Genomic DNA, 53,199 nt, shown 5'->3' on the forward strand with positions numbered 1-53,199 from the left:
CTTCGATCATCACCCGCACGCCTTCGTCCCCGCCCATCGCATCAATCGCGATACGGGGCAGGCTCATGCGTTAAACTCCCAGGATGCCAGGCTTAGAGCCCGACAGCGACGATTTCGCGTCCGTTGTAGTGCCCGCAGGCATCGCACAGGTTGTGCGGGCGCTTCAGTTCGCCGCAGTTCGGGCATTCGTGAAATGCCTCGACCTTCAGCGCATCGTGGCTGCGGCGCATGCCCCGGCGTGAGGGGGATGTTTTTCTTTTGGGGACAGCCATTGCGGCACCTGTTCCTGCAAATTCCGGTTTCGTCTAGATAAGCCACGCACGGACCAGGGCCGGCAGCTTGCGAAGGCGCGCCTATAGCGAAACTGGCGCGGGTTGCAAGCGCTCTCGTCGGCTTTCTTGGTGCCGTGCGGACAGGGGAGAAGAATATGTTGTTGCCCATTACCCTATGCTTGGCCGCCGCGGCCGCGCTGATCAATTTCTGGCTCGCGATCCGCTGTGGACAGGTGCGGACGAAAGAGAAGATCAGCATCGGCACCGGCGGCCACGAGTTGCTCGAACGGCGGATGCGCGCGCAGCTCAACTTCGCCGAAAACACCCCGTGGGTGCTGTTCCTGATCGCCGGAATCGAACTGGCCGAAAAGGGCGGCGGCTGGCTCGCCTATGTCGGCGGCGCCTATATGCTGGCGCGCGTGGCGCACGGCATGGGCATGGACGGCGGCAAGCTTGAAGCCGGCCGAGGTGCCGGGGTGATGGTGACGATGCTGACCCAGATCGGGCTGGCGGTGGTTGCAGTGCTGGTTGCGCTGGGCAAGATGTAAGACAGGCAAGATCCTCTCCATTTTTGGCGAATGCCACAAATGGGGAGGTGGCAGCGGCGTCTCGCCGCTGACGGAGGGGGAATTGCGCGAGGGCAGACAACCCCTCCGTCACGCCTTCGGCGCGCCACCTCCCCATTTGGCTTCGCAAAATGGAGAGGACCTTTTCAGCTCATCAAATAATCGCTGACAAAACCGTTGACCTGGCGTTCGCGGCCAAAGGTGCTGGTCGGACCGTGCCCGGGGATAAAGGTGGTATCGTTGCCCAGCGGCCAGAGCTTCTGCGTGATCGAATCGATCAGGTCCTGATGATTGCCGCGCGGAAAATCGGTCCGGCCGATCGATCCGGCAAACAGCACATCACCGACAATCGCCAGATGGCCCAGCGGATAGTGGAACACCACGTGGCCCGGCGTGTGCCCCGGGCAATGGATCACATCGAGCACCGCCTCGCCGACCGTCACCGTATCGCCGTCTTTCAGCCAGCGATCGGGCTCAAACACCTCGGCATGCATCCCGTATTTGCCGCCATCTTTGGCCAGTTGTTCGATCCAGAACCGGTCATCCTCGTGCGGCCCTTCGATCGGTACGCCCAGTTCCTTGGCCAGGATTCCGGCCTGCCCGCAGTGATCGAGATGCCCGTGCGTGATCAGCAGCTTTTCGATCGTCACGCCGACCTTGGCGACCGCCGCCTTGAGCTTGTCGAGATCGCCGCCCGGATCGACCAGCGCGGCTTTCATCGTTTTGGTGCACCACACCAGCGAGCAATTCTGCTGCAACGGGGTGACGGGGATGATGCCAACGCGCAGCGGGGGTTCGGTGGTTTCGGTCATGGCTGCGATGTGGCGCGCGTTGTCCACAGATGCAAGCATCCTTCGCGTTGCACCGGACCAGGCGTTTGATAGCCTTCAATCCGGTCGCGAAGCAGGGGTACAGTTATGGTAGCCGACCGCGCAGACCCGGCCCACGGGCGCTTTTTCACAATATGGTCCGTGGCAATGGCGGCGGCGATCTTCCTGAGCTTTCCGATGACCTATTTCTGGCCAGTGGCGAGCGGTGAGAAACACTTTATCCTGCTGCGCCATTTGCACGGACTGGTGTTCTTCGCTTGGACAGCCCTGTTTGCGCTGCAAGCCGTGCTGATCCGGATGCGGCGGATCCGATTGCACCGTGAACTGGGTCTTCTGGGCGCGGCCCTGGTCGGAGCGATGGTCCCGCTGGGCCTGTGGATGGCGGGCACTGCCATCGAGGAGCGGATCGCCAAGGGCATGGCGCTGCCGTTTGAATTTGCGATTTACAATCTGGTCGACATTACGCTGTTTGCAGCGGCCATGGGGACGGCAATCTATCAGGCGACCCGCAACACGGAGGCTCACCGGCGCCTAACCTTCGTAGCCATGGTCTTGCTGCTGGGTCCCGCCTGGTCCCGCTGGTTGTTGCTGATGCCTGTCCCCTTCCCCTGGCTGGACATGTCGCCAAACCTGGCGGCTGATGCGCTCTTGCTGGTTCTGGCCTGGCATGACCGCCGGGTGCTCGGCCGGCTTCACCCGGTGACGCAATGGTCAATCCTGCTGCTCATCCCATTCCACGCTGTCGAACCGCTAATTGCACGCAGCCTTGCCTGGAACACGGTCGCCCCGGCGCTGTTCGGGTTCTGATCGAGGCCTAAAGCCGCCCGCTTTTCCACACCACGCGGCCGATCACCTCGACCTCGCTCGGCTCCAGTTCAATCGTGCGATAGGCCGGGTTATCGCTGACCAGTGCAACTACGCCGCTGCGGGCCAGATCGAGCCGTTTGACCATCAGCGCATCGCCGCTGCGCACCACGTGGATCCCGTCGCGCGGCCCGCGCGGGGTGCGGTCAACCAGGATTTCGTCACCATCGCGCAGGGTCGCTTCCATCGAATCGCCCTCGACCCTGATTGCCGAAAGCTGCGCCGGATCGAGGCCTTGCTCACGCAACCAGCGGGCGGAAAAGCGGAACGCGCCGATCGGCAATTCCTCACCCGGCAGAAGCCCCGGCCCGGCCGAAGCGCCAAGCGGCAACCGCGGAACATCAATCCATTCGCCGCGCAGCTTGGCTACCACAGCCGGGGAAAATTCCTCTGGCGCACCCAATTCCGATTCGCCCACGCCGAAGAACTGCGCCAGCCGCCGCCGATCGGTCTCCTCCAGCTTTCGCGGACTGCCTTTTCTTATAAATTGTTGAAGATACGTAGAATTACGCCCCAACATCTCGGACAGGCCAGACAAACTGGCACCCTGTTCACTGACCAGTAGCAGCAAGCGGGCCCGGGGATCATGCGTAACCATGAATTTGTCCTACACGATGTATTTTTCCTAGACAAGTAGGATTTCAAAGGGAAGTAAAGGATTATTCCTACCGCGATTCGCAACAGTTCGCACAAGAAAGAAGGGGGTCAATCACGATGCTTATTACCCGGATCGAGCGCTTTCTGCGCGAAACCGGAATGCCCTGGACCAAATTCGGACGGCTTGCGACGCATGATCCGCGCTTTGTTCAGGATTTGCGCAACGGCCGCACGCCCCGCGCTGCAACCGCGAAACGTGTGGAACATTTCATGAACATTTATCGCGAGGATTGCCGTGCAAATTGACCTTATCGCCGACCAAGCCATGCTCAGCGCCGCCCGCCGCCGCACCCGGCGCACCCCGTGGCTGCAATTGCTTTCCGCCCTGCTCGAACTGGGCCAGGGCAAGGCCGAGCTGGTCCGCCACAGCGAGCGGGCCTGGGCCAGCGTGACCTTTTCGGGCACCCGCCACAGCGTGGTTCTGGTCTTCACCGGCGAAGAGGCGGTCGCGGCAGGCGAAGCACTGATCGACGCCTTGCCCGATCATGAATTCTCGATTCCCGGCCAACTGGTTGCCGATGCCGCGGTGGTCAGGGTCGATCACACTGCCCCGCCGCAGCCGCGGCTGGAAGTGGGGGTGGAAGTGCTGATGCTGGACGAGGTCTAGAAAGTTCAGCCGAGGTAGTCGGCCCGCAGCTCCTCGATCGCCGCCACATCGACCCCGATCACCTCGGCCAGATAGGCATCCAGATCGCCGTGGCGCGCCTCAACCGCAGCGAAGGCGGCCACGATATAATCTTCCTCAACCCCCATCAGCACACGGATCGTGGCATCGGTGATCGCGCCGCGGTGGGCGCGAATTTGTTCTGCGCCCGCCCCGATGCGCGCTTCGATATTGCCGGCCACGTTGGTCAGCATGTAATCGGCGACGATATCGTCGCGGCTGACGCCGAGCGCATGCTGAACCAGGGCCACCGCAAAACCGGTGCGATCCTTGCCGGCGACGCAGTGGACCAGACTGGGGCCTTCGCTGCGCAGTAGCACTTCGAAATAGCAGCGCAGCATCGGCACCAGGTTTTCGCGGAAGGCTATGCCGTCATACAGCCGCAGCATCGCCGCGCGCGCCTCGGCCTCGCTCACCACGCCGTCGGCGGCCTCGGTGTGCAGCGCGAGGCCGGCGGTTTCTTCCGGATAGGTGAAGACTTGCGCCGCGAAGCTATCTGAGCGGCGACACGGCTTGGCGCTGCGTTCGGATGGACCGCGCAAATCAATCACCGCTTGCAGCGCCAGCGCATCAATCGCCACAAGATCAGCATCGCTGGCATCGCCGTGCTGGGCCGAGCGCCACAACACCCCGGCTTTGATTTTTGCGCCATCAGCCGCGGCATAACCGCCGTAGTCGCGAAAGTTGTGAACCCCATCGAGCTTGAGAACGCGTTCCATGCCGCCGCGCTTGGCAGCCTGCGCAGCGCCATGCAAGCTGGACCTTGCGGCAAAGCGTCAATAAGGTCGCTTCCGATGAGCGTCATTCCTCCGCCCAACCCGCTGCCGCGCCTGACCATTGGCGTGACCGGCCACCGCGACAGCAACCCGGGGCTTGCCGCCAACCGCGCTGCGGTTACTGCCGCTGTGATCGAACTGTTCGGCAAGCTTGAAGGCCTGGTCCGTCAGCATGACAGCGCGGCCACCAGCCATGCGCCAACGCGGCTGCACAACCTGCTGGTCAGCGGGGTCGATATCATCGCAGCCGAAGCGGCCACCACGCTCGGCTGGGAACTGGTTGCCCCGCTGCCGTTCGGTGAAGCGCTCAACATCGCGGTCAACGCCTTGCCCGGCTCGCTGGCAGACGCCGAAGCGCTGCTGGCCGGACAGGACCCAGCCGATCCCGATGTCCATGCCCGCGCGATCCAGATCCGCCAATGGACCGCCAAGGCCAAGGTCTTTGCCCTGGCCGATCGCGACGACTATCTGGCCGACCTTTATCGCGCGCGCCTGGCCGCACCTGGCGACATTTCGGCCGACCGCACGTTTTCGATCGAAAGTTCCGATCAGGCGGCGCTGGCCGGGCGGGTGATGATCGAACAGAGCGATTTGCTGATCGCGGTCTGGGACGGGGCGATCCGCAATCTGCCCGGCGGTACCGGGCACACGGTGCTGATGGCGCTGGAAGAAGGCACCCCGGTGCTGCTGCTCGATCCCCATGCACCACAAACCTGGCGCCTTGCCCTCGCCCGCGAAAGCATGGCCAAGGTTACAAGCCTTCCCGTGCTTGATGACGATAGCCTGGCCGAACTGGTGCGCGATGCGCTGCGGCCCGATAGCGGCGAAGACCTGATCCTCGCCTCGCAGCGGCTGGATCATGCCCGGTGGCGGCCGCATTCAAGCCGGCTGCTCAGCATCTACCGCCGGATCGAGGCGATGTTCGGCGGTCAGGGGCGGCCATTTCGCTCGCTGCGCCAGACTTACGAGCAGCCTGACCGGATTGTGGCGGGAAGCGGTGCGCATGTGCTGCAGGCGGCGGCCGCCCTGCCCGGCAGCGATCCGGACTACAGCGATGCCATCGCCCGGCAGATCCTGCCCCGGTTCGCCTGGTCTGACGGCATCTCGGCGTGGCTTTCGGACGCCTATCGCAGCGGCATGATCATCAATTTCGCGCTGTCAGCCTTCGCGATCATGATCGGCCTCGCGTACCAGCCGCTCCACCTTGAAAAGTACAAATGGCTGTTTGCCAGCGGCGAATTTCTGCTGCTGGTGCTGATCCTGTTCATTACCTGGCTGGGTAGCCGGCTGGATTGGCACGCACGCTGGTTTGAAACGCGGCGCGTGGCGGAATACCTGCGCCATGCACCGATCCTGCTGCTGCTTGGCGTGGCCCGTCCGCCCGGGCGCTGGCCGCGCGGAGCGGATACCAACTGGCCAGAATATCACGCCCGGCACTGCCTGCGCGCGGCTGGCCTGCCGCGGACCTATGTGACCCGGGCCTATCTCAGACAGGCCCTGGAAACGGTGCTGCGCCCGCATGTGATTGGCCAGCGTGACTATCACCGCATCAAGGCGCAGCGGCTGGAAACGGTGCATCTCAATCTCGACAAGCTGTCCGAGACGATGTTCCTGCTGGCGGTCATGTCGGTCGCGATTTTCCTCTCGGTGACGCTGCTTGGCAAGCTCGGCTGGATCGAACCTGCCATTCCCAAGCAGCTCTCCTACCTTTCGACATTCATCGGCGTTTCGCTCCCCACGCTGGGTGCAAGCATTGCCGGCATGCGCTTTTTCGGCGATTTTGAGCGCTTTGCGGCGATTTCCGAAGTCACTGCGGAAAAACTCGATGGCGTCGAGACGCGGATCCGGCTGCTGCTGGAAAACGGCGAGAGCGCGATTGACTATGCCGCGGTTGCCGAACTGGCCCACCGCCTCGACGAGATCGTGGTCGACGAGATCGAAAGCTGGCAGGCGGTGTTCGGCGGCAAGCACCTCGCCCTTCCGGCATGACGGCGATCGAATTCGTCGAGGTTGGCCCGCGTGACGGACTGCAGAACGAGGCACGGCTGGTTGCAACTGCCGACAAGCTGCAGCTGATCACGCGCGCGCTCGATTATGGCGTGCGGCGGATCGAGGTGGCGAGCTTCGTCAACCCGAAGAAAGTCCCGCAGATGGCCGATTCCGATGCTGTCTGCGCTGCCCTGCCCGAACGGGATGATGCCACCTACATCGGCCTCGTGCTGAACACGCGCGGGGCCGAACGGGCCCTGGCGACCGGACGGATCGACCAGCTGGGCGCGGTGGCGGTGGCCAGCGATGCCTTCGCCATGGCCAACCAGGGCCAGACCCGTGCCGGATCGATTGCAGCCGTCCGCGAAATCGCCGCGCTGGCCCGCTCGGCCGGGAAGACCGTGCAAGCAACCATCGCGGTGGCCTTCGGCTGTCCGTTCAGCGGTGAGGTTGATCCCGGGCACGTGGTGGAGATGGCGCGCGAACTGGCTGAACTGGGGCTGGCGGAAGTGGCGCTGGCCGATACCATCGGGGTGGCCGATCCGGCGCGGGTTGCCTTGCTGGTGGCGCAGGTGAAGGCCGCGGTCGCACCGCTGCCGGTGCGGGTCCATTTTCACAACACCCGCGGCACCGGCCTGGCCAATGTCTGGGCGGCGATCGGCGCCGGGGCGAGCGTGGTCGATGGATCGCTGGGCGGGCTTGGCGGCTGCCCCTTTGCGCCGGGCGCAGCGGGCAATGTGGCAAGCGAGGATGTGATCTACATGCTCGAGCGTGCCGCCATTGAAACCGGGTTGAAGCTTGAGGCGATGATCGCCGCCAACCACTGGCTGGCGGGTGTTATGGGCCGCAAGCTGCCCGGCATGGCCGCGCAGGCCCCACCCTTCCCTGCCGAGGCTGGCTGATGGCGGGCGCACTTGAAGGCATCCGGGTGATCGAGCTTGGCCAGCTGATCGCCGGGCCGTTCTGCGGGCAATTGCTGGGCGACATGGGGGCCGACGTGATCAAGGTGGAGCCGCCCGGGTTGGGCGATCCCTTGCGCGAATGGGGCCAGGGGACACACAAGGTCCAGTGGGAAGTGATCGCGCGGAACAAGCGCTCGGTCTCGGCCAATCTGCGCGATCCGGCCGGGCAGGATCTGGTCCGCCGCCTGATCGCCGACGCCGATGTGCTGGTGGAGAATTTCAAGCCCGGTACGCTGGAGAAGTGGGGGCTGGGCCCAGACGAATTGCGCGCCGCCAACCCCGGCCTGATCGTTGCGCGGATGTCGGGATACGGCCAGGACGGACCCTATTCGGATCGCGCCGGGTTCGGCGGGATTGGCGAGGCGATGGGCGGCTGGCGCTATATCGTGGGTGAACCTGATCGGCCGCCCAGCCGGATGGGCATCTCGATCGGCGATACCTTGACCGCGACTTATGGCTGCATGGGCGTGCTGGCCGCGCTGCACCACCGCAGCCGCACCGGCCAGGGCCAGGTGATCGATGCCGCGCTTTACGAAAGCGTGCTGCAGGTGATGGAAGGGCTGGTGCCCGAATACGCCATCAATGGCGTGATCCGCGAACGCTCCGGCTCGGTGCTGAAGGGGATCGCCCCCAGCAACGTCTACGCCTGCAAGGACGGCGAATACATGATCGGCGCGAACAAGGACTCGCTGTGGCAACGCCTGGCCGAAGCGATGGGCCAACCCGAACTGGGCCGCGATCCGCGCTTTGCCACGCACCTAGCGCGCGGGCAGAACCAGACCGAGATCGACGCACTGATCGAAGACTGGACCCGCACCATGAGCGTGGACGAAGTTGACGCGCTGATGATCCAGCACGCGATCCCCGCCGGCCAGGTCTACCGCGCGCCCGAAATGCTGGCCGATCCGCACTTCGCCGCGCGCGGGGCGATTGTCGAGGTGGAAACCGAACGGTTCGGGCCGCTTAAAATGCAGGGCGTGTTCCCGCGCCTGTCCGCCACGCCGGGCGCAGTGCGCCGCCCCGCCCCGGCACGCGTGGGGCAGCACAATGCCGAGGTTTATGGCGAGCTGGGACTTGGTGCGGCGGAACTGGAAAAGCTTTCGGCGAAGGGGGCAATCTAAGCAAACACCGGCCTAAACTCTGCAGAAGCCCTTCCCCGCTGGGGAAGGGTTGGGATGGGGGTTATGCCCTCTCGAGCGTGGAACCCCCACCCCAACCCCTCCCCGCCGGGGGAGGGGCTTTTTCAACTCACCCTGACCGATCTAGACCCGCTCGCCGCCGCGCTCCAGAACCTTGTCCTGCGTGTTCACATCGAAGTCTGTCGCATCGTGGCGTTCGAGCAGCTGGGTTGCGGGATCACCCATCGCGCGGTTGACCATGCGCCCGCGCTGCACCCCTGCGCGCTTGGCAAGCTGATCGGCCCAGCGCAGCAGGTTGGTGTATTCGTGCACCGCAAGGAATTCTCCCGCATCATAAACCACGCCCTTGGCGACCGCGCCGTACCACGGCCAGATCGCCATATCAGCGATCGTGTATTCGTCGCCGACCATGTATTCGTTGGTCGCCAGGTGCGTATCGAGCACGTGGAGCTGGCGCTTCACCTCCATCGCATAGCGGTTGATCGGGTATTCCATCTTGAACGGGGCGTAGGCATAGAAATGCCCGAACCCGCCGCCCAGGAACGGCGCGCTGCCCATCTGCCACATCACCCAGTTGATCGTCTCGGCGCGCTTGTGAACCTCGGTGGGCAGGAAGGCGCCGAACTTTTCGGCGAGGTAGATCAGCATCGATCCGCTTTCAAACAGGCGTACCTGCGGATCGATCGCGCGATCGGCCATCGCCGGGATCTTGCTGTTGGGATTGATCGCCACGAACCCGCTGCCGAACTGAGAGCCCTCGCCGATATTGATCAGCCAGGCATCGTATTCCGCGCCGGCGTGGCCCAGCGCCAGCAGCTCCTCGAGCAGGATCGTGACTTTCACCCCGTTGGGCGTGCCCAGCGAATAGAGCTGGATCGGATGCTTGCCGACCGGCAGTTCCTTGTCATGCGTCGCGCCCGAGATCGGCCGATTGATATTCGCAAAGCGTCCGCCGCTTTCGGTGTCCCAAGTCCAGACCTTGGGCGGTTCATAACCCGGCGGCTGGTTTTCAGGGGTCTGTTCGGCATCGCTCATGCGCGTTCTCCATTTTTGGCAGATGCCCAAAGTGGCGTTTGCCCCGGTCAGCCACAAGGGCGACCGGGGCTAGATTTATGCGCCACAGGCAAAGCTGGACTAGGCCCGGCTACTTCGCCCCCAGCGCCTTGTCCTCGTTGGCGCGTTTGATGATGTATTGGCGAATATCCTCTACATCCTCGGGCTTGAACACCGATTTGAAGCTGACCATCCCCTTGGGGTGATCGCCTTGCATCAGCACCCCATCCATCACCACTGCGCGGATGCCTTCCGGTGCATTGATATAACTGCTGCGGCGCAGATCGGGGTTGAGCGTGCCGCCAACCGCCGCATCGCCATGGCAGACAGCGCAATAGCGACCATAGTTGCTGGTCCCGCGCGCCACTTGCTCAGGGGTGCCGGTAAAGGGCGGCGGATCGATCGGCAACTTTGCAAGCGCCGGTGGCGGCGGCAACTGGCCGGTGGCCCCGATTTTGAACACCAACATGCGGCTGATATTGCGGGTGCCCTTGGTCAGGCTCGCCACGTCGCCAGACACGAGATCCCACACCCCGCCCCAACCTACCAGGAGCGCGACATACTGCACACCGTCGAGTTCGTAAGTCATCGGCGCGGCGATCACCCCGGTTTGTGCTGCGAACGACCACAGCTTCTTGCCGCTGTCGGCGGCATATGCGTTGAATTCACCTTCGGCATTGCCCTGGAACACCAGGTTGCCCGCGGTCGCCAAAGTGCCGCCGTTCCACGGCCCGGCCTGCGGAACCTGCCAGGCGGCCTTCTGTTTGACCGGGTCCCACGCCAGCAGCGTCCCGGTCGTGGATTTGCGCGCGGCATCACGCACCGCCGTGTCGGCCGGCAGCGCTACCGATCCAGCGTCGATTCCGATCTGGTAACCGATGTCGCTGGGCTTGAAGTTCTTGTCGGCAAGATAGCCCTGCGCGAGGCCATTGGCCGGGATATAGACCAGCCCGGTCTGCGGCGAAAAGCTCATCGGGTGCCAGGTGTGTGCACCGATCGCGCCGGGCACGCCGATAAACGCCTTGCCGGTCTTCTCATACTGCGCTTCGGGGTTGATCTGCGGACGGCCGGTCTTCTGGTCGATCCCGGTGGTCCAGTTCTGCGCGGCAAAAGCGCCCGCGCTCAGGAACTGACCAGTCTTGGCGTCAAGGACATAGAAATAGCCGTTCTTGGGCGCATGCAGCGCGACGTGGCGCTGTTCACCGTTGATCTGCAGATCGGCGATAGTGATCTGCGCGTCGCTGTCATAGTCCCAGCGGTCTTCCGGGGTTTCCTGGAAGTGCCACTTGTATTCGCCGCTATCGGCATCCACCGCCACAACCGAACTGGTGTAGAGACTGTCGCCCGCGCGGCCGGCAGCGTCGGGATTCCACGGCTCGGCATTGCCGGTGCCGAACAGCACCATATTGGTGGCGGGATCATAAGTGATCGAATCCCACACCGTGCCGCCTCCGCCCAGCTTCCACCATTCGCCTGACCAGGTTTTGGCAGCGGCTTCCATCGCTTTGTTTTCATGGCCATCGGCCGGATTTCCGGGAACGGTATGGAACTTCCACAGCTCGTTGCCGGTTTCCGCATCATAGGCCGCCAGGTATCCGCGCGCCTTGTATTCGGCGCCGCCCGAACCCAGGAACACCTTGCCCTTGGCCACGCGCGGCGCGCCGGTGATGGTGTAATCCTGCTGATTGGGGACCACAGTCTTTTCGAACACGACCTTGCCGCTCTTCTGGTCGAGCGCGATAAGACGCCCATCGAGCGTGCCGACATAAACCTTGTCGCCATAGAGCGCGACGCCGCGGTTCACGGCATCACAGCAGGCGCGGACCAGCGTATCGCGCCCCACCTTGGGATCGTAGGACCATTTGAGCGCACCAGTGCGCGCGTCATAGGCCTTGACGATTGACCACGCGGTGGAAACGTAGAGCACGCCGTCATGCATCAGCGGCGTAGCCTCCTGCCCGCGCGCGGTTTCAAGGTCAGCTGACCAGGCCAGGCCAAGCTGGCCGACGTTTTCATCAGAGATCCCGGTCAGCTTGGAAAAGCGCTGTTCTGAGGGCGATCCGCCATAAGTCAGCCATTCACCCTGCGGCGGCGCGGCGATCATCGCGTCGGTCACGCCGCTTTGCGGCGGCTGCGACGGTGATTTGCTGCACGCCGTCACCAATGCCAGTGCGGCAAACCCAAGAACCCTGAACCGCATCCCGAAGGTCTCCTCATCCCCATGTGCCGCCGGCAAGCGGACAGGCTGCCCCTGACTCGTTCCCGCCGACCGTTCCGTTGTGCCTCCTTGGCGCAGAGGAATCGAGTCTTTTAATCGCAAAGTTAAATCGCTTTCCCCTTCACAATTGCGGCACTTGGCAGCGTCTTGACAAAGTTCAGCTATGTTATACTATCTCATTTATTGCTGCCGTGAACCGGACTTCGGCAATCGAAGCCAGCGCGGCGTGTTCGACAAGGAGACGATGCCATGGCCTATGCTGATGCCAACACCTCGACCCGCAAGCTGACTGCGACAGCCGCGGTCGTCGCGCTTGAAGCGGGACTTGCATGGGCGCTGATTACCGGGCTGGCCTACACCCGCACAATCGTAACGGAGCGGACTGTCGATGGCATTCCGATTCCCTCGCCGATGCCCACCATCCTGCCACCACCGCCCAGGCCTAAGCCCACGGCAGAGGCGCCGCGTGTGGTGCCCGATCCGCGCTTCACGCTTGGCCCCGCGCCCAGCCCCTCGCCCTCGGTCGCGCCCTTCCCGACAGCGCCAGCCGGCGGCGAGACGGGGACCGCGCCCGAACCACGGCGGACGGTGGAACCCACGCCCTCACCCAGCCCCAAACCGCTGTTCCAGCCCAAAGCCGCAAAGCCCAAAGGTGATAGTTCGCGCTGGCTTTCCACCGACGACTATCCGCTGCGCAGCATCCGCGAACGGCAGGAAGGCCGCACGGGTTACCGGCTGGCGATCGATGCGGGCGGACGGATCACTTCGTGCGCGGTGACCAGTTCGAGCGGGCATCCCGAACTTGATCGCGCCGCCTGCCAGCTCCTCCCCCGCCGCGCGCGGTTCGACGCCGCGCGCGATAATACCGGCGCGGCGGTTGCGGGCAGCTTCACCGGCAATGTCCAATGGCGGCTGCCCCCCGAGGAATGAGGATCGGACCGGCCGTCAGCCCCGCCCGGCCCGACCGGGCGGGGCACCGCGCACAAAACGCGATGTTAACGCGGCACTGCTAATGCGCAAGGCAACGCCAACCGTTCGAGATCCGCGATGTCGCAGCCAGTCTTTCCCGCCGAAACGCGCGCCGCATTTGCTGCGGCCTATCCGGCCAGTCCGGCCAAGCTGCTCCACCGGCTGACCGAACATCCGCTGCTGACGATTGATGCTTTGGCCGAACTTGCGCAGGCGCTTCCCGCCGGCGAAATCGAATACAACCCCGGTGCTCTGCCGATCGGTATCGCCCCCGATGACGTACCCAAGGCGCAGATGGGCGTGGTCGAAACCATCCGCACCATCGGCAACAGCGGTTCGTGGGTAGCCTTGAAGCGGGTCGAACAGGTCCCGGCCTACCGCGATTTGCTCCATGCCTTGCTGGGCGAGCTGCGCGACGTGGTCGAACCGCGAACCGGCGCGATGCTGCTGCTGGAAGGGTACATCTTCGTCAGCTCTCCGGGATCGGTAACGCCGTTCCATTTCGATCCGGAGCACAACATCCTGTTGCAGGTGATGGGCGAAAAGACCGTGACGGTATTCCCGGTCGAGGATGAAGACCTGCTGGGGGCCGAAGCGCACGAATTGTTCCACCGCGGCGAACACCACCGAAACCTGCCGTGGCGCGACGAATTTGCCGCCAAAGGCCAGGCCATTCCCATCGGCCCGGGTGAGGCGATTCACATACCGGTGAAGGCCCCGCACTGGGTGCAGAACGGCGATCAGCCATCGATCTCGCTTTCGGTTACGTGGCGTTCGGAATGGTCCTATGCCGAAGCCGATGCCCGCGCCTTCAACCATGTGCTGCGCCGGATCGGGTTGCGGCCTGCCAGCCCTGGTCCCTTCCCCGCTCAGAACCGCGCCAAGGCGCTGGCCTGGCGCGCCTTGCGCCGCCTGCGCCGCGCCGCCTAGCGCGGCATTACCCGGGTCAGGAATTCGATCACCGCAGCGTTGAATTCATCATTCTTGTCGCCTGCAACCATATGTCCGGCGCCGCTGATATCGGCAATTTCAAGCGCGGGTATGCGGCGCCGCAGATCGGCCACACCGTCATCGTCGACGATATCGCTCTTCATACCGCGCACCAGCAGGGTCGGCACCCGGTCGGTCCAGTCAGCCGCGTCGAGCAAGTCGAGCATGTGGCGCGGATCGGCTCTGGCGTCGCTCATCATCCGCTGGTCCCAGTGCCAGTGATAGCGGCCATCGCCGCGCAGCCGCAGGTTCTTGTTGAGGCCCGATAGATCCTTTGGCCGCGGGCGTTCAGGGTAATAGGCCGAAATTGCGTCAGCCGCTTCCTCGATCGAGGCGAAGCCATCGGGGCTGGCCGTCATGAAGCTGCGGATCCGGGCAACCCCGCCCGGGGCCATCTTGGGGACGATATCGACCAGCACCAGGGCATCGACCGGCAGGCCGAGCGAGGCTGCGGCCAGCGCAGTCATCCCGCCGAGCGAGGCGCCAACCAGCGCCAGCGGGCGGGCGCCATGAGCTGCCACCGCCATCAGATCGCGTGCGCGGGTCTCGATGCCGTAATCCCCGTCGTGTGACCAATCGCTGTCACCATGCCCGCGCAGGTCATAGTTGATCGCCTGAAAACCAGACTCAGCCAGCTGCACTTCGCACTTGTCCCACGAATGCCGCGTCTGGCCGCCGCCGTGACCCAGCACCACGGTTGGCGCGCCATCGCGGCCCGCAACGTCAGCGGCAATTTCCACGCCCGGGGCCACGGCTATGCGGATTGTCTGGGTTTGCATGACGCCCAGCGATTGCAGCCGGATCGTTGCCGGTCAACTGAAACTTAAGCGCGCGGTTAAGCTTGCAGCGTTCTGCACCGAAGCCTGGTCCATTTGGCTTGGCAAGCGCTTCGTGACACCATAATACTTGGTTATGTCGGGCAAATATTGCCTGCAAGGGGGAAATGCCGGTGAACACGAAGCTTGCGTTACTGTCGTTGGCATTGCTCGCTGTTACACCGCTGCAGGGCCAGGCTCGGCAAGATGCGGCAGTGCCGGCACCGGGGCTGCCCGGAACCCCTGATCCCGCACTGCCGCAAGTTTCAATCGGCCCGGTGCAGCCATGGATCAGCCCGATCGCGCTGACCGCGCCCGAAAGCAAGGGCGGCGCGGTGCTGCGCCTGTTCGACGTGCAGATCCGCACCGATGCCAAAGGGATGCACGAATTCCAGCGCAGCATAATCAAGTTCAACACGCCCGCTTCGCTGCAAATGGCGACCAATCTGACCCTGCAATGGCAGCCGGCTTTCGGCGGCGTTACGGTCAATGCGGCGCGGATTCACCGCGATGGCCAGGTGATCGATCTTCTGGCGCAGGGCGGCAAGTTCACCGCATTGCGGCAAGAAGCGCAACTGGGGGCTTTCCAGACCACCGGCGCGCTGACCGCGTTCATGCCGGTGACCGGGCTGAAAGTGGGCGACATGCTCGAATTCGCCTATACCATTGATGCCTTCAATCCGGCGCTGGGCGGGCACGTCGAAGAGGAATACTTCGTGTTTCCAGGGCTGAAGTTCGACCAGTTCCACCTGGCCGCCAGCCATCCCAAGGACAGCAAATTTCAGGTCCGCTTCGGCCCAGCCCTGCCAGCGCCCAAGCGCAGCGAAGCGGGCGGCTTTGTGTTCCACACGGCCGATCAGTTAGCGGTGCAATTGCCCAAGCTGCAAGCCGGCGATGCCATGCGCCAGTTTGGGCGCGGATCGGTGCAGATCAGCGATTTCGCATCGTGGCAGCAGGTTGCCGAAGTGATGCATCCGCTGTTCGAGCGCGGCGCGGCGCTGGCGCCCAATTCGCCGATCAACGCCGAAATTGCCAGGATCGCTGCCGCCAGTGCTGATCCCATGGTCCGCGCCAGCATGGCGCTGCGGCTGGTTCAGCGCCAGACGCGCTATTTCGCCGAACTGGAAGGTCTGGGCGGCTATACGCCGATCGCCGCGGATACCGTATGGGACCGCAAGATCGGCGATTGCAAGGGCAAGACCGTGCTGCTGCTGGCGCTGCTGCGGGGCCTTCAGATCGATGCCGAACCGCTGCTGGTTTCCTCCAAGCGCGGCCCCGGAACCGATCTGGTCTTGCCCATGCCCGGGCGGTTCGACCACGTGATCATCCTCGCACGGATTGGCGGCAAGGATTATTGGCTGGACGGCACCCGGATGGATGGCGGGCGGGTCCAGGATCTGGAAAGCCCCAATTTCCTGTGGGGCCTGCCGCTGACCAACACGGTCAAAGGGCTGGTCCCGATCCCGGCCGATACCTTCCAGCGCCCGCAAAGCGACTGGGCGTTCGAATTCGATGCCAGCGCCGGACTTGATGTGCCAGCCAAGGCCAAGGGCACTGCAGTGCTGCGCGGCGATCTGGGGCAGGCTCTGGCTCAGGCGTTCGACGTGCTTGGCCCCGAAGACCTTGACGAAATGCTGCGCAACGCCTGGAAATCCCAGCGCAGCGACCTGACAATCGACACGGTGACCCACGAACTCGATCCTGAAACCGGCGAAGTGCGGATCGGCTTTACCGGCACGGCCAAGCTTGATTGGAACCGCACCGGCAAGGCCCCGACTTACCGCTATGAAGCGGGAAGTTCGCGGATCGGGGTCAACCTTGTCCCCGATCGTGACAACCCGCCCCCGGGGGACGAACCGATCGCGGTTGAGCGGCGCTATGATACCATACGCGAAACGATTTTGCTGCCCGATGGCGGGACCGGCTTCTCGCTCGATGGTAGCAATATCGATGAAACAGTGGGCGGCGTACGTTATGTCCGCAAGGCAAGCCTGGCGGGCAGCCGCTTCGAACTGGCGGTCAGTCAGGCCAGCCCGCGGCTCGAGCTCAATCTTGCCCAGGCAATGGCGGCTGACAATGCCAGCGACGGCTTGTGGCAGCGTCCACTCTACCTGCGCCTGCCGCCTGCTTTGGTCGCCAAGGATGCCGGCAGCAACGCTTCGGCGGCAAATCGCCAGATCGAGGAACTGATCGATACCAGCAATCTGGTTGAAGCACGGCGGCAGATCGATGGACGGCTGGCAGCCACCCCGCGCGATCCCGATGTGCTGGCGCTGAGCGGACGAGTGCGCTTCATCGAGGGCGATTTTGCCGGGGCCCGGCGCGATCTTGATATGGCGCTGGCGATCAACAACCGGCAAGTCATGGCGCTGCACACCAAGGCCCAGACGCTTTACGAACAAGGCCAATTCGACGATGCCCTGCTGCTGCTTGACCGGGCCGTGCTGATCAATCCTGACGACGATCTGGTCTACATTACCCGCAGTCTGGTGCACGAAGCCGCAGGAGACAAGGAAGCCGCGCTGGCCGATCGCTCGATCCTGGTGGCGCGCCATCCTGAAATGACCTGGCCGCGCGTGGGGCAGACCCGCCTGCTGTTCGCACTCGGCCGCGGCGCAGAAGCACTCGTCTCGGCGCAGGAATTGCGCAAGATTGGCGAGAACAAGGACGAAGCACTTTCTCTGCTTATCGATGTCCTGATGCGCAAAGGTGACCGCGCGTCAGCGATGAAGGAACTGGCCGCGCCGGGCGTGGCCAAGCAATCGACTCTGCCCGCCGTGCTGCGGCTGGAATACGGGCTGTGGGCCAATCCAGATCAGTTGCTGGCCGATGCGCAACTGGCGGTGGCAACCTATCCCACCGAGGAGATTGCCGATGGCGCGCTGGACGCGTTGGCCCAGCAACCCAAGCGGATCGCCAAGCTGCTGGCGGCCTATGACGCCGCAGCGCGCAAGCCCGGCGCCGCCAGGGACCGCATCGCGGTTTCGCGGGCGCTGGCGGAGCGGGTAACCGGCAATTCCGCACCGCTGGCTGCCGCGCTGACCGCTCTGGAACTGGGCCATCCGAACGATCCGCAAACCGCCAACGAAGTGTGCTGGGCGCGCGCGATCTGGCGGATCGATCTGGCCGCCGCGCGGGCATCGTGCGAGGCGGCGCTGCGCCCGGCGCGGCTGCCAGCCTACGTCGATTCGCTGGCCATGGTCGAATTGCAATCGGGCAATTTCCTCAAGGCGATCACGCTCTATTCCGAAGTCCTGCGCAGCGATCCCGAACTGGCTGAAACGCGGTTCGGGCGCGGCGTCGCGCGGCTTTCCTCTGGCGATATGGGCGGGCAGGCCGATCTGGCCCTGGCGCGCAGCATCAAGCCCGATATCGACGCCACATTCGCACGCTATGGCTTCCTGCCGGCGTTGATCAAATGATCCACTTGTTCAAGCGTTTCACCGGCCTGTTCGCGCTGCTTGGCCTCGCCGGGTCGGTCGCGGCAATCTCGACTACGCCAGAAGTAGTCTTCGTCCATGTCGGCCACCTGATCGAACCGGCCACTGGCGCGGTTCAGGACAATCAGCTGATGCGGATCGAGAACGGGCGGATCCACGCGGTTGAACCCTGGCACAGCCCGCCTGACGGCACGCAAGTGATCGATTGGTCGGGCAAATGGGTCTTGCCCGGCTTGATCGACGCCCATGTCCATCTGGCTGATTACCTGCAGACCAATGACCCGGCCGAACCGCTCAAACACTCCACCGAGGAAACCGCCTACCTTGGTGCGCGCAATGCCCGCGCGACGCTGGAAGCGGGGTTCACCAGCGTTCACGATGTCGGATCCTACCGCGCCAACGGCAATATCGAGCTGAGGAACGCAATCAATCGCGGCGATGTGCTGGGTCCGCGGATCAACGCAGTCGGCGGCTATATCACCGTGCCGGGTGGCGGCGGTGAGGTGACAGGCTTGCCCAAAGGCATGAAGCCGCTGCCCGAAATGCGGGTGGGCGTTGCGCGCACGCCGGCCGAGGTGACGCGCAAGGTGAACCGGATGTTTGCGCTGGGTGCGGATTCGATCAAGCTGATCGCCACCGGCGCGGTGCTGACCGAGGGGACCGAGCCGGGGCAGATCGAGCTGACCGGCCCGATGATCGCCGCTGCGGTAAAGGCCGCCACGGCACACGGCAGCTGGGTAACCAGCCACGCCCATGGCGCCGCCGGAATCAAGCTGGCGATCCTGAACGGTTCGCGCGGGATCGAACATGCCAGCCTGATCGACGATGCCGGAATCGCGCTGGCCAAGGCGCGCGGCACTTATCTGGTGATGGATATCTACAACGGTGACTACATCGCCGAGGTCGGCCGCCGCGACGGTTGGAGCGCCTCGATCCTGCGCAAGAACGACGAGACAACCGAGGCCCAGCGCCAGGGCTTCACCAAGGCGGTGCGCGCGGGCGCAAGGGTCGTGTTTGGCACCGACGCCGGGGTGTTCCCCCACGGCCTGCAGGCGCGCCAGTTCAGCTACATGGTCAGATACGGGATGACCCCGCTCCAGGCGATCCAGGCGGCGACCAGCACAGCGGCAGAGTTCCTCGGCTGGGGCCAGGATGTGGGTTCGCTGACCCCAGGGCATTACGCCGACATGATTGCGCTCGATGCCAACCCGCTTGAGGATGTGACCACGCTGGAACACGTCGGGCACGTCATCAAGGGCGGGGTTGTGGTGCGCTAAACCGGTTTTGCCATGATCACTTCGGTTCGCGCCAGCACAGCCATTTCGGGTGGCGGTGCAACATGCTCAAAGCCCATGCGCGCATAAAGACCAAGCGCGACGTCGAGCGCATTGAAAGATTGGAGATACAGCGCCGGTCCGCCCTGGGCTGCGCAGAAATCAAGGCATTGCTGGACCAGCGCGCGCCCTGCACCATGGCCACGCGCACTGTCGGTTACGACAAGCTTGCAAAATTCGCAGCCGCTGGCCCCCAGCCCCTTGACGGCAACCGCGCCAACGGTCTTGTTGTCCAGAGTGGCCAGAAACGCTTCGCCGCCAGTGCCGCGATAATAGGTCGCCGGATCGCGCATGATCGCCAGGTCTTCTGGTTCAGGGCTGCGGCCCATGCTTTCAAGCCAGGGAATCCAGATCGCCGCGAACTGATCCGTTTGACCAGACGCTATCGGTTTGATTTCGAGCATATTTCCCATCACCCCGCCAGAAACGCCACCAGCGCCTTGACCTTTTTTTGCCGCCACTGCGGCGTGGGCGCGATCAGCCAGTAGCCGTGGCGGCCGGGTTCACTTGCACCCACCGCCGGCAGCCGTCCGTTTTCCAGCCAGCTCTGCGCCAGCAGCACCGGCACGCGGGCCTTGCCCATCCCGGCGGCGGCGGCGGCCAGCGCCTGCCCGGCATCGCCCACGGTCAGCAGCGGGCTGTCGCAGCCTTCGCCTTCGGGTGCGGGGTCACCGGGCCAGGCTATCCAGCAGCCCTCGCCCACGCAGACCTGCCCGGTTTCGCCCAGCGCCACGCCTTCATGCTCACCCGGCCCTTCGGCCCAGCGCACCGCCAGATCGAGATTGGCCTCGGTAAAATCGGCCTCTTCATTGGCGACCAGCGAAAACCGCACTTCGGGATTTTCCTTGCGAAATGCGGCCAGTTTGGGCGCGAGCCAGGCGGCGAAGAATTCGCGCGGCGCGGCGATGGTATAGACATGGCTCGATTGCCCGGCCTGCATCGCGCGCACAGCATCTTCGAAATGGAGGAAGCCGCTGCGCAGTGCCTCAAGCCCCGCGCTGGCCTCGTCGGTCAGTTCCAGCCCTTTGGGCGTGCGGCGGAACAGCACCACGCCCAGCACGTCTTCCAGCGCGCGGATCTGCTGGCCGACCGCTGCGGGCGTAACCGCCAGCTCATCCGCCGCGCGGGTGAACGAGAGATGCCGCGCCGCCGCGTCGAACACGCGCAGGGCATTGAGCGGCAGGTGAGTGCGCTTCATTCCCCGCGCTTAGCCCGCCGTTGCCGGAGCGGCCAGCGGGAAAAACGGGATCGCCACATCGAACAGCGCACCGTCTTCGCGGCCAAAGGTGTAGTGGCCTGCCATTGATCCGTGGGCGGTCGATAGTGGGCAGCCCGAGACATAATCATGGCTTTGCCCTGGCTGGAGCACCGGCTGTTCGCCCACCACCCCATCGCCGTCAACGTAATTGACGATGCCGCGCCCGTCGGTGATCCGCCAGTGCCGGGTCAGCAGTTGCACGGCCTGGTCCGACCCGTTCTCAAGCCGGATGTGATAGACCCAGAACCACTTGCCCGCCTCGATCCGTGATTGTTCGGGCAGGAAATTCACCGCGACGCGCACGGTGATCCCATCGGTAATCGCGGCATGCTGGAACAGTTCTTTCATGCCCGCCAAATTAGCGATTGCCATGGCAGGAAACAATGGCAGCGATGCGGGGGAATACGATTGTGCCGCAGTTGGAGCGCGCAGGCCACACTGCTAAGCCCGCAGGCATGACCACCGCACTTCCAGTCACCGAACTGTACCTGCTCGCGCTCATCCTCATATTCGCCGTGCCCTATCTGGTCTGGCGGCTGCTGCGCACAGATTATTATGCGCCATTGGTGGTGGTGCAGATCGTCGGCGGGATCCTGCTCGGTCCCGGCGTGCTGGGGGCGATGTTCCCGGGCTATTACGAAACGGTGTTCGCGCCGCCTGTCATCGGCGCGCTCAATGGCGTGGCCTGGTGGGCAGTGATGCTGTTCGTCTTTGCGGCCGGCCTCGAACTCGATCTCAAGGAAGCGTGGAAATGGCGCGGCGAAACCGGGATTACCGCGGGCCTGGCGCTGGGCACGCCACTGCTGCTGGGGGCTGGCGCGGCGCTGGTCTTGCTCAATCTGGGCGATCCTGCACAATGGATCGGGGCCAAGGGCACGCAGTGGCAATTCGTTGCCGGGGTGGGCATGGCCTGCGCGGTAACCGCCTTGCCAATCCTGGTCCTGTTCCTTGAAAAGCTCGACATTCTGCGCACCGCAATGGGCCAGCGGATCTTGCGCTATGCCAGCCTTGATGACGTGATGATCTGGGGCGTGCTGGCGCTGATCCTGCTCGATTGGGAACGCGTGACGCGCCAGCTAGGCTTCCTGATCGGCTTTGGCATTGCCGTGGTGCTGGTGCGCCGCCTGATTGCAGCGATCCCGCAGCGTGACCGCTGGTATGTGGGGCTGATCTGGCTGGCGGCCTGCGGCTACCTCGCCGACTGGTCGGGGCTGCATTACATGGTCGGCGCGTTCCTGGCCGGTGCGGCGCTCGATGCCGAATGGTTCGGAATCGAGAGCATCGACAAGTTTCGCGAAGTGGTGCTGCTGGCCTTCATGCCGGTGTTCTTCCTTTCCACCGGTCTGCGCACCAGCTGGGAAATGGGCGGGACGGCCGCATTCGGCGCTGCGGCACTACTGCTGGCGGCGATGATCGCGGGCAAGCTGCTGGGCGTTGGCCTGGCCGGGCGTCTGCTCAAATGGGGCAAGGGCGAAGCCTGGGTTGTCGGCTGGCTGCTCCAGACCAAGGCGCTGATCATGATCATCTTCGTCAACATTCTGTTCGACAAGCAGGTGATTACCAGCGGCGCCTTCACCGCGCTGCTGCTGGCGGCGATCGGATCGACCATGCTGACCATCCCGATCGTGAAGCCCGCGCTGCGGCGGCTTGAGGGCCTGCTGGACAAGGCTGGGTGAAGCCTGCCCATTTCCTGCTGATGCTGCTGATCTGCGTGGTCTGGGCCAGCAACAATGTGCTCAGCAAAGTGCTGGTCAGCCACTGGCACGTGCCGCCATTGTTCTACACTGCGGTGCGCTTTGGCATTGTCGCCCTGTGCACCCTGCCCTGGCTGTTGCCGATGCCGCGCCCGGCTTGGCGGATCATGGTGCTGGGCCTGTTGATGGGCGGCGGCAGTTTTGCGCTGATGTTCATCGCGCTTAATTGGGTATCGGCGTCCGAAGCTGCAATCGTGGTCCAGGCCAGCGTGCCGATGACGACCTTGCTGTCGATCGTCATGCTGGGTGAGCGCATTCGCTGGCGCCGCACGCTGGGCATTGCTCTGGCCCTGGGCGGGGTGGTGATCGTGATGTATCAACCGGGCTTCACGATCAGCATGGGCATGCTGCTGCTACTCGCCTCGGCCTTTTGCGGTTCGCTGGGCGCGGTGATGATGAAGCAGATGGGCAGCATCGCCCCGCTGCAGTTTCAGGCCTGGGTCGCGCTGATGGGCGTGGTCGTGATCACGCCGTTCTCGCTGGCATTTGAGCCGCATGCCCTCGCCAGCACGATGGCGGCCGGCTGGCCGGCGCTGGCCGCCTTGCTCTATTCGGCGCTGATCACCTCGATCTTCGCGCATACCGCCTACTATTTCCTGATCGGCCGCTACGAAGCGAACCTGGTTTCCGCGCTGACCTTGATGACCCCGCTGATCACGCTGGGGCTGGGATCGGTGCTGATCGACGATCCGATCGGCGCCAAGATACTGATCGGCACCGCGATCGCGCTATCGGGCGTGCTGATCATCGCGCTGCGCACCGGCAAGGCGCCAGTGGCCGAGGCCGAAGAACATTCGTGAAGCGCGGCAAAGGATGCTTAACCCGGCCCTGCTAGGACCGCAGCGTGACGATCCACAATCCCCCGCGCCCTGCCCTTGGCGGACGGCTGTTCAACCGGCTGCGGCTGGGCGCTGCGGCTTCGCTCGAACTGATCCACCCGCGCCGGGCGTGTCTGCTCGACGATATCTCATCGACCGGCGCGCGGCTGCGGATTGATCCCGCCCCGGCGAATGGCGCGATGGTTCTGCTGCATTTTCATGAGCTCAAGGTCTATGCCCGGGTGATCTGGTCAAAGAGCAATGAAGTCGGCCTGCAATTCGAACAGCCACTGGCGCTGGAAGACATGCAGGGCATGCTCTGGATCACCAATAACCGCGACCTGTATGAGCGCATCTGCCGCGATGGCCACGCCCAGGACTGGGCCGACGGGTTCGGGGCCTAACCCGCTGCCTTGACGATCTCGGCCCAGGCGGCCTCGTCGATCACTGCGATGCCAAGCTCCTGCGCCTTCTTCAGCTTCGATCCCGCGCCAGGGCCTGCCACCACCAGATCGGTCTTGGCCGAAACCGTTCCGGCTGAGCGCGCGCCAAGCCGTTCGGCCTGGGCCTTGGCCTCGTCGCGGCTCATCGTTTCGAGCGCGCCGGTGAAGACCACGGTCTTGCCTGCCACGGCGCTGTCTTTGGTTTCGACCACATAAGGCGGCGGAGAGACTTCGCTGAGAAGGTCGTCCCACACCGCCAAATTGTGCGGTTCGTGGAAGAAATCGGCCAATGCCTCGACGACGGCGGGCCCGATGCCGTCGATCGCGAGCAAATCAAAATTGGCCGCAAATATCTCATCCGCATTTTCGTCAGACGTGAGCTGGCTGGCCAGCCTTACCGTTTCTCGCAAGCCGTCCAGCGTCTGAAACCGCTTGAGCAGATCGCGCGCGGTGACCGCGCCGACGTGGCGGATGCCGAGGCCGAACAGTAGCCGGGCGGCATCAGGAGAGCGTTTGGCCTCGATCGCTACCAACAGGTTATCAACAGACTTGTCCTTCCACCCCTCGCGCCCGATTATCTCGCCGCGGCGGGCCTTTAACCGGAAAATATCAGCCGGACTCTCAAGCCAGCCGAGTGCAAAGAACTCATCGATGGTCTTTTCCCCCAGCCCTTCGATATCGAGCGCGGCGCGGCTGACGAAATGCTTGAGCCGTTCGGTGCGCTGCGCCGGGCAGATCAGCCCGCCGGTACACCGCACATCAACCTCGCCTTCCTCGGCCACAGCTTCGCTCTGACATTGGGGGCAATGATCGGGGAACAAGTAGGGATCGCGCACCGCATCGCGGGTCAGGTTTTCAACCACTTGCGGGATCACATCGCCGGCCCGCTGGATCACCACCCGATCACCCGGGCGCACCCCAAGGCGGGCGATTTCATCGCGGTTATGCAGCGTGACGTTGGCCACCACCACCCCGCCCACGGTCACCGGGGTCAGCCGCCCGACCGGGGTCAACTTGCCGGTGCGGCCGACCTGAATGTCGATGGCTTCGAGCGTGGTTTCGGCGCGCTCGGCGGGGAATTTGCGCGCTATCGCCCAGCGCGGCGCCTTGGCGACGAAGCCCAGCCGTTCCTGCAGCGCCAGATCGTCGACCTTGTAGACCACTCCGTCGATATCATAGGGCAGATCGGCGCGCGCCGCCTCTATCTGCCGATAGTGTGCAGTTAAGGCGGCATTAGTGTCAAACCGGGCCAGCCACGGCGAAACCGGAATTCCCCAGTCCGCCATTCGCTGCATCATCGCCAGTTGCGAGGTTTCCGGCACTGCGGAGGCCGCGCCCCAGCCATGGGCGAGGAACCGCAGCGGGCGGCTGGCGGTAACCGAGGCATCCTTTTGCCGCAGCGATCCCGCCGCTGCATTGCGCGGATTGGCGAAAATCTTGTCGCCTTTTGCCTCTTGCGCGGCGTTAAGCGCGGTGAAATCGGCCTTGGCCATATAGACCTCGCCACGCACCTCGAACACATCGGGAACCGCGCCCGAGAGCTGCTGCGGAATATCGGCAATCGTCGCCACATTGGGCGTCACGTCCTCGCCCACTTGGCCATCGCCACGGGTCGCCGCCCGCACCAGCTTGCCCGCCTCATAACGCAGCGAGCACGACAGCCCGTCGATCTTGTCCTCCGCCGTGAACGCCAGCGGCGCATCATCAGCCAGGTTCAAAAACCGCCGCACGCGCTGGACAAAATCGGCCAGATCCGCGTCCGAAAAGGCATTGTCGAGGCTCATCATCCGCACCGCGTGGCTGACCTTGGCCAGCGGCGATGCGGCAACTTCGTGGCCGACCAGCCGGCCCGGGCTGTCATCGCGGACCAGATGCGGAAAGGCCGCCTCGAGCTGCGCATTGCGGCGCACCAGCGCGTCATACGCAGCGTCCGAAATCTCGGGCGCATCCTCACCGTGATAGCGCTTGTTGTGATGCGCAATCAGCTTGGCCAGCCGCATCAGTTCGTTCGCGGCGTCGGCTTCATTCATCGACGTTGCCATATTCGCGCAGGGCCTCTCGGTATGCTTCTTCCCGCTCACGGCGGCCAATGGCAAGCACTAGAACGAGCAATTGCTGGTCGCGCACCTGATAAATCAGCCGGATTCCCGATTTCCGCAGCTTGAGCCGATAGCCGTTCGGTATCTGCCGGACGGCATCGCCGGGCACGCGCGGATTGTCGCGACGCTCGGCCAACTTGGCGGCAAGCTGGCGCTTGTCCGCAGTCCCCAGTTTCTCGAAGGCCTTGGCGGCGCGTGGTCTGAAGCGGACCTCAAATGTAGGCATCAAGATCGATCGTAACGTCTTCGCCTTGGTCTTCAAGCGACGCGGCGGCCTCGTTTTCGAGCCGCCGGTCGGCCAGAACATCGAGTACGTGAGCCCAAACCTGAGGTGATACAATGTAACCCACCGGCGTGTAACGATTGAGGATCGCGACCTGTTGTGTTTCGGCTGCCTTGATCACAGCGGCGGGATTGCGTTTAAGATCGCTGATGCTGACTGCAACCTCTGCCAGGATCGGGACCATCTGCTCGGGCTTGAAGGGCTTATTCATGGTCTTTTATTAGGTCTCGAAACAGGTCATGTCAATTGCCGCAGTACCGAGGCCACCATTTCGCGGCGAATTTCGAACCCTAGTGACTCGTACAGCCCGATCGCCGTGGCGTTGCCGGCGTAGGAATGGAGGAACGGCACGTCGCCTCGCGCGGTGAAGCCGGTCATGACCCGGCGGATCAGCTGCCCGGCCAGGCCTTGGCCGCGATAGTCTGGCCAGGTGCAGACGGCGGAAACCTCGGCGATCCCCGGCGCGGGGCGCATCCGTTCGCCGGCCATGGCGGCCAGGCGGCCAGCATCGCGAATGCCATAGAACTGGCCGTAGAGCCGGGTCTTCTCGCCCCACGGGCCAGGCTCGGTGGCGAGCGCCAAAGCGGTCATTTCGGCGGCGTCCGGTTCGCCCAGCGAATCGCAAGCGGCATCACCGGGCAAAGGCGCCATCGGGCTGGCTGCCACCATCTGCACCAGCGGCGCGGTGCGCACCAGGTCCATCCCCGGCGGCACCGGCCATGCCCCGGTTTCGACCAGCCACAGTTCTTCGCCGGGCATAGCGAGGCCTGCCAGCGCCGCCAGCGCCGCAGCCGATTGATCGCGCGCAGCGGCAAAGGGACCGAAACCCGGATCGATCCGCCACGCCCACTCGCCGCCCAAAGCCAGATGCGCCTGCGGACCGGTCAGGCAGTTCCACACCGGGCGATCGAGCGGCGCAACCATCACACCCGCTCCAGCAGCCGGTTAGCCTGCGCGCGCGCCTCTGGCGTGACTTCGGCCCCGGACAGCATCCGCGCGATTTCTTCCTGGCGTCCGGCGCTATCGAGTAAGTGAACCGAGGTGCGGGTAACTGTGCCTTGGCTGCTTTTGGCGATCACATAATGCGTGCCCCCGCGCGCCGCGACTTGCGGGCTGTGGGTGACCGCCAGCAATTGCCCGCCGCCTCCTGTTCCTTGGCCAGCCAGCCGCGCCAGTCGTTCCCCGATTGCCGATGCCACCGCGCCGCCCACGCCGCGGTCGATCTCGTCGAAGATTATCGTTGCCGCGCCGCCCTGTTCGGCCAGCGCAACCTTGAGCGCGAGGATGAAGCGCGACAGTTCGCCGCCCGATGCGATCTTGTTAAGCGGCGCAAAATCCGCGCCCGGGTTGGTCGAAATGAGGAATTCAACCCGGTCGATCCCGGCTGCGCCCCATTGCTCTTGCGGAAGGCGAGTGACCGCGGTGCGGAAGCGGGCGGCGTCCAGCTTGAGCGGGGCAAGTTCGTCCGCCACCGCCATGTCCAGTCGCAGCGCCGCTTCGCTGCGCGCTTTCGACAGCGCCTCGGCCTGCGTGCGGTAAGCTGAGCCAGCGGCGACTGCAGCCTGTTCCAGCACCCCGACATTGGCCTCGCCGCCCTCGATCGCATCGAGCGCGCTGCGCATGGACCGCATCGTGTGCGGCAGATCATCGACCTGGCACTGGTGCTTGCGCGCAGCGGCGCGCAGTTCGAACAGGCGGGTCTCGATCAGGTCGAGCCGGACGGGATCGTGGGTCAGCGCCTCGGCCGCGCGCTCCAGCTTTTCTTCGGCCTCGCTCGCTTCGATCACGCTGCGATCCAGCGCGGCCAGCGCTTCGGCCAGCAAAGGATGTTCGGCCGCAATCCGGTCGAGCCGCCGCCCGGCGCTGCGCAAGCTTGCCAGCGCCGAATCCGATCCGGCCCACAGCTTGCGCAGTTCCTCAAGATCGCCCGAGAGGCGCTCACCCTTCTGCATCGCGGCGCGCGCTTCGGCGAGGTCCGCTTCTTCGCCCTCAACCGGCGCCAAGGCGGCAAGTTCGGCCAGATAGGCGACCAGCAGGTCCTGATCCGCTGCCGCCTGGGCAATTGCCGCACGGGCCGCCGCAAGCTCGCTGAGCGCATCGCGCCAAGTATTCCACGCCGCAGCCAGACCAGCGGCATCGGCCCGGGCAAAGCGATCAAGCAGCAGGCGGTGGCCGCGCGGGTTGACCAGCCCGCGATCATCGTGCTGGCCGTGCAGTTCAACCAGCATCGCCCCCAGTTCGCGCAGCAAAGCCGCACCCACCGGCTGGTCATTGATGAAGGCCTTCGATCCGCCATCGGCCTTGATCCGGCGCTTGATGATCAGCGGTTCCCCCAGTTCCAGATCGAATTCGGCCTCGACCAGCAGGGTGTGGATCGCAGCCGGTAGCCGGTCGAATTCGAAGGTGGCAACCACGCTGGCTTGATCCGCGCCGCTGCGCACCAAACCGCTGTCGGCGCGCGCGCCCAGCACCAGCCCCAGCGCATCGAGCAGGATCGATTTGCCCGCGCCGGTTTCACCGGTCAGCACGCCCAGCCCGTCGCCAAACGACAGATCGAGCGCCTCGATCAGCACAATATTGCGAATGGCGAGCAAGGTCAGCATGTTCGCCGCCTGTTCTAAACACAAATCGCAGCGCGGCAAAGCCCATGGTCCACAAGTCCCCCTCGGCGTGTCGGAAAGAAGTTGATCAAGCCACCGCGATCGAGCGCAGGTATTTCGCGCCAGGCCGCGTCAGGCTTCTCCGGCCTCCGGGAACGGCGGCTCCAGCGTGATCGGATCGGCCAGCGATACTCTGTCGAGCATCGCCGCCATTTCATCGCGCAAGGTCAGCATCAGGCCGCGCAGGCGGCATTCGGCTTCGGGCAGGCAATTGTGGCAGTGTTCGTGCGCGTTGCGGGCGGCGCAGGGCACCAGCGCCAGGCTGCCGCGGGTCAGCCGGATGATATCGCCATAGCGGATGTCGAGCGGGCTGAGCGCCAGTTCATAGCCGCCATCGCGCCCACGGGTTGAATTGACCAGCCCGCCGCGGACCATTTCGGACAGAATCACGGTCAGGAACTTGCGCGGGATATTCTGCGCCTCGGCAATCAAATCGAGCCGCTGCGGACCCTTCCGCCAGGTATCGGCGAGGTGTTGCAACGCACGGATCGTATAGCGGGTTTTTTGCGAGAGCATGGCGTGGCGCAGTAAAACGCCAGCCTGAATGAAATGTCAACTTGGGGAGTAGAAAACTCTGCGCTCAATAGCCGCGCGCGTAATCCACCAGCGGCGTCAGCGCTGCGCCGCGCCGGTAGCGATCGAGATTGGCGAGGAACCGGTCGGTCGAACGCTGCATCGCCAGGCTTTGCGCGCGGCCCGACAGGTGCATGGTGATCGCGGCATGGTCCCACAGCGGGTCTTCAGCTGGCAGCGGTTCGGGCGTGGTAACATCAAGCAGCGCGCCGCCAATTGTGCCGCTCTGCAGCGCAGCCAGCAAGGCCGGCTGATCGATCACACTGCCGCGCGCGATGTTCACCACCACCGCATCGGGGTGCATCGCAGCCAGTTCGGCGGCACCGATCATGCCGGTGGTTTCGGGCGTCGCGGGCACGGCGATGATGATCCAGTCAAACCGGCCCAGCGCCGCGCGCCAGGCACCGGGGGCAAGCCGCCCGGCCCCGCCGCTGCGGCTGACTTTGCTGACCTCCACTCCGAACACTTCGAGCCGCTGGCCGATTTCCTGTCCGATCGCGCCATAGCCAAGGATCAGCGCCTTGCTGCCGAACAGTTCGCGTTTGCCCGGCGAATCGCGCAGCCATTCGTGCCGGTCCTGCGCGCGCACCACATCGCGGTACCCCTTGGCGTGGCTGAGCATCAGCATGATCACATATTCGGCAATCGGCACCGCATTGATCCCCGCGCCGTTGGTCAGCATCACCGCGCGCCGGGCCAGATCTTCAAGCGGGAACTGCTCGACCCCTGCAAACAACGAATTGAGCCACTTGAGGCCGGTCGCTGCGGCAATCGCTTCTCGGACCGCCTGGCGATCGAAGAAATCAAACCAGCCGATCTCGGCGCGCGGGGCCAGTTCGGCCGCCTGGTGGCGGTCCTCGTACCAGTGAACGTCGAGCCAATCGGGCAGGCGCGCACCGGCCAGAGGGCGAAGCATGGCGGGCAAAACGGCAGTGACAGGATTCATGGCATCACTATCAGCGGCAAGACTGCGCCCTGGTCAATCGCGATTGCGCGTATCGGCGCGCGGGGCGGCAGATTTATTGCCCGGCGGTCGCCGCCGGGGCGTACTTCTGCACCAGCTTGAAAGCCTTTTCGTACCACTTGCTGCCCGGATAGTTCGCACCCAGAACCGCAGCGTATTTCACCGCTTCTTCGGGCACGCCCAGCGCCAGGCTGCTCTCGACCAGGCGGAACAGGGCTTCGGGAACGTGGCTGGTGGTCTGATAATTCTGCACCACATTGCGGAACCGCAGCGAAGCGGCGAGCCACTTGCCGGTCTTCTCGTAATAGCGGCCGATCTGCATTTCCTTGCCGGCGAGATGATCGTTGACGAGGTCAAGCTTGATCTGGGCATCGGCGGCATAGCGCGTGTTGGGAAAGCGGCGGACCACTTCGGTCAGCGTGGACTTGGCCTGCATCGTGATCTTCTGATCGCGATCAACATCGCTGATCTGCTCGTAATAGCACAGCGCGATCAGATAGTAGGCATATGGCGCATCGCGGTTGCCCGGATGGATTGAGAGGAAGCGCTGCGCGGCCTGGATCGACTTGTTGTAATCCTTGGCCAGGTAATAGGAAAACGCGCTCATCAACTGGGCGCGGCGCGCCCACGGCGAATAGGGGTGCTGGCGCTCCACCTCGTCAAACAGCGCGGCGGCGATCATCGGCTGCCCGCGATCAAGCCGGTCCTTGGCCGCCGCATACAGCGAATCGACATCGCGCGCGACGAAGGCCGTATCCTTGGGCCCACCCCGCCCCCCGGCGCAACCGGCGGTAAACAGCAGCGCCGCCGTAACGGCAGCGGCAAGGGCGATTTTGGTCGGGGAACGTTCAGCCATGGAGCGGTCCTATAGCCAGAGCTTTGATGAACGCCAAGTGAAGTTGCACCTGTTTTGCGCCGCCGTGCGCCGTTTAGCGATCGGCACCCAGTTCGGGCGCGGGGTGCGGTTCCCAGTCCTCCCCGGCAAAGCGGATCGCGGGGGCCACCATATGCCCGCCGCCGCTTGTCACCAGCAGCCCGCGTTCGGCAACATGCGGCTGGGCGAAGGCCTCGCGCAGATCGAGCACCGGCGAAAAGGCCACGTCCTTGTCAGCGAACCACGCGGTCCATGCGTCGCGGGATTTGGTCGCAAAAGTCAGGCGCAGGAAGGCGATCAATTCGCCCTGTTCGCCGGCCGGCCGCTCGGCAATCGGATACAAGTCCATCCGTCCAAGCGCCGTCAACAGATTGTGCGCGAATTTCAATTCGCGCGCGCCCAGCACCACGTGGCGCTGATCGGCGGTTTCATAGACCTGATAGAACGCCGCCCCGCCGAGCGAGCGCTGGCTGGCCGAATGCGGTGGCGCGCCGCCGGCAATCGCCAGCCCCATGGTATGCGCGCACCACGGCATCAGGCTATCGAACATTGCGCAGTCGATATAATCGCCCTGCCCAGTCCTCTCACGCCCAACCAGCGCCATCAGCGTGGCCGACAGTGCGGTGAGGCCAGCGGCCATGTCGCTGGCGGCAACGGCGGGCACCACCGGGGTGCCATCGGGGCCATCGTTGATCGAGAGGAACCCGGCGAGCGCCTGGGTGGCGAGATCGTGCGCCGGGTGATGCGCCATTGCGCCGTCCTGCCCGAAGGCCGAGATCGAGCAATAGACGATTGCCGGATTGCGTGCCGAAACCGCCGCATAATCGAACCCCAGCCGCGCCATCACGCCGGGCCGGAACCCTTCGACGAAGACATCCGCGCTTTCGATCAAGTCCCACAACCGCGCCTTGCCGGCCTCGCTCTTGAGATCGAGCACCACGCTTTTCTTGCCGCGGTTAAGATTGCGGAACCACACCGATTGCCCGCCTTCAAACGGTTCCTGCTCTCGCGCGGGATCGCCCGATGGGCTTTCCACCTTCCACACCTCGGCGCCCTGATCGGCCATCATCATGGTCATCATCGGCCCGGGCAGGAACACCGACAGGTCCACCACCTTGATCCCGCTAAGCTTGCCCATCACGCATCCTTAACTTGCGCTGCGATTGCCGCGATGTGTTCGGGCCCGATCCCGCAGCACCCGCCCACGATCGTCGCCCCGGCATCCACCCAACGCCACGCCCAGTTCAAGTAGCCCGCCGGATGCAGATCGTCGCGCAGCGGCGAGAGTCCTTCATTAGCGGCGGCGTCCTCAGCTTGCGGCGGAAAGGCATTGGCATAGACGCCCAATTGCAGCACCGCACCCAGCCGCTCAGCCTCAAACCGCGCGCGCTGGACCGCACCTTGCATCACTTCGGGCTGGCTGCAATTGAACAGCAGCGCTGCCGCGCCAGCCTCATGCGCGAGTTGCACCGCCGCTTCGATATCCTCGCCCGAACGCAGCTGGCCCGGCGCGGCGCGGTCGCCCGGTCCATCGGCCAGCGTGAACGACAGCCACAGCGGCCGCAGATCGCCATCCAGCCGGGCGATCACCGCCCGTGCCTCATCCAGCGCGGAAAGCGTTTCAGCCAGCCACAGATCGACATGCGGCGACAGGCCCGCGATCAGGACGGAAAGCAGCGGCGCGGCCACCGCCGGATCGAACAGATCGGGGCGATAAGAACCGCAGACTGGCGGCAAGCTGCCGGCCACACGCACGCCGGGAAAATCCCTGGCCGCGTCGCGCGCGACTTGTCCGGCGCGGTCAGCCAAGCTCAAGCCATCGTGCTGAAACCGCGCCTCGCCGATATGGAACGGCACCAGTGCATAGCTGTTGGTGGTGATTACTTGCGCCCCGGCCGCACAATAGGCGCGGTGCACCGCCGCCACCATGTCTGGAGCCTCGATCAGCGCCAGCGCTGACCATTCGGGCTGGCGGAAAGGGGCGCCGCTGCGCTGCAGTTCGCGGCCCATGCCGCCATCGAGGATCGTGACCATGGCCTTGCCCCTAGACGCCGCCGGAGCGCTGGGCAATCGCGCGGGGCCCCTCGCCGAAGTGCGCCTTGCAGGCGCGGCTGAACACGGCCTGCGAGGAATAGCCGCTGGCCAGCGCCGCAGCATGTACCGACAGTCCTTGCTGGCGGATCAGACCGATCCCGTGGCGTAGCCGCAGAGCGCGGAAATGCTGCGCCGGGGCGTGGCCAAGCGCTGCCCGGAACAATCGCTCGATCCGCCGCCGGTCAATCCCCGCTTCGGCGGCGAGCGCATCCAGCGGCAACGGCTCGGCGATCCGCGCCTGCATGATCCGCACCACCTTGGCGACCAGCGGATGGCCCAGCAGCACCGGATCATCGCCGCGCTGCGGATCGCTGGCCGAACGGATCCGTTCGTGGATCAATTGGTCCGACACCGCCTTGGCCAGCGCCGGGCCGTGCGCCGCCGCAATTGTCTCCAGCATCATGTCCATCGCCGCGGTGCCGCCCGCGCAAGTGAACAGCCGGGCGTGGCGTTCAAAGAGCTCGCCCGAAACCGGGATCGCGGGATAGCGCAGCGCAAATTCGTCCGCCGCTTCCCAGTGCAGCGTGATCGCCTCACGGCCCAGAATACCGGCTTCGGCCAACAGGAACGCGCCGGTATCGATCGCGCCGACGCTGCCGCCCAGTCGCCAGACCCGGCGCAGCGCCGCCTGCAAAGCCCGGTCGGCATGGCGCAGCGGATCAAACCCGGCGCAGACCACCAGCGCCTGCGCGCGTTCGTCCAGCAGGCCGTCGGCGCGGATCTGCATGCCGTTGGACGCCTCGGCGTGATCACCGCGCGGGACGTGGACGCTCCAGCCAAACAGCGCCTTACCCGCCAGCCGATTGGCGATCCGCAGCGGCTCTACTGCCGAGAAAAAGGCAATTGCCGAAAACCCCGGCATAAGCAGAAAGGCATAGTTTTGCATGCCGGGCCAAGGCTAAGCACCCTTGTCGCAAACTGCAACACATTGCCGTATTCAGCTATATTGCCAAAAGGCCAGACTGATAAGCTTTGAGCAAGGGAGAGAGCCCATGAATTTCGAGCCGTTCATCACCTGCGCCGTGACCGGATCGGGCAATACGCAAGGCATCCACCCCGATCTGCCGATCACGCCCGAACAGATCGCCAATGCTGCGATCGAAGCAGCCCGGTCCGGCGCCGCGATTGCGCATATCCACGTGCGCGATCCCGCCACCGGCAAGGGCGTGCGCGATGTTGCGCTCTACCGCGAAGTGGTTGAACGTGTGCGCGCCAGCGATACCGACGTGATCATCAATCTTACCGCCGGGATGGGCGGTGACATGGTGTTCGGTCCCGGCGAGACCCCCCTCCCCCTCGAACCCGCCGGGACCGACATGGTCGGGCCGATGGAGCGGCTGGACCATGTGCGCGAACTGCTTCCCGAAATCTGCACGCTCGATTGCGGGACGATGAATTTCGCCGAGGCCGACTATGTGATGACCAACACCCCGGGCATGCTGCGGGCCATGGCCGCCGAAGTGCAGCGCCTGGGCGTGCGGCCCGAACTTGAAGTGTTCGATACCGGACATCTGGTGTTCGTGAAGGAGCTGATCCGCGATGGGCTGCTCGATGATCCGGTGATGATCCAGCTGTGCCTGGGCATTCCTTATGGCGCGCCGGACGATCCGCTGACCACCATGGCGATGGTTCACCAGATGCCCCCGGGCGCGGTATTCAGCGGTTTTTCGATCAGCCGCAACCAGCTGCCGTTCGTGGCGATGGCCGCACTTGCTGGCGGCAATGTCCGGGTTGGCCTCGAAGACAACCTCTACCTTGGCAAGGGCCAGTTCGCCTCGAACGGGCAGCTGGTTGAACGCGCTGTGCAGATCCTCACCGGGATGGGTGCCAAGGTACTTGGGCCCGCCGAAGTGCGCGCCAAGCTCAAGCTGCAGAAACGCTGACATGGCAGAGGTGAACAAGGTCGCGATTGTCGGCGGCGGGGTGATCGGCGCGGCCTGGGCGGCGCGGTTCCTGTTGAACGGGATCGACGTGGCGGTGTTCGACCTCGATCCAGAGGTTGAGCGCAAAACGCGGGAAGTGATCGCCAACGCCCGGCGCGCGCAGACCCGGCTGCACGGCGCGGCGCTGCCGCCTGAAGGCCAGCTGCGCTTCGCCCCCAGTATCGCGGATGCGGTTGAAGACGCCGATTTCATCCAGGAAAGCCTGCCTGAACGCGAAGACCTGAAGCAGCGCGTGCTGGCTGATATCGATGCCGCGATGCCGGACCACGCGGTGATCGGTTCCTCCACCTCAGGGCTGCTGCCGACCAAGCTGCAAAGCGCGATGAATCGGCCTGACCGGCTAGTCGTGGGCCACCCGTTCAACCCGGTTTACCTGCTGCCCCTGGTCGAGGTCTGCGGCGGCGATCAGACCAGCGATGAAACAATCGCCAGCGCCAGTGCGCTCTACACCCGCATCGGCATGAAAGTGCTGCACGTGCGGCATGAGATCGACGGGTTCATTGCCGACCGGCTGCTCGAAGCCGTCTGGCGCGAAGCGCTGTGGCTGATCAACGACGGGATCGCCACCGCGAGCGAAATCGACGATGCGATCCGGTTTGGCGCGGGGCTGCGCTGGTCGTTCATGGGGACCTTCCTGACCTATCGGTTGGCCGGCGGTGAGGCCGGGATGAAGCACTTCCTCCACCAGTTCGGCCCGTCGATGGAATGGCCGTGGACCAAGCTGATCGGCCCCAAGCTGACCGACGAACTGATCGAAACGGTCTCGGCGCAAAGCGACGAACAGGCCGCCGGAATTGGTCTGCGCGAATACGAGGCGCTGCGCGATAGCTGTCTGGTTGACATCATGCATGCGCTGGAGCGCAACGATTTTGCCGCAGGCGCGGTCGCCAAGGCTTACCGCGAGGGGCTGACCGGCATGGCGGCGGTCACACTGGGCAGCGATTGCGGCGATGGGCTGGTGCTGAGCGGGCACACGTCGGTTTCGCCCGAGTGGATCGATTACAACGAGCACCTGACCGAATGGGCCTATCTCAAGCTATTCGGCGATGGCACCGATGTGGTGCTGGCGCGGATTGGTGCCGGGCCGGACTATGTCGCCAGCGGGTTCAGCTTCTACACGGTTGAAACCCACATCCGCCATCTGGGGCAAGCGCGGCTGGGCGAAAAAGTGGAGGTGCGCACCCGCGTGCTGGGCAGCGACAGCAAGCGCTTGCAACTGTTCCATGCAATGATCAATCTTGCGTCGGGCGCGGTGATTGCCACCGCCGAACACATGCTGGTCCACGTCGATGCCAAGGCGGAAAAGTCCGTGCCGGCCCCCGATCATATCGCCACGGCGATGCAAGGGCTTGTCGCGGCCCAGCAACATCTGGCACCACCCGAAGGCACCGGGCGCACCATCACGATGCCGGGATAGGCAAAACACAACAATACGAGGGGGACGAGGCCGGTGGCACTGATCGAAACGAGATCAATCGACTACGTTCCCCTGGCCGAACGCCACGGCAAGGTCTGGCACTTGTGGCCGGTGTGGTTCACCGGCGATGCACACCTCGCCACGCTCGCCACCGGGGCGATCAGCGTTGCGGCGGGGCTCAGCCTGTTCTGGTCGGCGCTGGCGGTGATCGGCGGCTGCGTGCTGGGCACCGTGCTGATGGCGTTCCACTGCACCCAGGGGCCGCACCTGGGCTTGCCGCAGATGATCCAGTCGCGCCCGCAGTTCGGCTATCTGGGGGCGCTGCTGGTCTGGGTCGTCGCGTTGGTCACTTACATCGGCTTCAATGCGCTTAACCAGACTCTCGCCGCCGATACGCTCAAGGAACTGGCCGGATTTCCGCACGGCCCCACCGTGATTGTCTTCTCGCTGGTCGCGGTCTCGGTGGCGGTGATCGGCTATGACCTGATCCACAAGGCGCAGCGCTGGCTGGCCTATGCGATGCTGGCGGTGCTGGCGGTCTATACTGTCGGCGCGTTCGGGATTGTCGATTTGGGTACGCTGCTTGCCCCGGGCGAATTCAAGCCCACCCCGTTCCTGGTACAACTGTTCGCCGCTGCCGCTTATCAGCTCAGCTGGTCGATCTATGTCTCGGACTATTCGCGCTACCTGCCCAAGGATGTAGGCATTCGTGAAAGCTTTTTCTGGACCTTCTGGGGAGCGTTCGTGGGCGGTGCCTGGATGATGCTGGTCGGCACGTTCGCAGCCGCCGCCTTCGCCAGTCCGGATGGTATCGTGGCCGCATTGCGCGACAGTTCGGACGCGATCTTCCCTGGCTTTGGCATTATCATGCTCGTCACCAGTTTCCTTGGCCTGATCACCATTACCTCGCTCAATTTCTATGGCGCATCACTTACCTTGCTGAGCGTCGCCGACAGCCTCACCACGTTGAAACTGGGGGTCAAAGCCCGCCTCGTTTCGCTGCTGGCGGTCTTCGCGGCGGCGTTGTCGCTTTCGTTAGTAGTCAGCGGCAATGTGCTGCACGGGTTCGAAGCCTTCCTTGGCGTGCTGGGTTATCTGTTCACCCCGTGGACCGCGATCAACCTGGTTGACTTCTTCTTCGTGCGCAAAGGGCGCTACTCGATCCGGGCAATGTTCATGGCCGATGGGCTTTACGGCAGGTGGAACTGGCGGGGCCTCGTCTCCTATGCGGTGGGTTTTGCCGCGATGATCCCGTTCTTCAAGACCGGTCTCTACACTGGCCCGGTGGCCGAGGCGCTGGGCAAGGCCGACGTTTCGATGCTGGTCGGCCTGCCGGTCTCCGCCGCAGTGTATCTGTTCCTGTGCCGCGGCATCGACCTGGCCGGGGAGCAGGCACAGATCGAAGTGCTCGATCGCAATCTTGAAACGGAGCCGGTGCGATGAAACGACTTGTAGCCATTACCGCGTTGGCAGCACTGGCGCTGCCTGTGCAGGCCAAGCCTGCCCCGGCCAATCCGATCATGTTCCCCAGCCAGTTCGATTCGATCGGCACCCCGGTGCGAAGCCTGACCAGCAAGGAAGGCCGCATGCTGCACTTCACCGATACCGGCGAGCAAGGCTGGAAGCCGGTGCTGTTCCTTGGCGGGGTCGGCACCAGCGGCCGCGCGCCCGAACTGGTCGCGTTCCTTGATACGATGCGCAAGCGGCTGAAGCTGCGAATTATTTCAGTGGAGCGCAACGGCCTGGGCGATACCGCCTTCGATCCCGCGTGGACCTTCGACGATTACAACAGCGAAGTGGCGCAGGTACTGGGCCATCTGAGAATCGATAAGTTCGCGCTGGTCGCGATCTCGGGTGGCGGGGCCTATGCCGGGCATATTGTTCAGGCGATGCCGCAGCGGATCGCGTCGTGGCACATGCTTGCGGCTGTCTCTACCGCCGCGGCAAATGTCGAGCGATGCCAATTGGACGAAGCGGCTTTCGCCGCGCAACTGGGACCGCAAGTCGCCGCGCCGCGGGTCTGGTGGGACATGCCCAAGGATGGGGTTTCGGCGCATGTCCCCGGCTTCACCGACCGGACCGCAGACGAAGGCGCACGCGCCTTTTTCATCGCCGGACAAAAGGGCGATCCGCGCGGGGTGGCGCGCGAATACAAGCGTTTTTGCGCCCCGCCCGCCGATGTATCCGCCCTGACCGCCCCGGCCTGGTTCTATTACGGCGAGGCTGATCCGGCGGTACCGCCCAGCCACGGGCACTATTGGGCCAGCAAGGTCAAAGGCGCGGTCACCTTCCGCTCATACCCCGGCGAAGGCCACGATGTGCAGTACCGCCACTGGGACCAGGTGATGCTCGACATTGCCGGATATGGCGCCAGCACACTGGTCTGCGATAGGGGCTGGGCGCATCTGGTGCCGGGCAAAGTCGATCCGAACAAGTTGGCAAAGGGCCGCACGCTGGGTGTCTGCGCCTGGCAAAACGGCCGCTAGTCACACAAGCTTCGTCATTGCGAGGGGCGATGCCCCGCGGCAATCCACGGCCGCGCGAGCCGCTCCTGGATTGCCGCGCGCGCTTCGCCCGCTCGCAATGACGATCGCAAAGTATAGTGCCCAAGAAAGGCGGGCTTATCCCGCCAGCGCTTCCTTCAGCGGGCCCAGCCACGGCTCGTAGTCTTTCCACACATCCGTCCCGTCGCGGTTGATCGGGCGGCGGACCTGTTCGGAGCTGGGGGTGCGCACTGCACGCTCGGTCTTGTAGAATTCCAGGCAAGCTGGCTCGAACGGCAGCCCGCAATAGTCCAGAATGCGGCGCACCTGGCCTTCCAGATCGTCGAGCACGTCTTCATGCGCCACTTTGAGCACGCGCCCGCCAGGCAGCACCGCGTTCCAATGGTCCATCAGCCGCAGGTAATCGGCATAATAGCGCCCGATGTGGCCCAGATCGTAAGAGAAGTCCTGCCCAGCTGCAAACAGCTGCTTAAACACCGAAAACCCGCAGGCCAGCGGCGCGCGCCGGGCGTCGATGATCCGGGCATTGGGCAAGATCAGATGGATCAGGCCGATGTGGCGGAAATTGTTGGGCATCTTGTCGATGAAATGCGGCGTGCCCCCGGCGCGGTGGACCCGGGTCGAAGCGATGTAGCTTTCGCCCAGTTCGGCCAGTTCAGCGCGTGACAGCGCGGCAAGATTGGCCGGGTAGCGATCGGCATCGTCCTGCCCGAGCCGCCCGTTGAGGCGCGCGGCGATGGCCAAAATGTCGGGCAGTTCGGTGGTCCCTTCTACCTGGCTGTGCGAGGCAAGGATCTGTTCGAGCAGGGTCGAGCCCGCGCGCGGCAAGCCCAGAATGAAGATCGGATCGTCAGCCGGGCATCCCGCTCCGCTGTTGGCCGCGAACATGGCGGCGCTGCAATGCGCGATCTGCTGATCAACCTCATGCGTGACCGCCTGCGGGTTGTACTTCAGCACGCCCTGGCGCAGCGCATTGCCGCGCTGATAATATTCGAACGAGCGGGCATAGTCCCCGGCATCCTCCAGCGCCTTGCCCAGCGCGAAACACAGGTGAATCCGGTCTTCTACATCGATGCCGGCGGCGGCTTCCTGCGCGATCATCACGGCCAATTCGGCATCGGTGAACCGGTAAGTCTTGAGATTGGCCAGGCTCCAATAGGCATCGCCGAAATCGGGCCGGGCGCCATAACCCTGACGGTAGGCGTCCACCGCGGCGTCAATCCGCCCCAGCGTTTTGAGCGCATGGCCATAGGTCAGGCTGACCGTCGCGTTTTCGGGGCTTTGCTGCTGCAGCCGGGCGTATTCCGCCGCCGCATCTTCAGTCCGGCCAACGTGCAGCATCAGGTTGGCGCGCTGCATCAGGAATTGCGGATTGGCGGGTTCCAGCGCGACCAGTTCCTCGGCTTCGCGCAGCGCGGCATCGTATTTGAAGCGCTTGTTCAGCACCTCGGCATAGTCAAACCGGGCGTGGAGGTATTCCGGGTTCAGCGCCTTGCAGCGTTCGAGGATGAATTCGGCGTCCTCATATTCGCCCAGTCGCGTGCCGAGTTCGGCCAGCAGCCGCATCGCTACTGGCTCATCAGGAACCTTGAGCAGATAGGCGCGGACCCGGTCTTCGGCCAGCTTGTAATCCTGATCGTAATAGGCCGAAAGCGCCCCCAGAACTTCGGGAGGATGGCTTTCAACGTCCTTGATCTTGTCAGCCAATGCGCGGGCCTGGGCGGGATCGGCCACCTGATGATGGGCAGCCAGCAATTTGAGCGAGGCGGTCAGCAGCGGGTTGAGTTCGACCGCGCGGCCATAGGCGGCGATCGCCGCGTCGCGCTGGTTTTGTTGGCGATAGCAGTGGCCGCGTTCCTGCCAGGCGCGGCCCAGGTCAGGGCGCAACGCCAGCAATCGGTCAAGAAAATCGTGCGCAGCGCCAAAATCGCCGCGCGCACGGGCTATCACCGCGGTGAAATAAAGCACTTCGGGATCATCACCGCGATCGGCCACCAGCCGCGCGGCCAGCACATTGGCCTGCGCCATATCGCCGCGCGCCAGCGCCAGTTTGGCATCAACAAGAAGATCGGTTTGCACGGTTCGCGAATTTCCCGGGGGTTCAGTCCAGCCGGCACCATGGCCGCAAGCACCAGAACCGGCAAGGGTGCGCAAATGAAGATCCCGGCGGGTCGAACCTCCTCAACCCGCCGGGACCAAATCTGCGACCTTGAAAGGACCGGGCCAGGCCCGGCGTCCTTTATCAGTAGTTGTAGCCCAACCGCAGCCCGATCGTCCGCGGGCGGATGGTCGAGGTGAGGTTGATGTTGTCGCTCTGCGAAATGTAGCTGATGGCGCGCTTGTCCGTCAGGTTGGCAACGAACAGTTCCGCCGTCCAGCCTTCGCGCTTGAACCCGGTCGAGGCATCAAACTGGGCATAGCCGGGCAACTTGAAGTTCTGCGGCTTGATCGTTGAGGTAAACGACGTGCCAACGAACTGTCCGCCCAGCTGGGCAAAGAAGGTCGTGCCAGCGGTATTCTCGTGCTCGTAACGGAAGCGGACGCCCCCTTGCCAACGCGGCGCAAGTGCCAGTGGACTGCCCAGCGGAACGAAGGTCAGCGCCAACGGACCATCGCCGGGTTGCGGCTGGAATCCCACCGGGGTGCTGGCATAGTCGGTCAGCTTCGAAGCGTTAAACGCCAGGTTGCCGGTGATCGTGAAGTCTGGCGTGGCCCGCCAGACCAGATCGGTGGTGATCCCCTTGATCCGCGCATCCGGCCCGTTGAGCACGAATGTAGAGTTGCTGATCCTGGGTGAATAGATCGAAACCGGGATCCCGGTCCAATCGATCAGGAAGGCCGAACCATTCCACCGCACGGTGTTGTTGGCGAACTGCATCTTCCAGCCGAATTCATAATTTTTCACGCTATCCGACTGATAGGTGAAGGGGATGAAAAAGGTTGGATCGCGGGTGGCACCGCCACGGCGGTTGAACCCGCCCGGCCGATACCCTTCCGAGAAGGTCGCGTAGAACAGCATGTCGTCGTTCGGCTTGTAACTCAGCGTAACCTTGGGGGTCGAGCCCTTTTCGGTCGCCGGGCTTTTGCCCGCCAGCGAGACGGCATAGTTGCCGCCACCGCAGACATGGCCGTTGGGCAGCACGCCCGTCTTGGTGATCAAGCCGCCGCAGTTGACCGACCCGCGCAGCGACGTTTCCTGGCTGTACCAGCGGATCCCGGCGGTCAGCGTCAGCTTCGAGGTAATGTCGATGCTGGCTTCACCAAACAGCGCGAACTGGCTTTCACCGCGCTCTGCGTCGTTGAAATAGACGCCGCCATCGGGCCGGATATAGTTGGTGATGATGTCACCGCCGCCGGCTGGCTGGCCCTTGTAGCCTTGCACCGCTGCGCCTTCATAATACCAGACGCCATCAGCGAACACCTTGGCCCGATCATAATAGACCCCAGCCTGCATGCGAACGCGCTTGTCCGCCGGGGTCGCGATGCGGAATTCCTGCGTAAAGCGGTTTGAGCGTGACTTGTCGATATAGCTCATCCGCGGTGTGGCGCATGTCGCATAGCCGGGATACGAACAAATGTAGTAAGGCGCATAAGGGCCGACGCTCGAATAGCGGGTGTAGTCGAACTTCTGGTCGACTTTCCGATCGAGGTACGAACCGGTATAAACCAGATCGAGGCCGCCCAATTTGCCTTCGACCGACCATTGCACCTGATTGAATTCATCGTGGTTGGTATCGGGCGCGAAGCGCATCACCTTAAGATCGCCCAAGGTCGGATCGTACTGGAACACACCTTCTGCGTCCAAGGTCTGGTACATGTCCTGCACCGTAATCGTCCAATCGGGCGCCGGCGACCAGCTCAGCGAAACGCGCCCGCCGGTATACGTCGCCGGGTTGAAATCGTTGCGCGCATACGGCGCGTTGTTGATTACCGGACGGGTTGAGCCGACCGGCAGGCTGAACGCCACCGTGCCATCGCCGTTACGGCCGACCAGTGGCATCTGATAGGTGCCATAGACGTTGTCGATATAGCCGCCCTGCCGGTCAACAAACGCCGTGGCGCGGAACGCCAGCGTGCCTTCGATGATCGGAATGTTGATATAGCCAGTGGCCGAACCGCTGTAGGCATGGCCCGGCGTGCTCGCCCCGGCAATCGTGAACCCGGCCTGGAACTTCGAAAAGTTGGGCTTGTTGGTGATATAGCGGATCGCGCCGCCTTCAGCACTGGCGCCGAACAATGTGCCCTGCGGACCTTCCAGCACTTCGACGCGGGCAAGATCGGTGACGTAAACATCAAGGTTGCGGCCCGGAACCGAAACCGAAGCATCGTCAAGGTAGATTGCGACCGTGGGGCTGGCACCGGCCACCGCCGATGTCTGGATGGCAACCTGCGAAAGCGAAAGGCCGCGGATCGACACAGTTTTCTGGCCCGGACCGCGTCCGCCGGCGTGAACCTGCGGCAGTTCGGTCAGCAACTGATCGAAATTGGTGATCCCGCGTTCAGCCAGCTGTTCGGCACCAAGCGCCTGCACCGTCACCGGCACATCCTGCATCTTCTCGCTGCGGCGGGTTGCGGTGACGACGATATCGGCGATCCCGCCGCTGTCCGCCTCGGTGGTTTCACCCTCTTGTGCCATGGCCGGCGCAGCATAGAGGGCGGCCAGTACCACTGCGGCTGCAGTGGTGGTAAACAACTGTTGCTTCATGTTTTCCTCCCTAAAATCCGGTCGTGAACGACCGGACTGCCCGTAGACGGCGCACCCTGGCGGACCCTCATCCAAGCAGACCAGGTGGGCATATGCCAACGCGATCCCCTTAGCCACGGTGCGCAGAATTCTGCCCACAATGCACAGCGTGGCAAGCTGCGGGGCCAAGTCAATCGCGCCTTCCCTGCATTAGCCGCGTTGATGCATGGCATTAGAAAATCCCGCTCCTTGCGCAGGGCTTGCACAAGCACGCGGCGGCTTTGCATGGCACGGACTGGCTGCGCGGAAGCCGCCACGCATCACATCCGGGAATTCCCGCCATGACCTCACCAGACGATCCCGACGGCACCGCAAACCACGGCCTGCGCACGCCGCTCGAAGGCCTGCAAGCGCCCAGCTGGGATGATACGATACCAATTGCAGCACCGTTGCGGCTCATCGCGCCCACGGTTGAAAACGCGTGGGTCGATTACAACGGCCACATGAGCGAAAGCTGCTATCTGCTGGTGTTCGGCGACCAGTCCGACGCCTTTTTCCGCCTGATCGGGATCGACGAGGCCTACCGCGCTGCCGGGCATTCGCTGTTCACCGTCCAGACCATGATCTTCAACCTTGCCGAAGCGCATCTGGGCGACCGGCTCGACCTGTCGCTGCAGCTGCTGGACGCTGACAACAAGCGGCTGCACATCTTCCATGCGATGCACAATGCGGTTTCCGGCGAATTGCTGGCAACCGGCGAGCAGATGCTGGTCCATGTCGATATGGCAGCGGGCAAAAGCAGTGCGATGCCCGCCGAACTGCAACGCCGGGTCGCGGCGATCCGCGCCGCCCATTCCGCCCTCCCTGCGCCGCCGCAGGCCGGGAGCACCATCGCAATCCGTCGCGGCTGAGGACCACCGAAATGCATTTCGCCCTTACCCACGAACAGGACATGCTGGTCGAGACCGTTCGCAAATTCGCCGAGACCGAGCTTTATCCGCACGAAGATCTGGTCGAGAAGACAGACGAAATTCCGCCCGAACTTGCCGCCGAGATCCGCGCCAAGGCGATCGCGCTGGGGCTTTATGCCGTGAACATGCCGGCCGTGCTTGGCGGCGGCGGGCTCGGCACGTTTGACACCACCTTGATGGAGCGCGAACTGGGCCGCGCCGGTTATGGACTGCAGATGCTAGTGGCGCGGCCCAGCAACGTGCTGCGCGGTTGCACTGGCGGCCAGATCGAGGAATTCCTGCTGCCTACAATCCGGGGGCAGCGGCACGATTGCCTGGCGATGACCGAACCCGATGCCGGGTCCGATGTTCGCGCGATGCGCACCTTCGCCAAGCGTGATGGCGATGATTTCGTGATCAACGGCACCAAGCATTTCATCAGCCACGCCGATCTGGCCGACTATGTGATCCTGTGCGCCGCAACCGGCGATCTGGGCGGCGGCAAGAAGGCAATCAGCTGCTTCCTGGTCGATTTTGACACCCCCGGCCTGACCCGCCGCCGCGGCCCCCGATGCGTCTCGCACCGCGGCTATCACCAGTGCGAACTGGTGTTCGACGACTGCCGCATTCCGGCGCGCAACCTGCTGGGAGAACGCGACAAAGGCTTCGATCTGATGGGCCAATGGCTGGGTTCGACCCGGCTGCAGGTGGCGACCACATCGGTCGGACGCGGGCAGCGCGTGCTGGAAATGGCGACGCAATGGGCGGCAACGCGCAAGCAGTTCGGCCAGACCATCGGCAAGTTCCAGGGCACCAGCTTCAAGCTGGCGGACATGCAAACCGAACTGGCCGCTGCGCAGCTGCTGACCTTCAGCGCCGCGTGGAAAGACGATCAGGGGACCATGACCGATACCGATGCGGCGATGGCCAAGCTGTTCGCTTCCGAAGCGCTCGCCCGGGTGACCGACAACGCACTGCAGATCTTCGGCGGGATGGGGCTGATGGACGAATTGCCGATCGAACGGTTCTGGCGCGATGCCCGGGTTGAGCGGATCTGGGACGGGACCAGCGAGATCCAGCGCCACATCATCAGCCGCGCGCTGCTGCGCCCGCTCGAAAGATGACGCGCGGTTCACATCTGGCGCGGTTGCTGCGCCCGAAAAGCCTGGCCTTTATCGGCGGCAAGGCGGCCGAAGAGGCGGTGCGGCAAAGTCTGGCGCTGGGCTTTGCCGGGCCGATCTGGCCGGTCAACCTGCGCCGCGCCGAGATGGCCGGGGTACCCTGTCTGCCCGATGTGGCCGCGCTCCCCGGCGTGCCCGATGCCGTGTTTGTGGCGGCCCCCGCCGGGCCGACCATCGCCTTGGCAGGCCAATTGGCAAAACGCGGCGCGGGCGGCGCAATCTGCTACGCTGCGGGCTTTGCCGAAGAGGGTGACCAAGGCCGCCTGCTTCAGCACGAACTTCTGGAAACGGCGGCGGGCATGCCGTTGATCGGCCCCAATTGCTATGGCATGCTCAACCTGTTCGACCGCGTAGCGCTGTGGCCCGATCAGCATGGCTGCCTGCCGATAACGCAAGGCCGCGGGGTGGCGATTATCAGCCAGAGCGGCAATTTTGCGCTCAACCTCACCATGCAGGCGCGCGGACTGCCGATTGGCTATGTGATCAGCATCGGCAACTGCGCCGATGTCACCCCGGCTGATCTGATCGAAGCCCTGATTGCGGACGAACGTGTCAGCGTAATCGGGCTCAACCTGGAAGGGCTGGGTTCGGTTCAGCGGTTCAGCGAGGCTTGCCTGGCCGCGCGCGCGGCGGGGGTTCCGCTGGTCGCGCTCAAGACCGGCGCTTCGGCCAAAGGCGCTGCACTCACCCTCTCGCACACCAGTTCGCTCGCCGGGGCTGACGCGCTGTGCGATGTCCTGTTTGATCGCTACGGCGTTGCCCGCGTCCGCGATCCCGCCAGCTTTCTCGAAACGCTCAAACTGCTGCATGTGGCCGGGCCGCTGGCCGGAAAGCGGATCACCAGCGCCAGCTGTTCGGGCGGAGAGGCCTCGCTCACCGCCGATCTGGCCGAACGCGCCGGGCTGGAAACGCCGGATTTTCCGGCCGCAACGCAGGCCGCGCTGGAAGCCGTGCTGGGCAGCCAGGTTCATGTCGCCAACCCGCTTGATTACCACACCTACATCTGGGGGAATCGCGCCGCGCAGACGCGGTGCTTTGCAGGCATGATCGGCGCAGGCTTTGAAGCCGCGATCCTGATCCTCGATTTCCCCCGCGCCGATCGCTGCAACGGCGAGGACTGGGAGGTGACGCTGGACGCCTTCATCACGGCGCACCGGGCCAAGTCGCCGCCGCCGGGAACGGTGCGAATGGTGGTCAGCACGCTGGCCGAAAACCTGCCGGAGGCGGCTGCCCGGCGTCTGCTTGATGAAGGCATTGTTCCGGTCGCCGGCCTTGCCGGAGCGCTGACCGCCATCGCCGCCGCAGCCAGAATCGGCGCGGCCTGGGCCAGCCCCGCGCCGCCGGCCCAGCCCGCGCTGCCCGCTGATGTTGAAGACAATGCCGTAACCTGGGATGAAGCCCGGTCCAAGGCCGCGCTCGCCGGGTACGGATTGCAGGTGCCGCGCAGCAAGACCTTTTCGCTGAGCGCGCTTGAAGTGCAGTGCATCCCCAACGGCACGATCACAGGTATGGATTTTCCACTGGTTCTCAAGGCAGTAGGAAGCGCTCTTGCGCACAAGACCGAACTTGGCGGGGTGGTGATCGGCATTGCCAATTCCGCGCAATTGCTGGCCGAAGCGCGGCGCATGGCCCCGCTGGGTGATGCGTTGCTGGTCGAAGCGATGGTTCCCGGCGCGGTGGCCGAAATGATCGTCGGGATCGGCCGCGATCCGCAATTTGGCCTGTTCCTGACGCTGGGTGCGGGCGGAATCTTCGTCGAACTGCTGCGCCAGACCGAACAGCTTTTGCTTCCCGCCAGCCGCAGCGACATCGAGCAGGCCCTGGCGCGCCTGCCGATCCACCGCGTGCTCACCGGCTATCGCGGCACGCCCGGCTGCGATATGGCGGCTCTGCTTGGCGCAATCGAAGCGATCGCGCGCTTTGCGATGGCCCACGCGGACCGCCTTGAAGAGCTTGACGTCAATCCGCTGCTTGCCCTGCCCCGCGGCGCAGTGGCAGTTGATGCGCTGATCCGGATGAAGGAACTTAAGTCATGAGCGCCGTCACCCTCGAACCGCGCGGTGCAGTGCTGGTCATCACGCTCGATCGGCCCAAAGCCAATGCGATCGACGTTGTCACCAGCATGGCGCTCTATGCGGGCTTCAAGGCACTCGACGAGGATCCGGCGCTGCGGGTCGGGATCATCACCGGCACTGGCCGGTTCTTTTCCGCCGGGTGGGATCTGGGGGCCGCGAGCGCAGGCGAAGCGGTTGATGCAGTGCACAGCCCCGGCGGCTTTGCCGGGCTGACCGAATACTTTTCGCTGTCGAAGCCAGTGATTGCAGCGGTCAATGGGCTGGCGGTGGGTGGCGGGTTCGAGCTGGCGCTGGCAGCAGACCTGATCGTGGCCAGCGATACGGCGCAGTTCTGGCTGCCCGAAGCCCAGCTTGGCATCCTGCCCGATTCGGGCGGGCTGCTGCGCCTGCCCAAGTGCCTGCCGCAGCGGCTCGCCACCGAAATGATCCTCACCGGCCGCCGTCTGAGCGCCGCCGAAGCACTGCACCATGGCCTGGCCAGCCGGGTCTGCGCACCCGAAGCGCTGCGCGATACTGCGCTGGACCTTGCCCACACCATTGCCGCCGGCGCCCCAATGGCGATCAAGGCCGCGCGCGACATCCTGCGCGCCACTGCAGGGCTTGACGCGGAGCACGGCTACCGCCTGATGCGCAGCGGCGCCGTGCCCAGCTATCAGGCCATGCTGGGATCGCAGGACGCGCTGGAAGGCCCGCGGGCCTTTGCCGAGGGACGCCCCCCGATCTGGCAGGGCCGCTAGCCCGCCGCGCGCGCCAGCAGCCTGAGCCGCGAGGTAAATTCACCGCGATCGACATAGCAGCCGTGGAGATGGCGAAAGCCGGTTGACGGATCAAAAGCCTCGCGCCCGTGGAGCACGCGGCGATTGTCGAATACCACCATCTCGCCGGCTTCCAGCTTGAACGTCAGCCGGTACCCCGGATCACGGGTCATGGCCATGAAAGCGCGGTAGGCGCGGTAGTATTCGGGCATGATCGCGGCCGGCATATCGAACACCCCGGCGATGTGGGCGTTATAGCGGATCTCGATCACCGCGCCCGAGCGATCAAGCGTGATCACCGGTTCGTGCACGCGGATATCAGCCTCGCCATCGTGGAAGCGATAGGGGATCGGCACTTCGCACAGCAGGCGAAAAGCCTCGGGATCGGCGCGCCGCAAGTCTTCGGCAATCGCAAATCCATCGGCAAACAGCGATCCGCCACCGCGCGCTTCGTTGGCGATGCAGTGCAGGAACTGGAACCCCGGTGGAACTTCCTGATTGGGCAGATCGGTATGCAGCGGCAGCGCAACTGGGGTGTAGGCCAGATTGTTCGGATCGGGGACGCTGATCACTTCAAACGTGGTGCCGAAATTGGTCTTGCGCAGGAAACCGATCCGCTCGGCCACTTGGGTCCCGGCTTCGATCCGGTCATCCAGCCCGGTGATCAACGACAGCCCGTAGCGCGCCGTCTGCCGCAACCAGTCCGCAAGCGCGGTATCGCCGGCGAGCACCGCAGCCGCAGCAAAGCGCGGAATTCCGGCCACAGTCATGTCCGCCCGCCACAGCGCACACGGCACAGCGCCCGCATCGGCCGCCATCGTGCCCGGGCGATGCGCACTGAGCAGCGCCAGCGGCAAGCGGCTGCGATGGCCATCCTGATAGGCCAGCACCACCACATCGCCATCGGCCTGCGCCGAAAGCAGGACCGGTGCAGCATCCAGCGACAGCAGATCGAGCAGCCGCTCGTGCGTTTGCGGGTGCAGCCCCGAAGGGCAATTGTCACGCAGCCAGATCGACGGATAGCTGCACGTATTTGCATCGCCCCAGGTCACGACAAGCGTGTCCGGGCGGACTTCAAACCCAGGCTCTGCCATAGGATATCCAGTTCTGTTCAAGAAGCGTTCGGGTTCAGCGCACAACCGCGACTGGCGGCGGCCACCATTCCTGCGTCTTGCCGTATGGCGCACCGGCCACGCGGCAGCCCAGCCCGAAATCTCTGGAATCCGGTTCCATGACGGCAAGGCTATGCCTGATTGCAGCGTGCGGCAAGGGGGTAGGCTGTCTGTGGTGAATCCTGGGGGATGGTAGCGGAGGAGGGACTCGAACCCCCGACACGCGGATTATGATTCCGCTGCTCTAACCAGCTGAGCTACTCCGCCATACCATGGCCGTTGCCCGGCGGTACCGGACAGGCGGCGCACATAAGGGGGACGTGGGACTTGGTCAAGCGCGCTGTTGGCCCCTGAATTTCCACACCCCCAAGCTCTCCCAATGGGTCTCGCGGTAGATGTGCAGGCCAAGCCCGGTGAAGGCGAAGCGGCGCGGTTCCAGTGTGGCCCCCAGCACGCTCTGCAGGGCCTTGGCCGTTTCACGCGGAACCTTGTTCTGGACGGTAATGTGCAGCTTTTTGGTGCCGCGGTCCTGCGCCGTCAGCATCGCGAAAAAGCACGCGGACAAGTCGGCGCGGATCGCCTGCATGCCGGCACTGCGGATCAGCAGCGCGGTGCCGCCGCCAAGGTCCATCAGCCCGTCGATCCCGGCCTCAGGCGCGGCATATTCGCCCGCCAGCCGCGCCAGTTCGCGCGGCAATTCGTCGCGCAGCGACGGGGCGAGCGCGTGGAACAGCGTGACGTGGGCGGCAAGCCTGTTGCGCTCAGGTGGAAAATGCGCGCGGCGCAGGCCATCGGCGAGCGCGAACACATCGCCCGGTAATTCGGCGGTGACGATGAACGGCGCATGGGCGCGTTTGGGCGGATCGGGCGTAGCATCCATCACAAACCACTTAGCCTTGCCGGTGCCAGCGCGCCACTGCCCAATCAGGCACTCAGGCCTTGAACTGGCCCAGACAAAGCGCCACGCTGCACGGCGAGGAAGAGGAGACCCCGCCATGCGTGCCACGGCCCTGCGCAGCACCGCACTTGCCCTGCTGCTTGTTTCGACCGCGCTTGCCGCCAAGCAGCCTGCACCCGATCTTGGCGCAAAGCCGCCCAGCCCGGCAACGGTTGCCGCACAGACCCGGGTCAAGGCGACATTGCCGGCCGAAGACGGACGCGATGCCGAATTTGCCCAGCGCGGTTTCATCGCCACCCGCAGCGATCCGATCATCCGTGATGCCAAGGGCAAGCTGGTCTGGAATCTCGACGCCTACAACTGGATCACCGGCCCTGCCCCGGCCACGGTCAATCCCTCGCTGTGGCGCGAAGTGGGCATCCTGCGCCATCACGGCCTGTTCAAGGTGACCGACGGCGTGTGGCAGGTGCGCGGGTTCGACGCATCGAACATGACGATCCTGGCGGGCAAGACCGGCTGGATCATCATTGATCCGCTGACCACGCGCGAAACCGCCGCCGCCGCACTGGAACTGGTCAACCAGCAGCTGGGCGCGCGGCCGGTGGTCGCCGTGATCTACAGCCACAGCCATGCCGACCATTTTGGCGGGGTGCGCGGGATCGTGTCCGAAGCCGATGTCAAGGCGGGCAAGGTGCAGATCATTGCGCCTGCAAAATTCATCGAAGAGACGGCGTCCGAAAACGTCCTGGCAGGCGGCGCGATGGGGCGGCGCGCCAATTACCAGTTCGGCGTGTTTCTGCAGCCGGGGCCGCAAGGGCAGATGGGGAGCGGGATCGGGATGGGCGTGGCGGCGGGGGAAATCACCCTGATCGAACCCACCGACACGGTTTCGAAGACCGGCGAAGCCCGCACCGTCGATGGCGTGACCCTCGAATTCCAGATCGTTTCGGGCAGCGAGGCGCCCAGCGAGCTCAACGTCTACATCGCGGCGCCCCGCGTCTTCCTGTCAGCTGAAATGTCGACCTGTTCGCTGCACAACATCCTCACCCCGCGCGGGGCAAAGGTGCGCGATAGCCATGCCTGGGCGGGGTTCCTCGATGAGGCGCTGCAGCTTTACGGATCGCGCAGCGATGCCGTGATATCCAGCCACTGCTGGCCGCGTTTCGGCAATGGTGAGGTGACCGGCATGCTCGCCAGCCAGCGCGACAACTATGCCTTCCTGCACGATCAGACCGTGCGGCGGATGAACCAGGGACAAACCCCGGCCGAGATCGCCGAAGGGCTGGTCCAGCCACCCGAACTTGCCGGGCAATGGTTCAACCACGGCTATTACGGCACTTACAGCCACAATTCGAAAGCGGTCTATCAGTTCTATCTCGGCTGGTACGATGGCAACCCGGCGAACCTCAATCCGTGGCCGCCGCAGGACCGTGCCAAACGCTATGTCGGCGCGCTGGGCGGGGCGAAAAAGGTTATCGCGCTGGCCAAAAAGGCGATGGCCGAGGGCGATTATCGCTGGTCCAGCGAATTGCTCAACCACGCGGTGTTCGCCGATCCGGCGAATATGGCGGCCCGCGCATTGCTGGCCGATAGCTACGAGCAGCAGGGCTATCAGGCCGAAAGCGCGATCTGGCGCAACCAGTTCCTTTCGGCTGCACGCGATCTGAGGCAAGGCTACAAGCCGGGCGGGCTCAACACGCAAAACCAGGACATGATCGCTGCGGTGCCTACCCAGCTGTTGATGGATAGCGTTGCCACGCGCTTTGATCCGGCGCGGCTAGCCGCTCCGGTGACGATCAATCTGGTGTTGTCGGACCGCACCGAAACGGTTGGGATCGAGGCCGGTAAAGCGGTGCTGATCGCCCGGGTCGGCCAGCCGCTCGGCAATCCGGCGGTGACCATCACCGGTCCGCGCCGGCTGATCCTGGGACTGTTGTTCCTGAACCTGCCACTGGCGCAGCTTGAGGCAGCCGGGCTGAAGATAACCGGCGACCGCGCCGCGATTGCCGCGCTGCAAGGGGCGCTTGATCCGGTGAGCACCGGCTTCACAATCGCCGAACCATGAGGATGAGTACGATGAAAGCACGCACGCTTGGCCATTCCGGCCTGACCGTTTCCCCGCTTGGCCTTGGCTGCATGGGGATGAGCTATGCCTATGGCCCCGCGCCCGACAAGGTCGAGATGATCGCGCTGCTGCGCGGTGCGGTGGATCTGGGCGTAACCTTTTTCGATACCGCCGAAGTCTACGGTCCGTTCAGGAACGAGGAATTGCTGGGCGAAGCATTCGAACCGATCCGCGACCGCGTGGTGATCGCCACCAAG

49 protein-coding genes and 1 tRNA gene are annotated in these 53,199 nt (G+C 64.3%); 23 read left to right on the plus strand and 27 right to left on the minus strand.

Going from position 1 to position 53,199, the window contains the following annotated elements:
* Window positions 1-92: 92 nt before the first annotated feature.
* Window positions 93-272, minus strand: a complete 180-nt coding sequence (rpmF, locus tag RMN99_RS01740) for a 50S ribosomal protein L32 (RefSeq protein ID WP_309621567.1) — start codon at window positions 270-272, stop codon at window positions 93-95.
* Between the two features lie 155 nt (window positions 273-427).
* Here rpmF and RMN99_RS01745 point away from each other — a divergent pair, with 155 nt between their 5' ends.
* Entirely contained in the window at window positions 428-820 is a 393-nt protein-coding gene (locus RMN99_RS01745) for an MAPEG family protein (protein ID WP_309621568.1), read from the plus strand.
* Between the two features lie 164 nt (window positions 821-984).
* Here the strand turns inward: RMN99_RS01745 and RMN99_RS01750 are convergent, their stop codons facing one another.
* The gene (locus tag RMN99_RS01750) at window positions 985-1,650 is read right to left on the minus strand and encodes an MBL fold metallo-hydrolase (protein ID WP_309621569.1); all 666 of its coding nucleotides are present in this window, start codon (window positions 1,648-1,650) and stop codon (window positions 985-987) included.
* Window positions 1,651-1,815: 165 nt separating this feature from the next.
* On the opposite strand from RMN99_RS01750, the gene RMN99_RS01755 reads away from it, so the two are divergent.
* A complete protein-coding gene (locus tag RMN99_RS01755; protein ID WP_309621570.1) occupies window positions 1,816-2,475 on the plus strand; it encodes a hypothetical protein in 660 nt (219 codons plus the stop codon).
* A gap of 7 nt (window positions 2,476-2,482) precedes the next feature.
* Here the strand turns inward: RMN99_RS01755 and RMN99_RS01760 are convergent, their stop codons facing one another.
* Entirely contained in the window at window positions 2,483-2,950 is a 468-nt protein-coding gene (locus RMN99_RS01760) for a S24 family peptidase (RefSeq protein ID WP_309621571.1), read from the minus strand.
* Between the two features lie 287 nt (window positions 2,951-3,237).
* Window positions 3,238-3,396, minus strand: coding sequence for a hypothetical protein (locus tag RMN99_RS14365; protein WP_405029539.1), 159 nt, complete (start codon window positions 3,394-3,396; stop codon window positions 3,238-3,240).
* Window positions 3,397-3,454: 58 nt separating this feature from the next.
* Here RMN99_RS14365 and RMN99_RS01770 point away from each other — a divergent pair, with 58 nt between their 5' ends.
* Window positions 3,455-3,796, plus strand: a complete 342-nt coding sequence (locus RMN99_RS01770) for a hypothetical protein (protein ID WP_309621573.1) — start codon at window positions 3,455-3,457, stop codon at window positions 3,794-3,796.
* Between the two features lie 5 nt (window positions 3,797-3,801).
* Here RMN99_RS01770 and RMN99_RS01775 read toward each other — a convergent pair whose 3' ends face one another.
* Window positions 3,802-4,572, minus strand: a complete 771-nt coding sequence (locus RMN99_RS01775; RefSeq protein WP_309621574.1) for a tyrosine-protein phosphatase — start codon at window positions 4,570-4,572, stop codon at window positions 3,802-3,804.
* A gap of 75 nt (window positions 4,573-4,647) precedes the next feature.
* Here RMN99_RS01775 and RMN99_RS01780 point away from each other — a divergent pair, with 75 nt between their 5' ends.
* The 3 genes from RMN99_RS01780 to RMN99_RS01790 are packed head-to-tail and all read left to right on the plus strand — an operon-like array spanning window position 4,648 to window position 8,701.
* The gene (locus tag RMN99_RS01780; protein WP_309621575.1) at window positions 4,648-6,618 is read left to right on the plus strand and encodes a hypothetical protein; all 1,971 of its coding nucleotides are present in this window, start codon (window positions 4,648-4,650) and stop codon (window positions 6,616-6,618) included.
* Complete coding sequence (locus tag RMN99_RS01785; RefSeq protein WP_309621576.1) at window positions 6,615-7,520, plus strand: hydroxymethylglutaryl-CoA lyase; 906 nt, start codon at window positions 6,615-6,617, stop codon at window positions 7,518-7,520. Before RMN99_RS01780 ends, RMN99_RS01785 begins: the two co-directional genes overlap by 4 nt.
* Window positions 7,520-8,701, plus strand: a complete 1,182-nt coding sequence (locus RMN99_RS01790; protein ID WP_309621577.1) for a CoA transferase — start codon at window positions 7,520-7,522, stop codon at window positions 8,699-8,701. Before RMN99_RS01785 ends, RMN99_RS01790 begins: the two co-directional genes overlap by 1 nt.
* A gap of 141 nt (window positions 8,702-8,842) precedes the next feature.
* Here RMN99_RS01790 and yghU read toward each other — a convergent pair whose 3' ends face one another.
* Window positions 8,843-9,754 carry a glutathione-dependent disulfide-bond oxidoreductase gene (yghU, locus tag RMN99_RS01795; protein WP_309621578.1) on the minus strand — a complete coding sequence of 304 codons (912 nt, stop codon included), beginning with the start codon at window positions 9,752-9,754 and terminating at the stop codon, window positions 8,843-8,845.
* 109 nt (window positions 9,755-9,863) lie between these two features.
* Window positions 9,864-11,972: a PQQ-dependent dehydrogenase, methanol/ethanol family gene (locus RMN99_RS01800; RefSeq protein WP_309621579.1), complete on the minus strand. Its 2,109-nt coding sequence runs from the start codon at window positions 11,970-11,972 to the stop codon at window positions 9,864-9,866.
* A 267-nt stretch (window positions 11,973-12,239) separates the two neighbouring features.
* Between RMN99_RS01800 and RMN99_RS01805 the strand changes: the two genes are divergently transcribed.
* Together RMN99_RS01805 and RMN99_RS01810 are read left to right on the plus strand one after the other, a co-directional pair.
* On the plus strand, window positions 12,240-12,920 hold the full coding sequence (locus RMN99_RS01805) for a TonB family protein (RefSeq protein WP_309621580.1): 681 nt from the start codon (window positions 12,240-12,242) through the stop codon (window positions 12,918-12,920).
* Window positions 12,921-13,037: 117 nt separating this feature from the next.
* Window positions 13,038-13,889: a cupin-like domain-containing protein gene (locus RMN99_RS01810; protein ID WP_309621581.1), complete on the plus strand. Its 852-nt coding sequence runs from the start codon at window positions 13,038-13,040 to the stop codon at window positions 13,887-13,889.
* On the opposite strand, the gene RMN99_RS01815 is transcribed toward RMN99_RS01810, so the two are convergent.
* Entirely contained in the window at window positions 13,886-14,728 is an 843-nt protein-coding gene (locus RMN99_RS01815; RefSeq protein WP_309621582.1) for an alpha/beta hydrolase, read from the minus strand. The two genes, RMN99_RS01810 and RMN99_RS01815, sit on opposite strands and share 4 nt — an antisense overlap.
* Window positions 14,729-14,898: 170 nt before the next feature.
* Here RMN99_RS01815 and RMN99_RS01820 point away from each other — a divergent pair, with 170 nt between their 5' ends.
* Both RMN99_RS01820 and RMN99_RS01825 read left to right on the plus strand, forming a co-directional pair.
* Window positions 14,899-18,186: a DUF3857 domain-containing protein gene (locus RMN99_RS01820; RefSeq protein WP_309621583.1), complete on the plus strand. Its 3,288-nt coding sequence runs from the start codon at window positions 14,899-14,901 to the stop codon at window positions 18,184-18,186.
* Window positions 18,183-19,481, plus strand: coding sequence for an amidohydrolase family protein (locus RMN99_RS01825; RefSeq protein WP_309621584.1), 1,299 nt, complete (start codon window positions 18,183-18,185; stop codon window positions 19,479-19,481). The genes RMN99_RS01820 and RMN99_RS01825 overlap by 4 nt, the downstream gene beginning before the upstream one ends.
* On the opposite strand, the gene RMN99_RS01830 is transcribed toward RMN99_RS01825, so the two are convergent.
* The 3 genes from RMN99_RS01830 to apaG form a co-directional block, all read right to left on the minus strand.
* Window positions 19,478-19,867: a GNAT family N-acetyltransferase gene (locus RMN99_RS01830; RefSeq protein WP_309621585.1), complete on the minus strand. Its 390-nt coding sequence runs from the start codon at window positions 19,865-19,867 to the stop codon at window positions 19,478-19,480. The genes RMN99_RS01825 and RMN99_RS01830 overlap by 4 nt on opposite strands.
* Window positions 19,868-19,950: 83 nt before the next feature.
* The gene (locus tag RMN99_RS01835) at window positions 19,951-20,736 is read right to left on the minus strand and encodes a LysR family transcriptional regulator (protein ID WP_309621586.1); all 786 of its coding nucleotides are present in this window, start codon (window positions 20,734-20,736) and stop codon (window positions 19,951-19,953) included.
* A gap of 9 nt (window positions 20,737-20,745) precedes the next feature.
* Window positions 20,746-21,144 carry a Co2+/Mg2+ efflux protein ApaG gene (apaG, locus tag RMN99_RS01840; protein WP_309621587.1) on the minus strand — a complete coding sequence of 133 codons (399 nt, stop codon included), beginning with the start codon at window positions 21,142-21,144 and terminating at the stop codon, window positions 20,746-20,748.
* Window positions 21,145-21,251: 107 nt separating this feature from the next.
* On the opposite strand from apaG, the gene RMN99_RS01845 reads away from it, so the two are divergent.
* The 3 genes from RMN99_RS01845 to RMN99_RS01855 are packed head-to-tail and all read left to right on the plus strand — an operon-like array spanning window position 21,252 to window position 23,772.
* On the plus strand, window positions 21,252-22,472 hold the full coding sequence (locus RMN99_RS01845) for a cation:proton antiporter (RefSeq protein ID WP_309621588.1): 1,221 nt from the start codon (window positions 21,252-21,254) through the stop codon (window positions 22,470-22,472).
* Window positions 22,469-23,350, plus strand: a complete 882-nt coding sequence (locus RMN99_RS01850) for an EamA family transporter (RefSeq protein ID WP_309621589.1) — start codon at window positions 22,469-22,471, stop codon at window positions 23,348-23,350. The genes RMN99_RS01845 and RMN99_RS01850 overlap by 4 nt, the downstream gene beginning before the upstream one ends.
* Window positions 23,351-23,394: 44 nt before the next feature.
* Window positions 23,395-23,772: a PilZ domain-containing protein gene (locus RMN99_RS01855; RefSeq protein ID WP_309621590.1), complete on the plus strand. Its 378-nt coding sequence runs from the start codon at window positions 23,395-23,397 to the stop codon at window positions 23,770-23,772.
* On the opposite strand, the gene ligA is transcribed toward RMN99_RS01855, so the two are convergent.
* From ligA to RMN99_RS01910, 11 genes are all read right to left on the minus strand, one after another.
* A complete protein-coding gene (gene ligA / locus RMN99_RS01860) occupies window positions 23,769-25,853 on the minus strand; it encodes an NAD-dependent DNA ligase LigA (protein WP_309621591.1) in 2,085 nt (694 codons plus the stop codon). The genes RMN99_RS01855 and ligA overlap by 4 nt on opposite strands.
* A complete protein-coding gene (locus tag RMN99_RS01865; protein ID WP_309621592.1) occupies window positions 25,834-26,136 on the minus strand; it encodes a type II toxin-antitoxin system RelE/ParE family toxin in 303 nt (100 codons plus the stop codon). Before RMN99_RS01865 ends, ligA begins: the two co-directional genes overlap by 20 nt.
* Window positions 26,123-26,404 (minus strand): type II toxin-antitoxin system Phd/YefM family antitoxin, encoded by a 282-nt coding sequence (locus RMN99_RS01870; protein ID WP_309621593.1) that lies wholly within the window; start codon window positions 26,402-26,404, stop codon window positions 26,123-26,125. The genes RMN99_RS01865 and RMN99_RS01870 overlap by 14 nt, the downstream gene beginning before the upstream one ends.
* 26 nt (window positions 26,405-26,430) lie before the next feature.
* A complete protein-coding gene (locus tag RMN99_RS01875; protein ID WP_309621594.1) occupies window positions 26,431-27,117 on the minus strand; it encodes a GNAT family N-acetyltransferase in 687 nt (228 codons plus the stop codon).
* Complete coding sequence (recN, locus tag RMN99_RS01880; RefSeq protein WP_309621595.1) at window positions 27,117-28,796, minus strand: DNA repair protein RecN; 1,680 nt, start codon at window positions 28,794-28,796, stop codon at window positions 27,117-27,119. The genes RMN99_RS01875 and recN overlap by 1 nt, the downstream gene beginning before the upstream one ends.
* A gap of 129 nt (window positions 28,797-28,925) precedes the next feature.
* Window positions 28,926-29,369 carry an Rrf2 family transcriptional regulator gene (locus tag RMN99_RS01885; RefSeq protein WP_309621596.1) on the minus strand — a complete coding sequence of 148 codons (444 nt, stop codon included), beginning with the start codon at window positions 29,367-29,369 and terminating at the stop codon, window positions 28,926-28,928.
* Between the two features lie 64 nt (window positions 29,370-29,433).
* Window positions 29,434-30,342, minus strand: coding sequence for a D-2-hydroxyacid dehydrogenase (locus RMN99_RS01890; RefSeq protein WP_309621597.1), 909 nt, complete (start codon window positions 30,340-30,342; stop codon window positions 29,434-29,436).
* Window positions 30,343-30,445: 103 nt separating this feature from the next.
* Window positions 30,446-31,246, minus strand: a complete 801-nt coding sequence (locus RMN99_RS01895; protein ID WP_309621598.1) for an outer membrane protein assembly factor BamD — start codon at window positions 31,244-31,246, stop codon at window positions 30,446-30,448.
* A 73-nt stretch (window positions 31,247-31,319) separates the two neighbouring features.
* Window positions 31,320-32,402, minus strand: a complete 1,083-nt coding sequence (locus tag RMN99_RS01900; RefSeq protein WP_309621599.1) for a CoA transferase — start codon at window positions 32,400-32,402, stop codon at window positions 31,320-31,322.
* Entirely contained in the window at window positions 32,402-33,298 is an 897-nt protein-coding gene (locus tag RMN99_RS01905; RefSeq protein ID WP_309621600.1) for a homocysteine S-methyltransferase family protein, read from the minus strand. The genes RMN99_RS01900 and RMN99_RS01905 overlap by 1 nt, the downstream gene beginning before the upstream one ends.
* A gap of 10 nt (window positions 33,299-33,308) precedes the next feature.
* Window positions 33,309-34,244 carry a helix-turn-helix domain-containing protein gene (locus tag RMN99_RS01910; RefSeq protein WP_309621601.1) on the minus strand — a complete coding sequence of 312 codons (936 nt, stop codon included), beginning with the start codon at window positions 34,242-34,244 and terminating at the stop codon, window positions 33,309-33,311.
* Between the two features lie 106 nt (window positions 34,245-34,350).
* Here RMN99_RS01910 and RMN99_RS01915 point away from each other — a divergent pair, with 106 nt between their 5' ends.
* The 4 genes from RMN99_RS01915 to RMN99_RS01930 are packed head-to-tail and all read left to right on the plus strand — an operon-like array spanning window position 34,351 to window position 39,204.
* Window positions 34,351-35,241, plus strand: coding sequence for a 3-keto-5-aminohexanoate cleavage protein (locus RMN99_RS01915; RefSeq protein ID WP_309621602.1), 891 nt, complete (start codon window positions 34,351-34,353; stop codon window positions 35,239-35,241).
* A gap of 1 nt (window position 35,242) precedes the next feature.
* Entirely contained in the window at window positions 35,243-36,718 is a 1,476-nt protein-coding gene (locus RMN99_RS01920; protein ID WP_309621603.1) for a carnitine 3-dehydrogenase, read from the plus strand.
* 33 nt (window positions 36,719-36,751) lie between these two features.
* Window positions 36,752-38,161 (plus strand): cytosine permease, encoded by a 1,410-nt coding sequence (locus RMN99_RS01925; RefSeq protein WP_309621604.1) that lies wholly within the window; start codon window positions 36,752-36,754, stop codon window positions 38,159-38,161.
* Window positions 38,158-39,204 carry an alpha/beta hydrolase gene (locus RMN99_RS01930; protein ID WP_309621605.1) on the plus strand — a complete coding sequence of 349 codons (1,047 nt, stop codon included), beginning with the start codon at window positions 38,158-38,160 and terminating at the stop codon, window positions 39,202-39,204. The genes RMN99_RS01925 and RMN99_RS01930 overlap by 4 nt, the downstream gene beginning before the upstream one ends.
* Window positions 39,205-39,339: 135 nt before the next feature.
* Here RMN99_RS01930 and RMN99_RS01935 read toward each other — a convergent pair whose 3' ends face one another.
* Window positions 39,340-41,301 carry a sulfotransferase gene (locus tag RMN99_RS01935; protein WP_309621606.1) on the minus strand — a complete coding sequence of 654 codons (1,962 nt, stop codon included), beginning with the start codon at window positions 41,299-41,301 and terminating at the stop codon, window positions 39,340-39,342.
* A gap of 163 nt (window positions 41,302-41,464) precedes the next feature.
* A complete protein-coding gene (locus RMN99_RS01940) occupies window positions 41,465-43,927 on the minus strand; it encodes a TonB-dependent receptor domain-containing protein (RefSeq protein WP_309621607.1) in 2,463 nt (820 codons plus the stop codon).
* 320 nt (window positions 43,928-44,247) lie between these two features.
* Between RMN99_RS01940 and RMN99_RS01945 the strand changes: the two genes are divergently transcribed.
* The 4 genes from RMN99_RS01945 to RMN99_RS01960 are packed head-to-tail and all read left to right on the plus strand — an operon-like array spanning window position 44,248 to window position 48,849.
* Window positions 44,248-44,817, plus strand: coding sequence for a thioesterase family protein (locus RMN99_RS01945; RefSeq protein WP_309621608.1), 570 nt, complete (start codon window positions 44,248-44,250; stop codon window positions 44,815-44,817).
* An 11-nt stretch (window positions 44,818-44,828) separates the two neighbouring features.
* Window positions 44,829-45,980 carry an acyl-CoA dehydrogenase family protein gene (locus RMN99_RS01950; protein ID WP_309621609.1) on the plus strand — a complete coding sequence of 384 codons (1,152 nt, stop codon included), beginning with the start codon at window positions 44,829-44,831 and terminating at the stop codon, window positions 45,978-45,980.
* Window positions 45,977-48,073: an acetate--CoA ligase family protein gene (locus RMN99_RS01955; protein WP_309621610.1), complete on the plus strand. Its 2,097-nt coding sequence runs from the start codon at window positions 45,977-45,979 to the stop codon at window positions 48,071-48,073. Before RMN99_RS01950 ends, RMN99_RS01955 begins: the two co-directional genes overlap by 4 nt.
* Complete coding sequence (locus tag RMN99_RS01960) at window positions 48,070-48,849, plus strand: enoyl-CoA hydratase-related protein (protein WP_309621611.1); 780 nt, start codon at window positions 48,070-48,072, stop codon at window positions 48,847-48,849. Before RMN99_RS01955 ends, RMN99_RS01960 begins: the two co-directional genes overlap by 4 nt.
* On the opposite strand, the gene RMN99_RS01965 is transcribed toward RMN99_RS01960, so the two are convergent.
* The 3 genes from RMN99_RS01965 to RMN99_RS01975 all read right to left on the minus strand — a co-directional run bounded on the left by RMN99_RS01965 (window position 48,846) and on the right by RMN99_RS01975 (window position 50,859).
* Entirely contained in the window at window positions 48,846-49,961 is a 1,116-nt protein-coding gene (locus RMN99_RS01965) for a TauD/TfdA family dioxygenase (RefSeq protein WP_309621612.1), read from the minus strand. The two genes, RMN99_RS01960 and RMN99_RS01965, sit on opposite strands and share 4 nt — an antisense overlap.
* Before the next feature lie 208 nt (window positions 49,962-50,169).
* Window positions 50,170-50,246: transfer RNA gene (locus tag RMN99_RS01970), tRNA-Met, on the minus strand.
* 64 nt (window positions 50,247-50,310) lie between these two features.
* Window positions 50,311-50,859: a 2'-5' RNA ligase family protein gene (locus RMN99_RS01975; RefSeq protein ID WP_309621613.1), complete on the minus strand. Its 549-nt coding sequence runs from the start codon at window positions 50,857-50,859 to the stop codon at window positions 50,311-50,313.
* A gap of 115 nt (window positions 50,860-50,974) precedes the next feature.
* Here RMN99_RS01975 and RMN99_RS01980 point away from each other — a divergent pair, with 115 nt between their 5' ends.
* Complete coding sequence (locus tag RMN99_RS01980) at window positions 50,975-52,942, plus strand: alkyl sulfatase dimerization domain-containing protein (RefSeq protein WP_309621614.1); 1,968 nt, start codon at window positions 50,975-50,977, stop codon at window positions 52,940-52,942.
* An 11-nt stretch (window positions 52,943-52,953) separates the two neighbouring features.
* The coding region (locus RMN99_RS01985; RefSeq protein ID WP_309621615.1) for an aldo/keto reductase at window positions 52,954-53,199 on the plus strand (246 nt) is incomplete at its 3' end.

It is taken from the genome of Novosphingobium sp. (assembly GCF_031417815.1).
GTDB lineage: Bacteria > Pseudomonadota > Alphaproteobacteria > Sphingomonadales > Sphingomonadaceae > Novosphingobium.

Excerpts from the sequence above, each read along its gene's own strand:
- rpmF (WP_309621567.1), bottom strand. The coding sequence starts at position 272 with ATGGCTGTCCCCAAAAGAAAAACATCCCCCTCACGCCGGGGCATGCGC.
- RMN99_RS01775 (WP_309621574.1), bottom strand. The coding sequence starts at position 4,572 with ATGGAACGCGTTCTCAAGCTCGATGGGGTTCACAACTTTCGCGACTAC.
- RMN99_RS01945 (WP_309621608.1), top strand. The coding sequence starts at position 44,248 with ATGACCTCACCAGACGATCCCGACGGCACCGCAAACCACGGCCTGCGC.
- RMN99_RS01785 (WP_309621576.1), top strand. The coding sequence starts at position 6,615 with ATGACGGCGATCGAATTCGTCGAGGTTGGCCCGCGTGACGGACTGCAG.
- RMN99_RS01920 (WP_309621603.1), top strand. The coding sequence starts at position 35,243 with ATGGCAGAGGTGAACAAGGTCGCGATTGTCGGCGGCGGGGTGATCGGC.
- RMN99_RS01825 (WP_309621584.1), top strand. The coding sequence starts at position 18,183 with ATGATCCACTTGTTCAAGCGTTTCACCGGCCTGTTCGCGCTGCTTGGC.
- RMN99_RS01930 (WP_309621605.1), top strand. The coding sequence starts at position 38,158 with ATGAAACGACTTGTAGCCATTACCGCGTTGGCAGCACTGGCGCTGCCT.
- RMN99_RS14365 (WP_405029539.1), bottom strand. The coding sequence starts at position 3,396 with ATGTTCCACACGTTTCGCGGTTGCAGCGCGGGGCGTGCGGCCGTTGCG.
- RMN99_RS01975 (WP_309621613.1), bottom strand. The coding sequence starts at position 50,859 with ATGGATGCTACGCCCGATCCGCCCAAACGCGCCCATGCGCCGTTCATC.
- RMN99_RS01950 (WP_309621609.1), top strand. The coding sequence starts at position 44,829 with ATGCATTTCGCCCTTACCCACGAACAGGACATGCTGGTCGAGACCGTT.
- RMN99_RS01780 (WP_309621575.1), top strand. The coding sequence starts at position 4,648 with ATGAGCGTCATTCCTCCGCCCAACCCGCTGCCGCGCCTGACCATTGGC.
- RMN99_RS01770 (WP_309621573.1), top strand. The coding sequence starts at position 3,455 with ATGCTCAGCGCCGCCCGCCGCCGCACCCGGCGCACCCCGTGGCTGCAA.
- RMN99_RS01895 (WP_309621598.1), bottom strand. The coding sequence starts at position 31,246 with ATGGCTGAACGTTCCCCGACCAAAATCGCCCTTGCCGCTGCCGTTACG.
- RMN99_RS01875 (WP_309621594.1), bottom strand. The coding sequence starts at position 27,117 with ATGGTTGCGCCGCTCGATCGCCCGGTGTGGAACTGCCTGACCGGTCCG.
- RMN99_RS01835 (WP_309621586.1), bottom strand. The coding sequence starts at position 20,736 with ATGAAGCGCACTCACCTGCCGCTCAATGCCCTGCGCGTGTTCGACGCG.
- RMN99_RS01790 (WP_309621577.1), top strand. The coding sequence starts at position 7,520 with ATGGCGGGCGCACTTGAAGGCATCCGGGTGATCGAGCTTGGCCAGCTG.
- ligA (WP_309621591.1), bottom strand. The coding sequence starts at position 25,853 with ATGGCAACGTCGATGAATGAAGCCGACGCCGCGAACGAACTGATGCGG.
- RMN99_RS01830 (WP_309621585.1), bottom strand. The coding sequence starts at position 19,867 with ATGGGCCGCAGCCCTGAACCAGAAGACCTGGCGATCATGCGCGATCCG.
- RMN99_RS01800 (WP_309621579.1), bottom strand. The coding sequence starts at position 11,972 with ATGCGGTTCAGGGTTCTTGGGTTTGCCGCACTGGCATTGGTGACGGCG.
- RMN99_RS01910 (WP_309621601.1), bottom strand. The coding sequence starts at position 34,244 with ATGCAAAACTATGCCTTTCTGCTTATGCCGGGGTTTTCGGCAATTGCC.
- RMN99_RS01890 (WP_309621597.1), bottom strand. The coding sequence starts at position 30,342 with ATGCTTCGCCCTCTGGCCGGTGCGCGCCTGCCCGATTGGCTCGACGTT.
- RMN99_RS01865 (WP_309621592.1), bottom strand. The coding sequence starts at position 26,136 with ATGCCTACATTTGAGGTCCGCTTCAGACCACGCGCCGCCAAGGCCTTC.
- RMN99_RS01755 (WP_309621570.1), top strand. The coding sequence starts at position 1,816 with ATGGCGGCGGCGATCTTCCTGAGCTTTCCGATGACCTATTTCTGGCCA.
- recN (WP_309621595.1), bottom strand. The coding sequence starts at position 28,796 with ATGCTGACCTTGCTCGCCATTCGCAATATTGTGCTGATCGAGGCGCTC.
- RMN99_RS01900 (WP_309621599.1), bottom strand. The coding sequence starts at position 32,402 with ATGGGCAAGCTTAGCGGGATCAAGGTGGTGGACCTGTCGGTGTTCCTG.
- RMN99_RS01905 (WP_309621600.1), bottom strand. The coding sequence starts at position 33,298 with ATGGTCACGATCCTCGATGGCGGCATGGGCCGCGAACTGCAGCGCAGC.
- RMN99_RS01960 (WP_309621611.1), top strand. The coding sequence starts at position 48,070 with ATGAGCGCCGTCACCCTCGAACCGCGCGGTGCAGTGCTGGTCATCACG.
- RMN99_RS01915 (WP_309621602.1), top strand. The coding sequence starts at position 34,351 with ATGAATTTCGAGCCGTTCATCACCTGCGCCGTGACCGGATCGGGCAAT.
- apaG (WP_309621587.1), bottom strand. The coding sequence starts at position 21,144 with ATGAAAGAACTGTTCCAGCATGCCGCGATTACCGATGGGATCACCGTG.
- RMN99_RS01805 (WP_309621580.1), top strand. The coding sequence starts at position 12,240 with ATGGCCTATGCTGATGCCAACACCTCGACCCGCAAGCTGACTGCGACA.
- RMN99_RS01955 (WP_309621610.1), top strand. The coding sequence starts at position 45,977 with ATGACGCGCGGTTCACATCTGGCGCGGTTGCTGCGCCCGAAAAGCCTG.
- RMN99_RS01815 (WP_309621582.1), bottom strand. The coding sequence starts at position 14,728 with ATGCAAACCCAGACAATCCGCATAGCCGTGGCCCCGGGCGTGGAAATT.
- RMN99_RS01980 (WP_309621614.1), top strand. The coding sequence starts at position 50,975 with ATGCGTGCCACGGCCCTGCGCAGCACCGCACTTGCCCTGCTGCTTGTT.
- RMN99_RS01750 (WP_309621569.1), bottom strand. The coding sequence starts at position 1,650 with ATGACCGAAACCACCGAACCCCCGCTGCGCGTTGGCATCATCCCCGTC.
- RMN99_RS01965 (WP_309621612.1), bottom strand. The coding sequence starts at position 49,961 with ATGGCAGAGCCTGGGTTTGAAGTCCGCCCGGACACGCTTGTCGTGACC.
- RMN99_RS01810 (WP_309621581.1), top strand. The coding sequence starts at position 13,038 with ATGTCGCAGCCAGTCTTTCCCGCCGAAACGCGCGCCGCATTTGCTGCG.
- RMN99_RS01885 (WP_309621596.1), bottom strand. The coding sequence starts at position 29,369 with ATGCTCTCGCAAAAAACCCGCTATACGATCCGTGCGTTGCAACACCTC.
- RMN99_RS01845 (WP_309621588.1), top strand. The coding sequence starts at position 21,252 with ATGACCACCGCACTTCCAGTCACCGAACTGTACCTGCTCGCGCTCATC.
- RMN99_RS01870 (WP_309621593.1), bottom strand. The coding sequence starts at position 26,404 with ATGAATAAGCCCTTCAAGCCCGAGCAGATGGTCCCGATCCTGGCAGAG.
- RMN99_RS01745 (WP_309621568.1), top strand. The coding sequence starts at position 428 with ATGTTGTTGCCCATTACCCTATGCTTGGCCGCCGCGGCCGCGCTGATC.
- RMN99_RS01940 (WP_309621607.1), bottom strand. The coding sequence starts at position 43,927 with ATGAAGCAACAGTTGTTTACCACCACTGCAGCCGCAGTGGTACTGGCC.
- yghU (WP_309621578.1), bottom strand. The coding sequence starts at position 9,754 with ATGAGCGATGCCGAACAGACCCCTGAAAACCAGCCGCCGGGTTATGAA.